The 56898-nt window shown below is 62.9% G+C and carries 52 protein-coding genes and 1 pseudogene (2 of these 53 only partly in view); 19 read left to right on the plus strand and 34 right to left on the minus strand.

Annotated features, from left to right (window positions below):
* Positions 1-443, minus strand: the beginning of a protein-coding gene (locus tag JMY24_RS22450; RefSeq protein ID WP_128596866.1) for a phosphoketolase family protein. It extends 1951 nt beyond the left edge of the window; the window shows 443 of its 2394 coding nt (coding positions 1-443); the start codon lies at positions 441-443; its stop codon lies beyond the left edge, outside the window.
* A 362-nt stretch (positions 444-805) separates the two neighbouring features.
* Here JMY24_RS22450 and JMY24_RS39270 point away from each other — a divergent pair, with 362 nt between their 5' ends.
* On the plus strand, positions 806-931 hold the full coding sequence (locus JMY24_RS39270) for a hypothetical protein (protein WP_268960814.1): 126 nt from the start codon (positions 806-808) through the stop codon (positions 929-931).
* Between the two features lie 91 nt (positions 932-1022).
* The gene (locus JMY24_RS22455; protein WP_128596867.1) at positions 1023-1559 is read left to right on the plus strand and encodes an ankyrin repeat domain-containing protein; all 537 of its coding nucleotides are present in this window, start codon (positions 1023-1025) and stop codon (positions 1557-1559) included.
* 93 nt (positions 1560-1652) lie between these two features.
* On the opposite strand, the gene JMY24_RS22460 is transcribed toward JMY24_RS22455, so the two are convergent.
* The 4 genes from JMY24_RS22460 to JMY24_RS22475 all read right to left on the minus strand — a co-directional run bounded on the left by JMY24_RS22460 (position 1653) and on the right by JMY24_RS22475 (position 5666).
* On the minus strand, positions 1653-2354 hold the full coding sequence (locus tag JMY24_RS22460; protein ID WP_128596868.1) for an HAD family hydrolase: 702 nt from the start codon (positions 2352-2354) through the stop codon (positions 1653-1655).
* 49 nt (positions 2355-2403) lie between these two features.
* On the minus strand, positions 2404-3441 hold the full coding sequence (gene gnd / locus JMY24_RS22465; RefSeq protein ID WP_128596869.1) for a phosphogluconate dehydrogenase (NAD(+)-dependent, decarboxylating): 1038 nt from the start codon (positions 3439-3441) through the stop codon (positions 2404-2406).
* A gap of 278 nt (positions 3442-3719) precedes the next feature.
* Entirely contained in the window at positions 3720-5063 is a 1344-nt protein-coding gene (locus JMY24_RS22470) for a sugar efflux transporter (RefSeq protein WP_201702942.1), read from the minus strand.
* Positions 5064-5246: 183 nt separating this feature from the next.
* The gene (locus JMY24_RS22475) at positions 5247-5666 is read right to left on the minus strand and encodes a hypothetical protein (protein ID WP_236597478.1); all 420 of its coding nucleotides are present in this window, start codon (positions 5664-5666) and stop codon (positions 5247-5249) included.
* Positions 5667-6071: 405 nt separating this feature from the next.
* Between JMY24_RS22475 and JMY24_RS22480 the strand changes: the two genes are divergently transcribed.
* The 3 genes from JMY24_RS22480 to JMY24_RS22490 all read left to right on the plus strand — a co-directional run bounded on the left by JMY24_RS22480 (position 6072) and on the right by JMY24_RS22490 (position 7930).
* On the plus strand, positions 6072-6392 hold the full coding sequence (locus tag JMY24_RS22480; RefSeq protein WP_128596873.1) for a thioredoxin family protein: 321 nt from the start codon (positions 6072-6074) through the stop codon (positions 6390-6392).
* Positions 6393-6414: 22 nt separating this feature from the next.
* Positions 6415-6834, plus strand: coding sequence for a secondary thiamine-phosphate synthase enzyme YjbQ (locus JMY24_RS22485; RefSeq protein WP_128592399.1), 420 nt, complete (start codon positions 6415-6417; stop codon positions 6832-6834).
* A gap of 76 nt (positions 6835-6910) precedes the next feature.
* Positions 6911-7930: a class I fructose-bisphosphate aldolase gene (locus JMY24_RS22490; protein WP_128596874.1), complete on the plus strand. Its 1020-nt coding sequence runs from the start codon at positions 6911-6913 to the stop codon at positions 7928-7930.
* Between the two features lie 86 nt (positions 7931-8016).
* On the opposite strand, the gene JMY24_RS22495 is transcribed toward JMY24_RS22490, so the two are convergent.
* The gene (locus JMY24_RS22495; protein ID WP_201702943.1) at positions 8017-8310 is read right to left on the minus strand and encodes a hypothetical protein; all 294 of its coding nucleotides are present in this window, start codon (positions 8308-8310) and stop codon (positions 8017-8019) included.
* 116 nt (positions 8311-8426) lie between these two features.
* Positions 8427-10580: a hybrid sensor histidine kinase/response regulator gene (locus tag JMY24_RS22500; protein WP_128596876.1), complete on the minus strand. Its 2154-nt coding sequence runs from the start codon at positions 10578-10580 to the stop codon at positions 8427-8429.
* A gap of 288 nt (positions 10581-10868) precedes the next feature.
* On the opposite strand from JMY24_RS22500, the gene JMY24_RS22505 reads away from it, so the two are divergent.
* Both JMY24_RS22505 and JMY24_RS22510 read left to right on the plus strand, forming a co-directional pair.
* Positions 10869-12479, plus strand: coding sequence for an FAD-dependent oxidoreductase (locus tag JMY24_RS22505; protein WP_201702944.1), 1611 nt, complete (start codon positions 10869-10871; stop codon positions 12477-12479).
* A gap of 136 nt (positions 12480-12615) precedes the next feature.
* Complete coding sequence (locus tag JMY24_RS22510; protein ID WP_164853727.1) at positions 12616-12786, plus strand: hypothetical protein; 171 nt, start codon at positions 12616-12618, stop codon at positions 12784-12786.
* 69 nt (positions 12787-12855) lie between these two features.
* Here JMY24_RS22510 and JMY24_RS22515 read toward each other — a convergent pair whose 3' ends face one another.
* The 3 genes from JMY24_RS22515 to glgX all read right to left on the minus strand — a co-directional run bounded on the left by JMY24_RS22515 (position 12856) and on the right by glgX (position 17457).
* Complete coding sequence (locus JMY24_RS22515) at positions 12856-14901, minus strand: AI-2E family transporter (RefSeq protein ID WP_201702945.1); 2046 nt, start codon at positions 14899-14901, stop codon at positions 12856-12858.
* A gap of 51 nt (positions 14902-14952) precedes the next feature.
* On the minus strand, positions 14953-15132 hold the full coding sequence (locus JMY24_RS22520) for a DUF2934 domain-containing protein (protein ID WP_128591973.1): 180 nt from the start codon (positions 15130-15132) through the stop codon (positions 14953-14955).
* A gap of 108 nt (positions 15133-15240) precedes the next feature.
* Entirely contained in the window at positions 15241-17457 is a 2217-nt protein-coding gene (gene glgX / locus JMY24_RS22525; protein WP_128596875.1) for a glycogen debranching protein GlgX, read from the minus strand.
* Positions 17458-17654: 197 nt separating this feature from the next.
* Between glgX and JMY24_RS22530 the strand changes: the two genes are divergently transcribed.
* Positions 17655-18056 carry a PRC-barrel domain-containing protein gene (locus JMY24_RS22530; protein ID WP_128591655.1) on the plus strand — a complete coding sequence of 134 codons (402 nt, stop codon included), beginning with the start codon at positions 17655-17657 and terminating at the stop codon, positions 18054-18056.
* Between the two features lie 174 nt (positions 18057-18230).
* Here the strand turns inward: JMY24_RS22530 and JMY24_RS22535 are convergent, their stop codons facing one another.
* The 7 genes and pseudogenes from JMY24_RS22535 to JMY24_RS22565 form a co-directional block, all read right to left on the minus strand.
* Positions 18231-20480, minus strand: a complete 2250-nt coding sequence (locus JMY24_RS22535; RefSeq protein WP_201702946.1) for a xanthine dehydrogenase family protein molybdopterin-binding subunit — start codon at positions 20478-20480, stop codon at positions 18231-18233.
* Positions 20477-21481: an FAD binding domain-containing protein gene (locus JMY24_RS22540; RefSeq protein WP_128596877.1), complete on the minus strand. Its 1005-nt coding sequence runs from the start codon at positions 21479-21481 to the stop codon at positions 20477-20479. Before JMY24_RS22540 ends, JMY24_RS22535 begins: the two co-directional genes overlap by 4 nt.
* Positions 21478-22017, minus strand: a complete 540-nt coding sequence (locus JMY24_RS22545; protein ID WP_201702947.1) for a (2Fe-2S)-binding protein — start codon at positions 22015-22017, stop codon at positions 21478-21480. Before JMY24_RS22545 ends, JMY24_RS22540 begins: the two co-directional genes overlap by 4 nt.
* Before the next feature lie 207 nt (positions 22018-22224).
* Entirely contained in the window at positions 22225-23091 is an 867-nt protein-coding gene (locus JMY24_RS22550) for an SDR family oxidoreductase (RefSeq protein WP_128596878.1), read from the minus strand.
* 284 nt (positions 23092-23375) lie between these two features.
* Positions 23376-23843 carry a response regulator gene (locus JMY24_RS22555; protein ID WP_128596886.1) on the minus strand — a complete coding sequence of 156 codons (468 nt, stop codon included), beginning with the start codon at positions 23841-23843 and terminating at the stop codon, positions 23376-23378.
* A gap of 208 nt (positions 23844-24051) precedes the next feature.
* Positions 24052-25737, minus strand: a pseudogene (locus JMY24_RS22560) (ATP-dependent DNA ligase).
* Complete coding sequence (locus JMY24_RS22565) at positions 25734-26882, minus strand: ligase-associated DNA damage response exonuclease (protein ID WP_128596879.1); 1149 nt, start codon at positions 26880-26882, stop codon at positions 25734-25736. The pseudogene JMY24_RS22560 and the gene JMY24_RS22565 overlap by 4 nt, the downstream one beginning before the upstream one ends.
* 173 nt (positions 26883-27055) lie before the next feature.
* Between JMY24_RS22565 and JMY24_RS22570 the strand changes: the two genes are divergently transcribed.
* The 5 genes from JMY24_RS22570 (at position 27056) to JMY24_RS22590 (ending at position 33645) form a co-directional block, all read left to right on the plus strand.
* Complete coding sequence (locus JMY24_RS22570) at positions 27056-27958, plus strand: YihY/virulence factor BrkB family protein (protein ID WP_128596880.1); 903 nt, start codon at positions 27056-27058, stop codon at positions 27956-27958.
* A gap of 134 nt (positions 27959-28092) precedes the next feature.
* On the plus strand, positions 28093-28896 hold the full coding sequence (locus JMY24_RS22575) for an alpha/beta fold hydrolase (protein WP_128596881.1): 804 nt from the start codon (positions 28093-28095) through the stop codon (positions 28894-28896).
* 4 nt (positions 28897-28900) lie between these two features.
* Complete coding sequence (locus JMY24_RS22580; RefSeq protein WP_201702949.1) at positions 28901-31234, plus strand: hybrid sensor histidine kinase/response regulator; 2334 nt, start codon at positions 28901-28903, stop codon at positions 31232-31234.
* An 8-nt stretch (positions 31235-31242) separates the two neighbouring features.
* Positions 31243-32319 carry a cell division protein ZapE gene (zapE, locus tag JMY24_RS22585; protein WP_128596882.1) on the plus strand — a complete coding sequence of 359 codons (1077 nt, stop codon included), beginning with the start codon at positions 31243-31245 and terminating at the stop codon, positions 32317-32319.
* A 240-nt stretch (positions 32320-32559) separates the two neighbouring features.
* Positions 32560-33645 (plus strand): hypothetical protein, encoded by a 1086-nt coding sequence (locus tag JMY24_RS22590; RefSeq protein WP_128596883.1) that lies wholly within the window; start codon positions 32560-32562, stop codon positions 33643-33645.
* A 118-nt stretch (positions 33646-33763) separates the two neighbouring features.
* Here the strand turns inward: JMY24_RS22590 and tkt are convergent, their stop codons facing one another.
* The 4 genes from tkt to JMY24_RS22610 form a co-directional block, all read right to left on the minus strand.
* On the minus strand, positions 33764-35848 hold the full coding sequence (gene tkt, locus JMY24_RS22595; RefSeq protein WP_128596884.1) for a transketolase: 2085 nt from the start codon (positions 35846-35848) through the stop codon (positions 33764-33766).
* Between the two features lie 196 nt (positions 35849-36044).
* Positions 36045-36590 carry a cupin domain-containing protein gene (locus JMY24_RS22600; protein WP_128586165.1) on the minus strand — a complete coding sequence of 182 codons (546 nt, stop codon included), beginning with the start codon at positions 36588-36590 and terminating at the stop codon, positions 36045-36047.
* Between the two features lie 204 nt (positions 36591-36794).
* Positions 36795-36962: a hypothetical protein gene (locus JMY24_RS22605; protein WP_164853729.1), complete on the minus strand. Its 168-nt coding sequence runs from the start codon at positions 36960-36962 to the stop codon at positions 36795-36797.
* A gap of 27 nt (positions 36963-36989) precedes the next feature.
* The gene (locus JMY24_RS22610) at positions 36990-37250 is read right to left on the minus strand and encodes a hypothetical protein (protein WP_128586164.1); all 261 of its coding nucleotides are present in this window, start codon (positions 37248-37250) and stop codon (positions 36990-36992) included.
* 189 nt (positions 37251-37439) lie between these two features.
* On the opposite strand from JMY24_RS22610, the gene JMY24_RS22615 reads away from it, so the two are divergent.
* Entirely contained in the window at positions 37440-37676 is a 237-nt protein-coding gene (locus tag JMY24_RS22615) for a hypothetical protein (protein WP_128596885.1), read from the plus strand.
* 20 nt (positions 37677-37696) lie between these two features.
* Here the strand turns inward: JMY24_RS22615 and JMY24_RS22620 are convergent, their stop codons facing one another.
* On the minus strand, positions 37697-37942 hold the full coding sequence (locus tag JMY24_RS22620) for a DUF6723 family protein (RefSeq protein WP_020067864.1): 246 nt from the start codon (positions 37940-37942) through the stop codon (positions 37697-37699).
* Positions 37943-37984: 42 nt separating this feature from the next.
* Here JMY24_RS22620 and JMY24_RS38450 point away from each other — a divergent pair, with 42 nt between their 5' ends.
* Positions 37985-38332 (plus strand): hypothetical protein, encoded by a 348-nt coding sequence (locus JMY24_RS38450; protein ID WP_236597479.1) that lies wholly within the window; start codon positions 37985-37987, stop codon positions 38330-38332.
* Between the two features lie 34 nt (positions 38333-38366).
* Here the strand turns inward: JMY24_RS38450 and JMY24_RS22630 are convergent, their stop codons facing one another.
* From JMY24_RS22630 to JMY24_RS22650, 5 genes are all read right to left on the minus strand, one after another.
* Positions 38367-39683: a c-type cytochrome gene (locus JMY24_RS22630; RefSeq protein ID WP_413231263.1), complete on the minus strand. Its 1317-nt coding sequence runs from the start codon at positions 39681-39683 to the stop codon at positions 38367-38369.
* Between the two features lie 2 nt (positions 39684-39685).
* A complete protein-coding gene (locus JMY24_RS22635; protein WP_128596895.1) occupies positions 39686-41308 on the minus strand; it encodes a GMC family oxidoreductase in 1623 nt (540 codons plus the stop codon).
* Between the two features lie 2 nt (positions 41309-41310).
* The gene (locus JMY24_RS22640) at positions 41311-41760 is read right to left on the minus strand and encodes a sorbitol dehydrogenase family protein (RefSeq protein WP_236597483.1); all 450 of its coding nucleotides are present in this window, start codon (positions 41758-41760) and stop codon (positions 41311-41313) included.
* Positions 41761-42128: 368 nt separating this feature from the next.
* Positions 42129-43235: a porin gene (locus tag JMY24_RS22645; RefSeq protein WP_128596896.1), complete on the minus strand. Its 1107-nt coding sequence runs from the start codon at positions 43233-43235 to the stop codon at positions 42129-42131.
* 262 nt (positions 43236-43497) lie between these two features.
* Positions 43498-44178 carry a MarC family protein gene (locus tag JMY24_RS22650; RefSeq protein ID WP_128590829.1) on the minus strand — a complete coding sequence of 227 codons (681 nt, stop codon included), beginning with the start codon at positions 44176-44178 and terminating at the stop codon, positions 43498-43500.
* 367 nt (positions 44179-44545) lie between these two features.
* On the opposite strand from JMY24_RS22650, the gene JMY24_RS22655 reads away from it, so the two are divergent.
* The 3 genes from JMY24_RS22655 to glgA all read left to right on the plus strand — a co-directional run bounded on the left by JMY24_RS22655 (position 44546) and on the right by glgA (position 48098).
* Entirely contained in the window at positions 44546-44761 is a 216-nt protein-coding gene (locus tag JMY24_RS22655; protein ID WP_020067872.1) for a DUF3311 domain-containing protein, read from the plus strand.
* On the plus strand, positions 44758-46230 hold the full coding sequence (locus tag JMY24_RS22660) for a sodium:solute symporter family protein (RefSeq protein WP_128596897.1): 1473 nt from the start codon (positions 44758-44760) through the stop codon (positions 46228-46230). Before JMY24_RS22655 ends, JMY24_RS22660 begins: the two co-directional genes overlap by 4 nt.
* Before the next feature lie 266 nt (positions 46231-46496).
* The gene (gene glgA / locus JMY24_RS22665; RefSeq protein ID WP_128596898.1) at positions 46497-48098 is read left to right on the plus strand and encodes a glycogen synthase GlgA; all 1602 of its coding nucleotides are present in this window, start codon (positions 46497-46499) and stop codon (positions 48096-48098) included.
* Positions 48099-48185: 87 nt separating this feature from the next.
* Here the strand turns inward: glgA and JMY24_RS22670 are convergent, their stop codons facing one another.
* From JMY24_RS22670 to JMY24_RS22695, 6 genes are all read right to left on the minus strand, one after another.
* The gene (locus JMY24_RS22670) at positions 48186-49331 is read right to left on the minus strand and encodes a GGDEF domain-containing protein (RefSeq protein ID WP_128590832.1); all 1146 of its coding nucleotides are present in this window, start codon (positions 49329-49331) and stop codon (positions 48186-48188) included.
* The gene (locus tag JMY24_RS22675) at positions 49291-50118 is read right to left on the minus strand and encodes a hypothetical protein (RefSeq protein WP_201702950.1); all 828 of its coding nucleotides are present in this window, start codon (positions 50116-50118) and stop codon (positions 49291-49293) included. Before JMY24_RS22675 ends, JMY24_RS22670 begins: the two co-directional genes overlap by 41 nt.
* A gap of 744 nt (positions 50119-50862) precedes the next feature.
* On the minus strand, positions 50863-53031 hold the full coding sequence (locus JMY24_RS22680; protein WP_128596899.1) for a M1 family metallopeptidase: 2169 nt from the start codon (positions 53029-53031) through the stop codon (positions 50863-50865).
* 667 nt (positions 53032-53698) lie between these two features.
* Entirely contained in the window at positions 53699-54334 is a 636-nt protein-coding gene (locus JMY24_RS22685) for a glutathione S-transferase family protein (protein ID WP_128596900.1), read from the minus strand.
* A 42-nt stretch (positions 54335-54376) separates the two neighbouring features.
* Positions 54377-54823 carry an SRPBCC family protein gene (locus tag JMY24_RS22690; protein WP_128596901.1) on the minus strand — a complete coding sequence of 149 codons (447 nt, stop codon included), beginning with the start codon at positions 54821-54823 and terminating at the stop codon, positions 54377-54379.
* Complete coding sequence (locus tag JMY24_RS22695) at positions 54823-55155, minus strand: ArsR/SmtB family transcription factor (RefSeq protein ID WP_128596902.1); 333 nt, start codon at positions 55153-55155, stop codon at positions 54823-54825. Before JMY24_RS22695 ends, JMY24_RS22690 begins: the two co-directional genes overlap by 1 nt.
* A gap of 130 nt (positions 55156-55285) precedes the next feature.
* Here JMY24_RS22695 and JMY24_RS22700 point away from each other — a divergent pair, with 130 nt between their 5' ends.
* Entirely contained in the window at positions 55286-56059 is a 774-nt protein-coding gene (locus JMY24_RS22700) for a YkgJ family cysteine cluster protein (RefSeq protein ID WP_128596903.1), read from the plus strand.
* 203 nt (positions 56060-56262) lie between these two features.
* Here the strand turns inward: JMY24_RS22700 and JMY24_RS22705 are convergent, their stop codons facing one another.
* Positions 56263-56898, minus strand: the 3' portion of a protein-coding gene (locus JMY24_RS22705) for an epoxide hydrolase family protein (protein WP_128596904.1). The gene runs 519 nt beyond the window's last position; 636 of the gene's 1155 nt are visible here — the last part of the coding sequence; the start codon falls outside the window, past its right edge — the gene reads right to left on this strand; it ends in the stop codon at positions 56263-56265.

Here is a 56898-nt window from a genome sequence, read left to right on the forward strand (position 1 = left end):
ATCGACCCTGGCGTTTCGGGCGTGCAATGCGAGCCGATGCCGCCGGGAAACGAAAACTGACGAAAAAAGCGCCGCATACCGGCTTCGTCTTCACTACGGTCCGGATAGATTTCCGAATAGTGTCCTTCCAGATAACAATTGGCGAGGGTGGCAGGCGCGCCATGGCCTGGACCCGAAATGAAGATCACATTCAGATCGAGCTTCTTGATCAGCCGGTTCAGATGCACGAGCAGGAAACTCTGCCCAGGGTCCGAGCCCCAGTGTCCAAGCAAACGATTTTTGATGTGCTCGGGCTTGAGCGGCTCGCGCAGCAACGGGTTGTCGCGCAGATAGATCATGCCCGCGGACAGATAGTTGCACGCGCGCCAGTAGCGATCCATGTTGCGCAGCGTATCGGGGTCCAGCGTTTGTGGCGGGGTGGGACGGGAGGTTGTCTCAGCCATGGCGTCACTCCTCGTAAGGACTGTCAGGCAGGTTGGCGGATATTGCGAAGCTTCGCGGATGAGCGTCATGCGTTTGACATGACAGCCGCGTGTGCGTGGAGCGCTATATGGAGGATAGTTCGCCGTTGCGCGCCGGTCGTCAGCGGTGTGACCGGATGCACGCACCATCGTTCGGGACTCTAGGCGAAAAGCTTGATGCTGCTCAAAACACACCGTCGCCGCGCGTCGCGCCGCAAGTCTTACGCCATCCTTGCTGCACGCATTGGCCGAAACGCTTAAGCTGTAGATCGCGACTATGAGATCTCGTCGTACCCGTCACACTGCAGTGTTCATCTCCTTGTAGTTAACCATACACATCGATCATGCCCACACCCAACCGTTTGAAAGCGCCGCTCGTTCTTCTTGTCACGCTCGTGCTGCTGTGCGCGGGCGTGGCCGTTCTGGTTGGCGTGTTTGGCTTGCTGGTAAAACTTTTCGGCGCCGTTTAGCAACACGCGGTGCGCGCGGCGGCTGCACGATCTGTGTATGCTGCCGGTGTTTATGCGTCGAGGCGCACGGCTTTATTGCAAGGAGATTTCAATGACTAACCCAGCCGACCCGTCCCCTCCTTCCATGCAACCCATCGACCCGCAGTTGCTCGAAGTCGCGCAACAGGTGTTCGATCTTGCGCGTGGCGGCGACGCCGCCATGCTCGCAGCGGTGATCGAAAAAGGCGTGCCGCCGAATCTGCGTAATGACAAGGGCGACAGTCTGCTGATGCTCGCAAGCTATCACGGACACGTGGATGCCGTGCGCACGCTGCTCGAACGCGGCGCGGACCCGAATCTGCGCAACAATAACGGGCAGACACCTCTTGCAGGCGCGGCCTTCAAGGGCTACGACGCTGTGGTCGAAACCTTGCTCGCGCACGGGGCCGATGTGGAAGGCGCGTCGCCCGACGGACGCACTGCGCTGATGGTGGCCGCAATGTTCAACCGCGCGGCGATCATGGACCTGCTGATCGCGCACGGAGCAAACCGCAATGCACGCGACGCCAGCGGAACTAGCGCACTCGATGCGGCCGGCAAAATGGGCGCCGCCGATGCGCAAGTCAGGTTGAAAGCGCAAGACTCGTGACGCGCGCGATCCTGTGATCGGCGGCGCATCGCGGCATGCTCAGTGCGCAGACCGCAATGGCTGTCCGGTAGATGCGCAGCGCATTCGCAACGCCTAGGGCTTCCCGGCCAACAGCGTTTCCACATCCAGTTGCGCCAGATCGCCAATCCGCTCGATGCTCACGTCCGCGGGCGGATTGCTCGATATCTCCTTGGGGTCCAGAGCGTAATGACCCTGACGCGGAAATACCGTGGTCAACCTGCTGCCCCAAACTTTCTTCATTGCAGTGAGAATCCGCAACTTGTCGTCGACCATCACATAGTGGCGCGCCGGATAGCATTCCATTACCTGGTCGAGCATCAGCTCTTTGTGGATGTAGATCAGCACGCGGCCCTCGACCTCTTCCCACAAGCCGGAACGCGCTATCTTGCGCGGCTGGAACACAACGTCGCCATCCGACAGAATCACCGTGGGCCCGCGTTTCGCGACGTGCTGCAAGGCATCCAGCGCGCCTGGATAGAGCCGGTTCGCAAACGGATAGTCGATCAGGAACGACGACATCAGCAACAGGCGCGTGTCCCGTGGATGCTCGGTGCGGTAACGCTGCAGCGCGCCGAGATAGTCCGCGTAGCCGAGCTCGCCGCGCAACTGCTCGAAAATCTCCCAATAACGGGTACTGTTCTCCGTCCCGAACTCGCGCATCATGTGGGCGCGCAAATCCGATAGCACGTGATCGTTGTCGAGCAACGTGTTGTCGCAGTCGAACAGGAAAACAACGTCGTGCGGCGCGGTTTCAGTGGATCGTGTGGCTTGCATGTGCGGCTCCATGAGATCGGCTGTGCTGTGAGCCGGAGGGTCAGGACAATCAGCCCTGCTGGCTGCCCGACGGCACAGCCGGTTTTTCAGCGTGACCGCCGAAGTCATGGCGCATTGCCGACAACACGCGGTTTGCGAAGTCCGCTTCGCCGCGCGAATTGAAACGGCCGAAGAGCGCCGCGCTGAGCACCGGCGCGGGCACGCCCTCGTCGACGGCCGCCGCCATCGTCCAGCGCCCTTCGCCCGAGTCGGATACGCGCCCTGCGTAGTTCTTCAGATCGGCGTCGCCGACGAGCGAGCCGGCGATCAGGTCGAGCAGCCACGAGCCGATCACGCTGCCGCGCCGCCACACTTCGGCGATATCGGCCAGGTTCAGATCGTACTGGTAAAGCTCCGGACGACGCAGCGGCGAAGTCTCGGCATCGGCTTCGCGAGCGTGCTTGCCGGCGTCGGCATGACGCAGGATATTCAGGCCCTCGGCGTAGGCAGCCATCAAGCCGTATTCAATGCCGTTATGAACCATCTTGACGAAGTGCCCCGCGCCTATCGGGCCGCAATGCAGGAAGCCCTGCTCGGCCGTGCTGCTGCCCTCGGGGCGTCCTGGCGTGGCGGGCGCCGCAGCCGCGCCTGGCGCCAGCGTCGAGAAAATCGGTTGGAGCCGTTGAACCACCTCCGCTTCGCCGCCGATCATCAGGCAGTAGCCGCGCTCGCGCCCGGCGACGCCGCCACTCGTGCCGACGTCCACATAGTGAAGTTTGCGCTCGGCCAACTGGGCGCCTCGGCGGATGTCGTCGTGGTAATAGGAATTGCCGCCGTCGATGACGATGTCGCCCGGTTCCAGCAACGGCAGGAGTTTGTCGAGCGTGCCGTCTACCACGGCGGCGGGCACCATCAGCCACACCGCACGCGGCTTCTCCAGTTTCGCCACGAGGTCTTCGAGCGACGATGCGCCCATCACGCCTTCCTGCCCGAGCCGCTCGACGGCAGCGGGCTGTACGTCGTAGGCGATGCATTGTTGACCACCCTTTGTCAGGCGCCGCACCATGTCGGCGCCCATCCGTCCCAATCCAATCATGCCTAGCTGCATTTCACCGCTCCCGAAAGTGCTTCGTGACGCTGCCTGGTTCAGTTAGATGTTCATGCTGCGATTTGCTGCGATTGCTGTGAGTTCAGGGGATGCTGCGGTGGTTGCTTCGGCCGCATTAACTGCGATAACTGCGTTAACTACTTAGCTGCGTTGGCGACAGCAACCGCGTCGATCGTAAGAACGATACGCCTCATTGCAGAGGTTTTGTGCGGCTTAAAGTTCCTCTCGTTCAGCTCGATGCAAGCTTCGGCTGAGCGTGCGATGCATGCCACCGCAGATCAGGGCTCGCGACCGCCGCGCAGCGAGCGCCCCGATTGAAGCTTGCCGTATTGCGTACGAGCGAAACGCCGCACCGCCCGCCACATGAGCGGATAGCGATAGCCGGGCACGGCAAACAGCACGAGCGCGCACAGCGCCAGCAAGCCGCAGAAAAGGAAGGTTCCTCGATAGCTGAAAGCCTGCACCAGCAAACCGGACAACACGCCCGACAGAATCGAGCCGACCCGCGCCGCGTTGAAGAAAAGCGCCGTGGCGCGCCCCGGCGAATGCGGCATCAGATCCTGCACGTAGGTCATGCCGAGGCACGAAGTCACGGCCACCACGAACGCGTTGAGAATCTGCATCGGGATCAGCACATGCACGTTTCCGGCGAGCGACATTGCGACGAAATACATAGCGTGAACCGCCGCGCATGCAGCCAGCCAGTTCGGCTTGTGCAAGCTGGAAGACTTCGCGCCGAGCGCGAGCATCATCGGAATTTCGGTCAATGCGCCGAGGCCGAGCATCACCGACACGTCCAGATGCGTGCCGTTCAGACCATGCACGATGTAAAGCGGCAAGACGATCATCGTGGCGTTCGCGGCGAGCCCGAGCAAGGCCAGCGCCGCGACCGCGCGGCCGATATCGTTCGCCGATGCAACGCCCGGCAAGTCCTCGTGCGCGTCTTCGCCCGGCTCGATCAGCGGCGGTACCGTGATCGACGCCGACGGCTCGGAGGCCGTGTCCTCAACCGTGTGATCGCCGAGATGCCCTTGCGGCTCGCGCATGCGCCAGACAATGGCGGCGCACGCGGCGAAGCTCGCCGCGGCGAACAGAAAGAGCCCGTAGAAACTCGTTGCCGCCAGCACCAGCGCGCCCACCGACGGCCCGAACACCCACGCCGCCGAGAGGATCGTGCGCAGCGTCGCGCTCGCAAACACGCGCTCGGCCGCGTCGGGTACGGGCAGCGCGGCGCGGCTGAACGAGAAAATCATCGAGATGGCCGAACCGCCGGCGCCTATGAAGACGATGCCGACGACGAGCAACAGCCGGTAATCGCGCACCACACATAAACTCAGGTAGCCGAGTGCGGCGAGTACCAGCGCCGCCAGCAGCAGAGGCCGATGCCGGCCGCTCGCGTCGCTCCAGCGGCCGGCGAAGGTGCTCGCAAGCACGCCGCTTGCCGCAATCAGCGTCATGAACACGCCGAGCCGGAACGGCGTCATGCCGGCGCGCTCGACACCGAAGAGCGACAGATACGGAGCGGTGAACGACATGGCGACGCCCAGCATCAGCGTGGCGGCGGCGAGCGGCTTGAAGCCGGGGATGTGCAGCAGGCCAAAAAAACGTGAGGTTTTCAACACGGGCGGCTGTGGGCTCAGAGCAAGCAAGCCTGCAAGGCGCGGCGCGCGCGGCAGGCTTCGTGGCGGGAATGACGGGGCATTATCGGCCGCGCGTGAGGGCGCGTAAAGGCGCGGGGATGCATCCCAAATTCATGGCGGCGGGCGATATGCCGGATAGCGAGCGTACCGGACCGGCCAAGCACGCTACTTGCCGTCGTTCGCGCGCATCTGCTGCGCGAGTGCTTTGTAGTCATACGTCGGATAGAACTCGGTGCGATAGCCGCCCCACGCGGTTGTCTCAATCGCGCGATTGACCTCGCGCAACCGGCTCGCGGGCACACGCAGTGTGACCACCTGACCGATGCCCATCATCACGTACCACGACACCACTTCGATGCCGGGCGGCGGGAAAGCCTTGAAGAAACCCTGTGCGCGCAATTGCTCGTTGATCTTCGGCAGCGGCCTGGATTCGTCGTGGCGCAAAAAGATCGTGAGCAGGAAAGTGTCGTCGGGCGCGTTGGCGGCGCGCGCGGCGGGGACCGCAGCCGGCATCTCCTGCGACGCGGCCGAAGGCGCAGAAGTCACATCGGCGCCGTAGCCTGGCAGCGCGGCGCGAGCGAGCATGCGAGCATCGCGCACTTCACGCCGCGGCGTAGCCTTGCAGGGAGTCCGACGGACCACTTGACGATCAATGCTGATGGCATGACATGCCTCCATGACGGTTGAACCTGCGCGTCCACACGTTGGCGCTTCGTCTGACCGGCCATATGCGTGGTATTCGAGGCTCAGGTGCTAGCAATATCTACTCCCGCAGGCGCCCGCGCCGGCTCATAACACGACCTAGCCTCGCTTTTCGAGCGCGCGCCCAGCGTGTACTTTCATGTCGAATGCCCGCCCCGCCAACTCCCGAACCAATAGCTGGTACTCTTATCAAACCAGAGTGCGGCGCGTGTCCGCGGCAGCGGGCGCGCCTTTCCAACCCGCGTTTCCAACCCCAGAGCGCATATCTGAACCCGCAGCGGAGCATGCATGGCAATCCGGACACCCTATTCGATCAAAGCACCTTCAAGAGCCGATATCGACGCGCTGCCAGGCGCCACCGTCATCGAATTCGGCACGGACTGGTGTGGCTACTGTCAGGGTGCGCAGCCGTCGATTGCAAAGGCTTTTGAAGCGCATGCCGGTGTCAGGCACCTGAAGATCGAGGACGGTCCCGGCCGGCCGTTAGGCCGCTCGTTCAAGGTCAAGCTCTGGCCCACGCTGATTTTCATGCGCGACGGCGCGGAAGTGGCGCGCGTCGTTCGCCCTGGAAGCGTGGAACAGATCGCCGACGCATTCGCGTCGCTCTGAACCGGAGTCGAGCGCTTCCATCATGCGACAGGCCATCCACCATCTGAGCGTCAAGGCGCCCTCTCGCGGACTCGTCGAATTCACCGACGAAGCGCGCCGCTTCGTCGCGGCGCAGGACATCCACACCGGACTGCTGACTCTCTTTTGCCGTCATACGTCGGCGTCATTGCTGATTCAGGAAAATGCCGACCCGTCGGTTCAGCGAGATCTCGAGCGCTACTTCGCGAACCTCGCACCCGAAGACAAGCAACGCTACGAGCACGACGCCGAAGGGCCCGACGACATGCCCGCGCATTTGCGCACCGCGTTGACGCAAGTGCAATTGAGCGTACCGGTCGAGCATGGGCAGATGGTGCTCGGCACATGGCAAGGCCTGTATCTGTTCGAGCATCGGCGTCATACGCAGCATCGCGACATCGTGCTGCATCTTATCGGCGAATAAAGCAGGTAGTGCAGCGGCCGCCAATGCGCCGCGGCCGCAGTTTTCTTCCGCAACCGGAACAAAGGGAGCACATCTCATGGACACCCGTAGCGAACTGCAAGCCACCGTCGACGCAATGGTTCAGCCCGGCAAGGGCCTGCTCGCCGCCGACGAAAGCGGCCCCACCATCGCCAAACGCTTCAAGACGATCGGCCTCGACTCCACCGAGGAAAACCGCCGTGCGTATCGCAATCTGCTGCTCACCACGCCGGGCCTCGGCGAATTTGTGAGCGGCGTGATCCTCTACGAAGAAACGCTCGGCCAGAAAGCGGACAACGGCACGCCGTTCCCAGAAGTCGCAGCGAAGAACGGGATTGTGCCGGGCATCAAGGTGGACCTCGGCAAGGTTGCGCTTGCTCATGCTCCGGGCGATGAAATCACCGAAGGCCTCGACGGCCTTGCGCGCCGCTTCGTCGATTACAAACAGCAAGGCGCGCGCTTTGCAAAGTGGCGCGCGGTCTACAACATCGCGGCCAACCTGCCGAGCCGTCTCGCGATAGAAGCGAATGCCGACTCGCTCGCGCGCTACGCCGCGATCGCGCAGGAAGCGGGCATCGTGCCGATCGTCGAACCGGAAGTGCTGATGGACGGCGACCACACGATCGAGCGCAGCGCCGGAGTGACCGAGGCGGTCTTGCACGAGGTGTTCGTCGCGCTGCAACGGCATCGCGTGGTGCTCGAACACATGCTGTTGAAGCCGAGCATGGTGCTTGCCGGTTCGGAGAGCGCGCGGCAATCGTCCACTGCGGATATCGCCGCTTACACGGTACGAATTCTGAAACGCACCGTGCCCTCGGCCGTACCGGGCATTGTGTTTTTATCCGGCGGGCAATCGCCCGAGGAAGCGACCGCGAACCTCGACGCAATGAATCGCCTCGGGCCGCTGCCATGGAATCTGAGCTTCTCGTATGGACGTGCGTTGCAGGAGCCGCCGTTGCAAGCCTGGAAAGGCGCGGCGAGTAACGTCGACGAAGCGCAGCAGGCGCTTCTGAAACGCGCGCGTCTGAACAGCGCCGCGGCGCTCGGCAAGTACGACGCGGCGCAGGAAAAGAGCTAGTCAGCCACGCCGCGTCGGTAAGCAGGCGATTCGTGAGGCGCCCGTAGCGCATTCGCGCCGCAGGCCCTCACTCAAGACACGTCGGGTTATTGGCCCTTCGTGTCGCTACTTGCGTTCGCACCCGGCATGTTGGTGGTGTCGTTTGCGGGCTTCATGGTCTTCGACTTCGACGAGTGCTTCTTCGCCTTCGAATGCGACATTGCGCCCGATGTGGCGTCGCCACCCTCGCGCGTGGAGGTGTTCGCGCCGCCGGTCGCGCTCGGGTCGTTGCCGGCCGGGCCGCCGCCCGCCCCGCCACCCGAGCCGCCCGCGCCCTGTGCCATGGCAAGCGAGGAAGCCGTGAGCAGTGTGGAAATAAGCAGTGCCTTCTTGATCTTCATGACTGTTCTCCTGTCGGAATGGAAGCGAGATAGAAGCGGATCGCGCACGCAGGCGTGCCAGGTGCGCTTGCCTCGTCAGGAGTTCAGCAAGGGGTGTGCCTCAAGATTGCAACGCATTACGGTTCGCAAGCCACGAGCGCGTGCAGTTCCTCGATGTTGAACGGCTTCGCCAGTATCGCCACGCCGAGGCGGCGTGCGCGTTCAAGTTCGTCCGCGTAGCCCGTCATCAAAGCGATCTTCTGCGAGGGCCATGCGCTGCGCACTCTTTCGGCAAGGTCGATGCCGTTCAGCTTGCCCGGCATCTGGATGTCCGACAGCACGAGTTCGAAGCGCTCGCCGCCGGTGAGTACGTCCAACGCCTGATCGGCGGTGGGCTCGTGACGCACTGCGCAGCCGAAGGTTTCCAGCACGGCCGCGACGCCCGCCGCGACGTCTTCGTTGTCTTCCACGAGGAGCACCATGCCCGCGTGCCTCAGTGCTGGCTGCTCCACCACTTCTTCGTTCACGATGCGCGTCTGACGGCGTTCTCGATAGCGCGGCAGATACATCCGCACCGTCGTGCCGCTGCCGGGCACGCTGTCGATCTTCGCGGTGCCGCCCGCCTGTTCGCACATCGACAGAACCTGCGCCAAGCCGAGGCCCGCACCCGAGCCGCTGAGCTTGGTCGTGAAGAGCGCCTCGAACGCGCGCCGCGCGACTGATTCGGGCATGCCCTCGCCGTCGTCGGAACATGCGATCAGCACGTATTCGCCATCGGGCAGCAAGGTATCGCTGCCGACCAGCCGGTTGTTCTGGCAACGAATCACGAAGCGTCCGCCGCGCGGCATCGCGTCGCGTGCATTCACCGCGAGGTTCATGATCGCAAGTTCGAGGTCGGTCGGATCCGCGAGCACATCCCATACATCGTCGACGATGCTCTGCGCCAGTTCGATCTGATCGCCGAGCGCCGCTTCGATGAGCGGCGCCGCGCCCGGCAGCCACTTCTTCAGGTGGATCGGCTCCTGTTTCAGCGGCTGCTTCTTTGCGACGCTCAACAGCCGCCGCGTCAGCGATTCGGCCGTGGCGGTGGCGCGCTGTACCGCCGTCATTTCCTTTTCGAGGTTGTTGAACCGCTTCAGACGGGCAAGCTCGATATTCGCGGAGACGACCATCAACAGATTGTTGAAGTCGTGCGCGACGTTGGCGACCAGATTGCCGAGCGCGCCCATGCGCTGCAATTGCCGGCCCGAAGCTTCCGCCGAAAGCCGCATCGCAACTTCGCCCTGCCAGCGTTCCCATGCGACGCGCTCGCCGTCGAGTTGACGCAGCGAGTAAAGCACGAGGAACCAGATCGCGACACACGGCACCGCGGTCAACGCGGCGATCACGAGGAAGTGCTCACGCCACGCGTCGACGATCGCGCCTGTTGCATAGGCGCTCGACACATACAGCGGATAGTCGCCGACCCGGCGAAACGCGACGAGCCGCTCATTGCCGTCTTCCGCTGATTTGACACGTACGTGGCCGGACAACTGTTTGTCACGCAACGCGGCGGTAAACGCGTCGGACGCACTATCCGCCACTCCTGCCGGCGACGGCGGATAGCGCACCAGCAGATTGCCGTCCTGGCGATAAAGGGCCAACGCGAGCGACGAGTCGCCATTGATCAGCTCGCGATAAAAGCGCGAGAAGTACTCGTTGCGCAACGCGACCGACACGACGCCGAGGAAATTGCCGTCGTTATCGGTGCGCGCAATGGTCGTGTTGAACACGTCCGTTTGCGATAGCGGGCCGAACATCGGCAACGAAATGTATGGATGCGGGCGCATCGCTCGCGCGGAGACGAAGTCTTCGCGGTGACCGATCGAGATACCGGTTGCGGGATACGCGCGGCTCGACACGAGCAGATCGCCGTTCACACCTATCAGGTTGATGGACGCCACTTGCGGAAAGTCCCCGCCGATTTCGCGCAGGCTCTTGTGCAACTGCGCGTCACGCGCGCGAAGCTGCGTATCGTCTTCGTTGCCGACCAGCTCGACGATGCGCGAAGCCATCTGCTGATTCAGGTCGAGCACCTTGACGGCCTGCTCCTCGGTTACGCGTACAAGCCGGTCGATTATGTCGTTCGAATCGGCTATGCGCCGCTGGTAATCGAAATAGCCGTAGCCCGCGAGGCATGCAAGGGGAAAGAGAATCGAAACGGCAAGCACGACGAGTAGCACACGCCGCGTCGCCGCAAAATTGCGCGACGGCATAGGGACATCAACTGCAACTCGCTCCGCACGCTGCACGGCCAACATCTCCACAAAAGTCATGAGAAGTCACGTAATTCATCGCACGTATCGTGCCTCGTGATCGTGCGCTATTTCCGTAAAAGGAATCTAGCGTACTTTTCGGCCATTCACATAGCGAGACGTGAAGAAACGAGAATGTTTTTGCATGCCCCCGCCTACGGGCCGCTTCGGGCACGGCGATTGCTGTTCGAGATAGCTTCAGGCTTTTTCTCTTTCCGCCCTTGCGGCCTCGGCGCGCGATCCTACCGCCCGGAGCCGCATCTGGCAACGCCTCGAGGAACCCGCATGCCCACGACTGCACGACACGTCGCCCAGCTTTCGCAGTTACGCGAGGACCGGGCACAACGCGTCGTCGTGGACGACGAAAAGATCCTGTTGGTCCGCGACGGCGACACCGTGCGCGCGTATTCCGCCGACTGTCCACACGCGGGCGGACCGCTCGAGCAAGGCGCGCTGTGCCGCGGCCGGATCGTTTGTCCCTGGCATAAGGGCACGTTCGACGCGGTCACAGGCCAGGTGCTGGAGCCGCCGCCGCTCGTGCCGCTCGACCGTTACGCGGTGATCGTCGACGGCGATGACGTGCTGGTCACGCCGGACAAACTGCCGAACGAAACAGAGCTTGCCCGCACACAGGAGCCGCACTTCGCGGTGATCGGCGCGGGCGCGGCCGGCGCCGCAGCTTGCGCTGCGCTACGTGAGTCCGGCTTTAGCGGGCGTATCACGCTGATCGGCGACGAACCGCACGCGCCGTACGACCGCACGTCGCTCAGCAAGTTTGTCCCTTCCGCGAAAATGGCCCCCGCCGATGTGCCGCCGCTTCTCGCTCACGACTGGTTCGAGCAGCACGGCGTGGAGCGGATTGTCGCGAAGGTAGTGCGCCTCGATGTTCCCAAGCGCACCGTTCATCTGGAACCCGGTGGCGCATTGACTTACGACACCGCGTTGCTCGCCACCGGCAGCGTGCCGAAAGTCCCTTCTATTCCAGGCTGCGAGCTTGGCGGCGTGTATGTGCTGCGCAATCTCGACGACGCCGCGGCAATCGTCGAAGCGCTTGGCGACGGGCCGACCGACGAACTCGCAATCGACGCCGCCTCTGCCGCCGCCACCAACTCCAGGCAGGTAGCGATTCTCGGCGGCAGTTTCATCGGACTCGAAACCGCCGCCGCGCTGCGCAAACGAGGCGTCGAAGTCACCGTTATTTCGCCGGACAAGGTGCCTTTCGCGAAGCAGTTCGGTGAACGCGTGGGCGCAATGTTCCGCGCGCTGCACGAAAGCAATGGCGTGCGGTTTCATCTGGAAGCGAAAGTCGCTTCGCTCGAAGGCGAAGAAGGCAGCGTGCATGAAGTGATGCTGGAAAGCGGCGAGCATATCGCCGCCGACGTCGTGCTGTTAGGCACGGGCGTTGCCCCCGCGACCGGCTTTATCGAAGGACTGCCGCTGCAAAAAGACGGTGGCGTGATCGTGAATGCAGGCATGCAGGCCGCGCCCGGTCTCTACGCCGCTGGCGACATCGCGGTCTTTCCGCTGCGTGAGAACGAGGAGCCGCTGCGAATCGAACATTGGCGGGTTGCGCAACAGCACGCGCGCATCGCCGCGCAAAACATGTGCGGCGCACGCAACCGCTATAACGGCGTGCCGTTTTTCTGGACCTATCACTTCGGCAAGACGTTTGAATATCTCGGCCATGCAGGCGACTGGGACGAACTGGTGGTCGACGGCGATCTCGATAGTTACGAGTTCGCTGCGCTATACGTGAAGGACGACGAGGTTCAAGCCGTGCTTGCGTGTGAACGCGACGCGCAGACCGCGCACCTGATCGACGCCATGCGCCAAGGTCCGCTCACGCGTGCCGACGCATTGCGGATTGTCGGGCGCGAGTCGTGCGGGGAAGCCTGACGCATGCCGATGTGTAACTCATGGAGCGCTCACCTTTCATGCAACTCTACATGCCGATGTAAAAAGCACCCCAAGTAGGCCGCGCGAACAGCGTGGCCGTCCGCCCACCACATTTATCAGCCAAAGGAGAAACGTCATGGCAGAACCCAAGGAACAACATCCGAACGCCGACAAGACCGAGAAGCAGATCGACAAGGAAATCGAAGACACGTTTCCGGCGAGCGACCCGCCCTCTACCGGCGGCACAACGAAAATCGTGACCGACGACGAAGGCAAGTCCTCAGAAGGCGGCGCCACCGGCGAATAAGCACTGCTGCAACGAACAACGCCCGACGCGCAAGCGCCGGGCGTTTTTTTCCTGCTTTTCCAGCGCTTTTTAGGCGTTGGCCACCGCGAGTGATTCGCCGCTTGTCGTGCTGGTGCACATGCGGCAGGCGGCCAGCATCTCCTGCAACGAAGTGACATAGCATTCCGCGCCCATTGCGTTTTGCAGATCGACGCTCCACTTCTCGATATCCTCGCGCGCCCACAGTCCAACGACAATCGACGCCTTCGGCAAGCGCGTGCGAATGCGCCGCACCATGTAGCGCAAATGCGAGGGAATGCCGTCGATCCGCAAATAGACGATGCAGACGACGCCCACGTCGTCGGCATTCAATTGCTCGATCATGGCGCGTGAAGCGGCCTCATGTGGCAGCGAGCGTGCTGTGAAGCCGTGCTTGCCAAGCAGCTGTAACAGAATGGTCGTCGCCAGAGGATCGAGCGGGCCCCGTCCGGGAATGCACAAGACGCGCTGATTCGCGACGCGCGGCGGGTCTTGCGCCCGCTCCAGCGCATCTTCGGCGGCTTGTTCCGCGCTATCGTCGCGCGGCCCTTGCGCGGCACCGCGCGAAACATGATTCGCAAACAACGCATGCATGCCCGCCGCTGCCGCCGGCGCGATGCGCGACGGCGCCACCGGGCCAATATCGGCGCCAGCGTCTTCCGCCAGGAGCCGCAGCGGCTGCTCGTCCGGATAACTGTCGAGTCCGTCGACCAGATCGTTGGTCGTGGATTCGATGCGAGCGAGCTGCGCCGCCGTGACGCTGCCGCGCACGACATCGTTGGCGGCGAGTTGCAGGCCCGGGATCGTCACCTCGTCGTAGTACGCCGACAGCGAACGCTCGCGCAGCAGCAACTCCGCTTGCGCGATCGCTTCGTCGGGATCGCCTGCGAGCGCACGTTGATAAAAATTTTCGACGGGCGTGAGCGCGGGCTGATCGCCCAGCATTACATCGAGAAATTCCAGACGCCTGATATGCCGGCCGAGCACGAGCAGGCAGAGCGTCAAAGGCGTCGACAGAATCAGCCCGATTGGCCCCCAGATCCAGCTCCAGAAGATCGCCGCCACGACAACCGAAAACGGCGAGAGCCCGGTGCTGCGTCCATAGAGCAGCGGCTCCACTACCTGGCCCAGCAGCAGTTCGACCGTTACGAAAAGCGCTATGCACCAGATCGCCATGTCCCACCCGGGACTCACCGCGGCGGCAAGCGCGGTGGCAAGCCCGCCTGCGATCCAGATGCCGACATACGGCACGAGCCGCAGCAACGCCGCGAGGATGCCCCACAGAATCGGACTCGGCACGCCGATAAAGAAAAGCCCCGCGCCGATTACGACGCCGAGCCCTGCATTCAATCCAAGCTGCGAAACGAAGTAGCGGCTCAGGCGCCGCGCGGCCTCGTCCATTACCGTGGTGGTGCGATGCAGGTCGCGCGAGCCGAACAGCCGGATCGCGCGGTCGCGAAGATCGTCGCGTTGCAGGAGGATCACGACCATCACGACGAACACGATGAACGCCGTCTCCAGCGGACTGATCGCCGGCGACAACACGCGGCGCGCGAGTTCCAGCGGCGTCGGCACCGGCTCGCGCACTTCGACGGGAACGGCGGCGGCGCGGCCATCGGAAGAAGACGCATCATGACGCGGCGCGGGCTGTGTCGGTTCCACGGTGGCGCGTTGCAGCGCCTGGCCCGCGGCTTTGGCGAAACGATCGAGCTTGCCCACGGTCAGCGTATGCGCGGCTTCCATCTTTTGCTCGATAGTCGCCTGATAGCGCGGCATACCCGCCGCCAATTCTGTCAGTTGCATCGCGATCACCGCGCCGAGCACGCCGATCACCGAGACCGAGATCACCACAGCGGCGAACACCGACGCGACATGACCGAGCTTCAAACGGCCAAGCGACTTCACAAGCGGCGCGACAAGAAAGCTCAACAAAATTGCGAGCGTCACCGGGATCAGCACCGCTCGCGCGAAGTACAGGCACGCCACGAGACCCGCGCCAACGCCCAACGCAATCAGCGCATCGAGACCGAACGCGGCAGGCGGAGCGTCGATGCGCGTGGGAGGACTGCCGCGCGACGGATCGGGGAAGTCCTTCATGGCGATGCGTACCGCTTGCCGCTATCTGTTGTAGTGCTCCCTGGCATGTGCTTATTTCTTCGGCTCTTCTGCAATCGGCCCGCTTTCCACTGGCGGCGCTTCCTTTTCGATCTCGCTGCGGGCCTGTTCCCAGTATTCGTCGGGCGTGCCTTTCGGCTCCGACGCCTGCTCCCACAGGTAATAAGCGCGCATGCGAATCTGTTCCTCCTGAGAGGCCTGCTCCTGTTCCATTTGGTCACCTACAGTAAAGGTCAAGCGGATGCCGACATGGCGAAGGCCGCGCGCAATCACTGAGTGAATACGCGCGGCCTTCAGGCAAATAGCAAGTGCTATTCCCGATCAGGAGGCAGGCGGGGCTTCGCTTTCATCGGAGGTGAGCTGCTCTTCCAGCCGGTCGAACACGCGTTGCGTCGCGCGACTCGGAGCCTCCAGCGCGAATAGCAGTAACGAGCGCGCCGTCACCTGATAGTCGTCGCCGGCGCTGAACTGAGGCAGTTCGGCGCGCACCGGCATGTTCGTGTCGAGCAGGCAAGTCCAGCGTTCGCCGTCGGCCACGTCGGGCAATGTGAAGTTGACGACGTCGTGATGCGCGTTCAGCACGAGCAACAAGGTCGCGTCCGACGCGGGACGGCGAATGCCGCTCGCCTGCGCGCGGCCGTCGATCACGAGACCGAAGCAGCGCATCAGCGGATCGGCCCATTGCTCAGGCGTGAGATCGGTGCCGTCGGGCGACAGCCAACGCGCGTCGGTCACGTCGAGCGCCTCGTTGTACTCGCCGGTGAGAAAGCGGCTGCGACGCAGCACCGGCAAGCGGTGACGCAGCGTCGTGAGGTTTCTCACGAACTCGGTCAGCGCGCGGCCGTCGTCGTCGATACCTTCCCAGTCCACCCAGCTGATCTCGTTGTCCTGGCAATACGCGTTGTTGTTGCCCTTCTGCGTGCGGCCGAACTCGTCGCCCGCGAGAACCATCGGCGTGCCTTGCGAAAGCAGCAACGTTGCCAGCAGATTGCGCTTTTGACGCTCACGTTGCTGACGAATCTCGACGTCGTCGGTTGGACCTTCGACGCCCATATTCCACGACTTGTTGTCCGAGTGCCCGTCCTTGTTGTCTTCGCCGTTCGCCTCGTTGTGCTTGTCGTTGTACGAGACCAGGTCGTTCAACGTAAAGCCGTCGTGAGCGGCGATGAAGTTCACGCTGGCCCACGGGCGCCGGCCGCGATGGTTGAACTTGTCCCCTGAGCCGGTCAGCCGCGCGGCGAGATCGGCAACCATGCCTTCGTCGCCCTTCCAGTAGGCGCGCACCGTGTCGCGAAAGCGGTCGTTCCATTCGGCCCAGCCAGGCGGAAAGCCACCCACCTGGTAGCCGCCGGGACCGCAATCCCACGGCTCGGCGACGAGCCGCACGCTGGAGAGAACAGGGTCTTGCCGGCAACTGTCGAGAAAGCCGCCGCCCTCGTCGAAGCCGTGCGGCTCGCGGCCGAGAATCGTCGCGAGGTCGAAGCGAAAACCGTCGACCTTCATTTCCGTCACCCAGTAACGCAGGCTGTCGGTCACCATTTGCAGTACGCGAGGATGCGACAGATTCAGCGTGTTCCCGGTGCCCGTATCGTTGATGTAATAGCGCGGCTCGTCCGGCATCAGACGGTAGTACGACGCGTTGTCGATGCCCTTGAACGAGAGCGTCGGCCCGCGTTCGTTGCCTTCGGCGGTGTGGTTGTACACCACGTCGAGAATGACTTCGAGGTTCGCGTTGTGAAAGCTGTCCACCATTCCCTTGAACTCGCTGACGGAATCCGTCGACGAAGCGAAGAAACGCGGGTCGGCCGCAAAAAAGCCGATGGTGTTGTAGCCCCAGTAGTTGGTGAGGCCCTTCTCAAGCAGATAGCTGTCGTTGACGAATGTTTGGATCGGCATCAGTTCGACGGACGTCACGCCGAGGCTCTTGATGTAGTCGATCACCGCTTTCTGTCCGAGCCCCGCGAAGGTGCCGCGCAATTCCTCGGGCACTTCCGGATGACGCTTCGTGAAGCCGCGAACATGCGTTTCGTAGAAGATCACGCGGTCCCACGGCAGCGGATTGCGCTCCGGGTGCGACCATGAGAACGTGGCGTCCACGACCTTGCACTTCGGCACGAAGGGCGCGCTGTCGCGCTCGTCGAACGACAGGTCCCCCTCTTCCGAACCCAGCGTATAGCCGAAAATTTCAGGCGCCCATTTCAGGTCGCCGATGTGCGCCTTCGCATAAGGGTCGAGCAGCAGCTTGTTCGGATTGAAGCGGTGGCCCTTCTCGGGTTCATACGGACCATGCACGCGATAGCCGTACACGGCGCCCGGTTTCAGATTCGGCACGAACACGTGCCAGACCTCGTCGGTGTATTCGGGCAGTTCAATGCGTTCGATTTCATGCTGACCGGTTTCATCGAATAGACATAGCTCGACTTTGGTCGCGTGCGCCGAAAACAGCGCGAAGTTCACACCGTTTCCATTCCATGTCGCGCCGAGCGGAAAAGGCGTGCCTTCCGCGATGCGCGTGGAGTAACTGGGCGGGGATGACATAGAGATTCCTGTGAGAAGCAAAAGCGCTTGCGCGCGGTTCCGGTGTAGGCGATATGAATAGCAGGCCCGCTCCTATAGCAATCCCCGGGCCCGGGCCTTGCGCCCTTGGGCCGACGCGGCACGCAATTTGCGGTAACGGGCTTGAAAGCTACTGGATGCGCCGCGAACGGCGCCACACATAACAAGGAGAAATCATCATGGGAAGCACGCAAGCCAGACCGCTGCTTGCAGCCGCACTGCTCGTCGGCATACTCGCGTCGCATGGCAACGCTTATGCGCAAGGCGCTCCGCAATCCATCACCGAAAGGCGCACCGACGTGGTTCAGCTCGCGAGCGGCTATCGCGCGTCGAAGCTCGCCGGGGCCGACGTCTTCAACAAGAACAAGGACACCATTGGAACGGTCGACGATCTGATCGTCTCGCCAGGCGGCGACCGCGGCACCTACGCAATTCTGTCGGTGGGCGGTTTTCTCGGCATCGGCAAGCATCTCGTGGCGGTTCCGTTCAACGATCTGCAGATCACCAACCGTCGCGTGGTTCTGCCGGAGGCGACCAAAAAATCGTTGGAAGCGCTGCCGGAATTCAAATACGCCGACTAATGCTGTGTTTCGATGTTTGGGTGTTTCGGTTGGTTCGCGCTGTGCGAATACGCCGAGTGCGAATGTTGAACCGCAGCACAATGAGCGAAGCGGAGCGCGGCTAATGAGCCCCGCTCCGCGTTTCTTCGCTTGTTAGCGCTCCTTGCCGCTTCGACTCCGCGCGACAACCGACATTCACACGAACAGCTTGTCCAACGTAATCGGCAATTCCCGCACGCGTTTGCCGGTTGCATGCCAGATCGCGTTGCTCACTGCCGCCGCCACGCCGAGCACGCCGATTTCACCTACGCCCTTCACGCCGAGCGGATTGACGATATCGTCGTGCTCCTCGACGAACAGCACGTCGATGTCATGAATATCCGCGTTGACCGGCACGTGATAGTCGGCGAGGTTGTGGTTCATCTGCCGGCCCATGTCGTGATCGAACTGTCCTTCCTCGTGCAGCGCCATGCTGATGCCCCACACCACGCCGCCCGCCACCTGGTTCGCCGCGGTCTTCGGATTGACGATGTGACCCGCGGCCACCGCACTCACCACCCGAGTCACGCGCACAGTGCCCAGCGCCTCATCCACGCGCGCTTCGACAAAAACCGCCGAATGCGTGCCCATCGAATACGCCTGCTGCTTTTCATGCGGCTTCACGGTGGCTTGCTCTTCGAGCGATTCGAGGCCGGCGCGCTCCAATAGCGTGTCGATCGCGATTGCGTCTTCGGTGCCCGATCCGCACACGATCTGCTTGCCCGCGCGCCTGATGTCCTCGCGCGCGGCACTCGCAAAACTCGCGCCGCCATATTCCCGCGCGAGTTCGACGAGCCGATTGTGAAGCCGCTTGCACGCGACATCGACCGCGCTTCCCACCGACGACACCGTCCACGATCCGCCTTCGAGCGGCGCCTTCGGCAAGCGCGTATCACCCAGTTCGAACACTACGTCGTGAAGCGGCACACCGAGCGCGTCGGCCGCGATCTGCGTCATCGCGGTGTAGGTGCCGGTACCGATATCCGCGGTCGAGCTCGACACAGTCACCTGGCCGTCGCGCGTGAGCACCGCGCGCGCCGACGCTTCATTCTGCATCGCGTCCCATACGCCCGTCGCCATGCCCCAGCCAATCAGCTCAGTGCCCTCGCGCCGCGCGCGCGGCGCGAGCGGCCGCTTCTCCCAGCCGAAGCGAGCCGCGCCTTCGCGATAGCATTCGCGCAGCGCCTTGCTGGAGAACGGCAGATTTTTGTTCGCATCGCGTTCGGCGTAGTTGATGAGGCGCAGTTCGAGCGGGTCCATCTGCAACGCCTCGGCCAGTTCGTCCATTGCCGCTTCCAGCGGGAAAAGGCCTTGCGCGGCGCCCGGCGCGCGCATGTCGGCGGGCGTCGGCACGTCGAGCCTCACGACCTTGTAGCCGAGCGTCACGTTATCGCATTGATATAGCTGGCCGGCCCAGTTCACCACCACGTCGCAGTAGTCCTCGTACTGGGACGTCTCGGAGACGGCTTCGTGAATCACCGCCTGCAGCCTGCCGTCGGCGTCGGCGCCCAACGCCACGCGCTGAATCGACTGCGGCCGATGCGCAAACGTGAACATTTGCTGGCGCGTCAACGTCACTCGAACCGGGCGCTTCAATTCGAGCGCCGCCATGACAGCGAGTGCAAGGTGATACTGCGGCCGCAGGCCCGAGCCAAACGCACCGCCGACAAACGGCGACACCACCTGCACCTGCTCGTCGCTCAAGCCGAACACGGCCGTCAGATACGACTTCGTGTTGACGACGCCCTGCGTCTTTTCATACACGGTCAGGTGGCCATGCTCGTCGGGCACGACCGTGCAGCCATGCATTTCCATCGGGTTGTGATATTCCGCCGGCGTGCTGTAGAACGCATCGACACGCGCCACGGCGCTGGCCAACGCAGCATCGGCGTCGCCGCGCGGCGCGGGCGGCGTGTCGAAGCCGCCCTTGTCCGTCGACGGCGGCACGGCCTCCATGAGCACCTCGCCCATAGCCGTTCGATGCGGCGCCGACTCATAGCGCACGTCCACGAGCGAGGCCGCATGTCGCGCGAGTTCGAGCGATTCGGCGAGCACGAGTGCGACGGGCTGGCCGCTGTACCACACACGGTCGTCCCACAGCGGCCTGAGCGGACTGCCGCCGGGCGCCACCATGTCCTTGTAGGGTTTGTCCTCGCGAGGCAATTCAGGGCGATTCTGATACGTCAGCACATGCAGCACGCCCGGCAGCGCAAGCGCGGCCGACGAATCGATCGACACGATGCGCCCAGCCGCAATCGTGCTCGACACGACGAAGCCATACGTGAGCCGATTGGCGGTGAAGTCGGCCGCGTACTGGGCGGCGCCGGTCACCTTCAGCCTGCCGTCGACGCGCTTGTGCGGCACGCCGCTCGCGCGCAGAGCAGGCAAAGTCTCGATACGGTTCATAGCCCGGACTCCTCGAACGAACGTTGTCTCGCGCCTAGGAATGCGCGCTCGATTGCGCGCGCCGTCAATTCGACCTTGAACGCATTGCCCCGGCGGCCTCGTGCGTCGCGCAGCAGGTCCGTGGCGAAGTCTCGTACTGTCTCCGCGCTCAGTGTCTTGCCTTGCAGCGACGCTTCAGCGTCCGTATTGCGCCACGGCTTGTGCGCAACGCCGCCGAGCGCGCAATGCGCATTCACGATCACGTCGCCGTCGAGTTCCAGTCCCAGCGCGACGGAGACAAGCGCAAACGCATAGGAGGCCCTGTCGCGCACCTTCACGTACGCGTGATGCTCCGCGAAGCCCTGCTTCGGCAATTCGACCGCGGTGATCAGTTCGTCGTCGCGAATGTTGGTGTCGATGTGCGGCGTGTCGCCCGGCAAGCGGTGAAAGTCGGCGAACGGCAATACGCGCGCTCCGTCGGGCCCGGATAGATGAACCGTTGCATCGAGCGCGGCCAATGCCACACACATATCGGACGGATGCACGGCAATGCAGTGTTCGCTTGCGCCGAGGATCGCGTGCATCCGATTCACGCCTTCCATTGCCGGACAGCCGGTGCCGGGTTCGCGCTTGTTGCAGCGCGTGCCCGCATCGTAGAAGTAGACACAACGAGTGCGCTGCAGCAGATTGCCGCCCACGCTCGCCACATTGCGAATCTGCGGCGAAGCGCCCGCGAGAATCGCCTTGGACAGCAAAGGATAGCGCGCGGCAATGGCTGGGTCGTAAGCGGCCGCGCTGTTGGTCACGAGAGCGCCGATCTTCAGTCCGCCCGCCGCGGTCGCCTCGATCTGTTTGAGCGGCAAACGGTTGATGTCGACCAGGACCTGCGGATGCGCGACGTTCTCGCGCCACAGATCCACCAGATTGGTACCGCCCGCGATAAACGCAGCGGCTGCATTTGCACGATGCTGTTCGATGGCTTGCGGCACTTCGCTCGCGCGCGTGTACGAGAAGCGGTTCATGGCCGCGCTCCCTGGTGCTTAGCCTCAAGCTCGCCTGCGTCGAGAATCGCGGCGACGATGTTGGCGTACGCGCCGCAGCGGCACAGGTTGCCGCTCATCAATTCGCGCACGTCGTCCGCGGTTTTCGCATGGCCCTCCTGCAGCATCGCCACGGCGGAGCAGATCTGTCCCGGCGTGCAGTAGCCGCACTGGAATGCATCATGATCGATGAACGCCTGTTGAACCGGATGCAGTTCTTCGCCGTTCGCGAGCCCTTCGATCGTCGTGATCGACGCGCCGTCGTGGACCACTGCCAGTGCTAGACATGTGTTGATACGCTGGCCATTCACAATGGCGGTGCACGCGCCGCATTGCCCGTGATCGCAGCCCTTCTTCGTACCGCTCAAATGGCAATGCTCGCGCAGCAAGTCGAGCAGCGAGGTCCAGGCTTCCACTTCGAACGGGTGCTTTTTTCCGTTGATCTCGAAGCTCACCGGCACGCGCTGGACGTCGCTCGGCGCGACGTCCAGCAGCGTTTCCGCTGTGGGTAAATTCATGAGGGGTTTCTCCTGACGATGGATACGTACAGCGAGCGCAAGACGAACCCATAACGCGCGCAAGCGCCGTGCCCGGCAGGAGGAGATCGCATCGATCCGCACTGGTACCGCAGCGTTGCGTCGACCGGGATATGAAGCGCGACCTTTGAAACCGCTGATTGCGCTTCGTCACGCAAACAGCGGCCCCTCGGCATTCGATCAATATGCCTAAATAATCGGCGCGCCACCCGTAACGGCGATCGTTGCGCCCGAGATGTAACTCGCTTCGTCGGATGCCAGCATCACGAACGCCGGCGCGACTTCGGCGGGTTGTCCTGGTCGTTTCATCGGCACTTGCAGGCCGAATTTTTCGACTTTTTCAGGCGGCATGGTCGAAGGAATCAGCGGCGTCCAGATCGGTCCAGGCGCCACGCAATTCGCGCGAATGCCCTTTTCAGCCAGCAGTTGCGCAAGCCCGCCCGTGAAGTTCTGAATCGCGCCCTTGGTCGTCGCGTACGCGATCAGGCCGGGATTCGGATGGTCCGCGTTGATCGACGTGGTGTTGACAATCGCGGCGCCCGGCTTCATGTGCCTGACTGCAGCGCGCGTGATCCGGAACATCGCGCCGATGTTGGTATCAAACGTCTTGTCCCATTCCTCATCGGTGATTTCGTCGAGCGACGGGTATGTCATCTGGTATGCCGCGTTGTTCACTAGCACGTCGAGCCGGCCGAACGACTCGATCGCCTTGTCGACAATTGCGTTGCAATGCGCCGGATTCGCGATGTCGCCAGGCACCAGCACCGCCTTGCGGCCCGCCTCTTCGACCCAGCGCGCGGTCTCGCGTGCATCGTCGTCTTCGTTCAGATAGGAGATCAATACGTCCGCGCCTTCACGCGCGAATGCGATGGCGACCGCGCGGCCAATGCCACTGTCGCCGCCAGTGATGATGGCGGCCTTCCCTGCGAGGCGTCCCGAGCCCTTATACGATTTCTCGCCGTGATCGGGTTGCGGGTTCATCTCCGCGGTGCGGCCCGGCGTCTGATCCTGCTGCTGTCCTTTGAACGGCGGCGTGGGACGTTCTGTGTCGCTCATATAAAACCTCCAGAAAGCTGTTTAACCTGCGCGGCGTGCAAAACGCACGGCGTTGCGACAGATTTAGCAACCCACGGGCCCGCGCATGGCGCGGCTTCCTGGGGCATCCCCGCTGCACAATGGGACATCTATCGAGAATCGCGGGAGAAAACGCGCGAGGAAATGCAATGGGCTATGCGGCACTTCGAGCGAACGGAGGGAGTCGGAAACACGCGACATACTGCGGAAAGCACTTCAGGAACTGCGTGGCACGCACCGCAGTTTTTTCAAACGGCGCGCACGCTTTACGGCGGCGCCACAGCGTGCAGCGCCGCAGCCGATTCCAGCACGCGCAGCAGACGCTCAGGCGTCAACGGCTTCGCGCAGTGCGCGTCGAATCCGACCGCGCGCGCGCGAGCGCGGTCGTCGCGCGACGCAAACGCCGTGCAGGCCACCAGCAGCATATGCGAGGTGGACGGATGCGCGCGCAGACGCCGCGCCAGTTCCAGCCCGTCGAGGCCGGGCATCTTGATGTCGAGAACCACGGCGAACGGCTGCCATTGCGCCGCCATATCGCATACCGCGTGCGGATCTTCGAGCGCGCGGCATTCGAACCCGTCCGCGTTCAACAGCATTTGCAGCGCGTCCGCCGCTTCACGATAGTCGTCCACGACCAGTACGCGCCTGTGCGACGCCATCGCATACTGGATTGGCCGCCATACGACCACGTCTTCGCTGTCGTCGAACTGGTTGTCGAACTGGTTGTCGAGCATCACTACGTTCTCCTGGTGCTTGCGCGCGCCGAATCACGGCACCCGCCGCCCGGTCGCAAGATTCGCTCCCGCGCTGCACTGCATCACTGGTGACATGCTTTCTGGATGAGCCGCGATCACGCAGCGGCGGTGTTTGTCGTCGATGTGTCGTGAATGCATCGTTGCCGATGCGTGTTACTGATTCGTTATTTGTTCGCTACCGCTGGGCTCATGCCGCACGATCGTCGATGAAACCCTTGAGCATCGCGAGCGTATCCGCGTCGTCGATATGCTTGTCGGTGCGCCAGCGCAGCATGCGCGGGAATCGCACGGCTACGCCGGACTTGTGACGAGTGCTCGCCTAGATGCCCTCGAAACCGATCTCGAATACGAGCGTCGGCGTCACGCTGCGCACCGGTCCGAACTTCTCGATCGTAGTCTTGCGCACGATTGCGTCAACCTGGCGCATCTCCTCATCGGTAAGACCCGAATACGCCTTTGCGAACGGCACGAGCGTGCGCACGCCGTTGGCTTCGTCCCAGACCGCGAACGTGAAATCAGTGTATAGGCTCGCACGTCTGCCGTGTCCGCGCTGCGCGTAAACCAGTACGGCGTCGATCGCATACGGATCGATCTTCCATTTCCACCACGTGCCGGATGCTTTGGTGCGGCCAACGCCGTACATCGACTCGCGCTCCTTCACCATGAAGCCCTCGACGCCCCGCGCGCGGCTCTCCTCGCGTAGCGCTGCCAACGCGCGCCAATCGGTTCCGGACACCTGCGGCGATACCCGCAGCAGCTCGCGTGAAAGCGTGCCGTCGAGCGATGCGGCCAACGTGTCCAGACGTGCGCGCCGCTCGGCGAGCGGCGTCATGCGCAAGTCCTCGCCGTGTGCTTCCAGCAAATCGTAAGCAAGCAACGCGGCGGGCGAATCCGCGAGGATTTTTTTCGTCAGCGTCTTGCGTGCGATGCGCGGTTGAAGGCGCGCGAACGGCAATGGCGCGGCGGCACCGGGTTCCCACGCAAGGATTTCGCCGTCGATCACAAAGCCGTCAGGCAAGGCCTCTCCCAACGCGGCCACTTCGGGAAACCGATCGGTGATCAGATCCTCGCCGCGCGACCACAACCACACACGGCCGCCGCGTTTGACGAGTTGCGCGCGTATGCCGTCCCACTTCCATTCGATCAGCCAGCGCGACGGATCGCCAAGCGTCTCGGGATCGGTCTGCAACGGATGCGCGAGAAAGAACGGATATGGCAGGCCCAGATCGCTGTCGTGCCGATCCGCCGATTGCTGTTCGCCCGCGTTGTCGACGCCAGGTGCGTCGGGCGCGATCAGACGCAGATAACGCGCGGCGTCGGGCTTCTGCCGCGAATCGGTCCATCCGACCATGCGCTGTGCAATCCGCTTATGGTCGACTCCGGCGACCTGGGCGAGCGCACGCACTACCAACTGCCGCGCGACGCCAACGCGAAAACCACCGCCAATCAGCTTCGTCAGCAAAAAGCGCTCGCCCCAGTCAAGTTCATCCCAATAGCTGAACAGACGCGTGCGCAACTCCTCAGGCGCAAGACCGCGCAAGGTCAGCACACGCTGCTCGATCCATTGCGTGAGGCCCAGTTCGGTACTGCGTTGCGCGGGCGGCAGGATATGCGCGATGGTCTCGGCAAGATCGCCGACTGCGTGATACGACTCCTCGAAAAGCCACTCGGGCAATCCCGCGCGTTCGCGGGCGAATTCGGTCAAAAGACGCGTGGGCACCGATTGCCGCGGCTTGCCGCCGGCGAGAAAGTACGACGCCCATGCGGCGTCTTCAGGCTCCGCCACGGCGAAGTAGCTTGTCAGCGCTTCGAGCTTGTCGTGCGTGGAAGTCGTCGCGTCGAGCGCGGTGTAAAGAGCAGCGAAGCGCTTCATGAACGGCTCGCGGCATTGTCGAACTCATGCGCGGGCGCTTCATCGCTTCGTGCGCGCGGTGCGTTGCCCGGCACTGCTGTCTCGTCGCCGCCCAATGCATCCGCTTCGACCGTATCGTCGCCGTATTGGGTCACGAAGGCGCCCGCATCCAGCCCTTGCTCGCGCAGCCAGCGCACCATCGGTTCCACCGAGCCATGCGTGACGATCACGCGCCCCGCGCCCGTTGCCTGGATCGCCGTTTGCAGCGACGGCCAATCCGCATGATCCGAGAGCACGAACCCGCGGTCGACGCCGCGCCTGCGGCGCGCGCCACGCAAGCGCATCCAGCCCGACGCGAACGCGTCGCTATAGTCGCCGAAACGTTTGAGCCATGCGCTGCCTTGCGCCGACGGCGGCGCAACGATCAGCGCCTGGCTGAACGCCGCCTTGTCTTTGGGCGCAATTTCGCTGACGAGACGCACCGGTGGCAACCGCACGCCCGCGTCACGATAAGCACGATTGAGCGGTTCGACCGCGCCATGACAGAAGATCGGGCCGATGCCCGCGTCGACGCTTGCCAGCACGCGCTGCGCCTTGCCGAACGAATAGCAGAACAATACGGACGCGCGTCCCTGGGCGGCGTTATGACGCCACCATGAATCGACGCCGTCGAATATGGTTTGCGGTACGTCCCAGCGGTAGATCGGCAGACCGAACGTCGACTCGGTGATGAATGTATCGCAGCGCACGGGCTCGAATGCGTCGCAGGTCGGATCGGGGTCGAGTTTGTAATCGCCGGATGCGACCCACACGCGCCCGCGGTGCTCGATGCGCAATTGCGCGGACCCAAGCACATGCCCTGCGGGATGCAGGGACACGGTTACTCCGTTGATGTCGAGCCGTTCGCCATACGCGAGCGTTTGCAGCGAAATGTCAGGCAGGCGGGAGAGCAGCACGTTTGCGCCCGCACGCGACGCAAGATAACGCCGATGCCCGAAGCGGGCGTGGTCGGAATGCGCATGCGTGATCACCGCGCGCTCGACGGGCTGCCACGGATCGATATGGAAGTCGCCGGGCGGACAATACAGACCCTCAGGCCGCGCGATGACGAGGTCCCCGGAGCCGGCATGTTCCTCTGCGATGTTCGATGTTGATTCGGATGCCATGTCGCACCTCGACAGCAAGGCGTATTCCCGCTCTCGCAACACGAGCTTCGATTTCCGCACAGTTTTGTGTGTGCAATGCGAGACGTGTGGAGGCTTTCTTGCTTACCCTATGCTGAAGCGCACCGGTACGCGCCGTCCGTCGGCGGCTCGCCGCGCGCGCGTGGCGAGGCCCCATGCACTCCATCATCGATCAGCGCACGCTCAATGTCGCGAGACACCCGGGCAGATTCATCCTTGAAACGATGAAGGCGTTCCGGGCCAATCAGGGTTTGCTGCTCGCCGGCGCGGTTGCGTACTACGCGTTGCTTTCCATCGTCCCGCTGATGATCCTCATTGTGATCGCGCTCTCCCGCATCGTGCCGCAACACATTCTGCTTCCGGCGCTAGGGCATTTGCTGCAATGGCTCGTGCCGGGCCAGTCCGCAGCGCTCGTGCGTGAGCTTGCCAATTTTCTCGCTCACCGTGCGGTGATCGGCTGGGTGCTGTTCGTGACGATGCTGTTCTTCAGTTCGCTCGCATTCACCGTACTCGAAAACGCGATGTCGCTGATCTTCGTTCATCGTGTGGTCATACGGCGGCGGCATTTTCTACTTTCGGCGCTACTGCCCTATTGCTACATCCTGTTCCTCGGCGTCGGCGCGTTGATCGTCACGCTCGTCTCGAGCGGACTGGAAGCCGTGGGCGCCGAAGGCCTCGAACTATTCGGCCTGCATGTGTCGTTGCAGGGCGCTTCGCGCGTTCTGCTGTATCTGCTGGGCCTTGCGGGCGAAGTATTTCTGCTGACGTCGATTTATATGGTCATGCCGGTCGGACGGCCATCGCTCAAGCATGCGCTGTTCGGCGGCATCGTCGCCGCGCTGTTGTGGGAGATCACGCGGCATGTGCTGGTCTGGTACTTCGCCACGCTTTCACAGGTCAGCGTGGTGTACGGTTCGCTCACCATGGCAATCGTCATTCTGTTCAGCCTGGAATGGCTTGCCACGTTGCTGCTTTTCGGCGCGCAGGTAATTGCCCAGTACGAGCGCTTCGGCATCGAGCCGAAGAGCGCGCCAAAGCAGCCGATAAAGACCGGATAAAACCGGAAAGCCGCAGCGCAGCGCATCGGTGCGGACGTGCCGAGGCGGCGCGGCCGCGAGACTGCGGTAACATTCTGTCAGATCCCGGACCGAGCGCATCCCGCTTCCATCCCGGCACGCTCCAGGACTCGACAATGAGCATCATCCAGCGCAACAACGTAAATATTTCCGGCCGCGGCGCGAGCACCATGGTGCTCGCGCACGGCTTCGGCTGTGACCAGAGCATGTGGCGCCGCCTCGCACCGTCTTTTCATGACGACTACCGCATCGTGCTATTCGATCACGTGGGCAGCGGCTCGTCGGACCTCGCCGCATACGACGTCGACAAATACGATTCGCTGCACGGCTACGCGCGCGACCTGATCGAACTCGTCCGCGAAGTGGCCGATGGGCCGGTCGTTTTCGTCGGCCATTCGGTGAGTTCCATGATCGGCCTGCTCGCCGCTCTCGAAGCACCGCAGCTTTTTTCCGCTCAGGCGATGGTGGGACCGTCGCCCTGCTATGTGAACGACGGCGATTACATCGGCGGATTCACGCGCGAGGACATCGACGACCTGCTTATCACGCTGGAGGACAACTATCTCGGCTGGTCGAGCGCAATGGCACCCGCCATCATGGGCGTGCCGGATCAGCCGGAACTCGGCGTTGAATTGACCAACAGCTTTTGCCAGACAGATCCCCAGATCGCCGCCCAGTTCGCCCGCGTCACGTTTCTCTCCGATCATCGCGGCGTGCTGCCTTCGAACCGCACGCCCACGCTGATTCTGCAAGCAAGCGAGGACGTCATCGCGCCGCGCGCGGTCGGCGAGTACATGCATCGCACGATGCCTGGCAGCACGCTTCGCGTCGTAGAGAACAATGGGCACTGTCCGCACGTGAGCGCGCCTCGCGCTACAGCGGAGGCCATCAGCACTTTCCTGCGAACGACGGCCCGTTAACGCAATGCAAAGTACCGACCGCCCCTTGCCGCTCGCCGACGCGTTGTTCGAGCACGCCGCGTGCGGCCTCGTCGTCACCGATACCGACGGGCGCATCGTGCGCGCCAACGCAACGTTTTGCGAATGGATCGGCCATGACGCCGCAGAACTCACGAGCGGCATGAGCCTTCAGGATCTGCTGACAACTGGCGGCAAGGTGTTTTATCAGACGCATTGGGCGCCGTTGCTGCAAATGCAGGGCTCCGTCGCCGAGGTCAAGCTGAGCATGCTGCATCGCGACGGCCATACGGTGCCGACACTGCTCAATGCAGTGCGCCGCGTGCACGGCGAGCAAAGCTACATCGAAGTCGCGGTGCTGATCGTCGCCGATCGGCACAAGTACGAGCAGGAGCTGGTGCTCGCACGGCGTAATGCGGAGGCGTCGGTGGCCGCGCATCAGCGAGCGCAACGGGAATTGCAGGAAAGCCGCGACGTGCTGAGCCTCGCAATGCGCGGCGCACGCATGGGCGCGTGGTCGCACCAGCCGAAGACAGGCAAGTTCTGGTGGAGCCGCGAACTGGAAGCGCTCGCCGGTTACGCCGAAGGACGCCTCGCCAATACGGCGCGCGGTTTTTTCGAACTGATTCATCCGGGCGATCTGCTTGCGCTCAACGAAGCCGTCGATCATGCGGTGCGAAGCCGCGACGACTACGTCGCCGAATTCCGCTTCCTGCATGCAAGCGGCGACTGGTGCTGGATGGAAGGCCGCGGCCGCGCCACTTACGACGAGCAAGGCGAGCCGCTGACCGTCTACGGGCTCGGCATCGACATCACCGAGCGCAAGCAGGCGCAGACGGTGCTGCTGCGCCAGGCCGCGATTTTCGAGCACTTGAGCGATGCAATCGTGATCACCGATCTGCGCGGCAACATCACCGACTTCAATGTCGGCGGCGAACGCATGCTCGGTTACCGGATGCGCGAGATTCTCGGCAAGCCCGTCTCGATCTTTCATCCGCCTGAAGATGCGCTGCGCATTCATCGCGAAGTGTTCGCGGGTCTCGGCGCGTACGGCACGTGGCGCGGCGAGTTGCCGTTCGTGCGGCGCGACGGTTCGCGCGGCGTTTGCGAAACCGTGGTCAAACCGCTCGCCAACGAGCGCGGCGACATTTACGGCGCGGTGAGCATCAATCGCGACATTACCGAGCGGCGGCATGCGGAGCAGCAACTCACGCGGCTTAACGCGGAACTCTCCAAAGCGGATCGCCGCAAGGACGAATTCCTTGCGACGCTCGCGCATGAGCTACGCAATCCGCTTGCGCCGATGCGCAATGTCCTCGAAATTCTGCGCGCGAAAGAATTCAGCGATCCGCAACTGAACTGGTCGCGCGACGTGTTCTCCCGTCAATTGCAGCACATGACGCATCTTGTCGACGATCTGCTCGAGGTCTCGCGTATCACCCAGGGCAAACTCGAACTGCGCAAGCAGCGGCTCGAACTCGCGCGCGCGATGCAATCCGCGGTGGAAGCCGCGCGTGCGATCGTGCAGGCGTCCGAGCATAGTCTGAGCGTGACGTTGTCCCCCGAGCCGCTTTTTCTCGATGCGGACCCTACGCGTCTTTCGCAGATGATCCTCAATCTGCTGAACAACGCAGCGAAGTACACGCCGCCAGGCGGAAGCATTGCGCTCACCGCACAACGCGAAGGTAACCAGGCCGTGATCGCGGTGCGCGATTCGGGCATCGGCATTCCTCGCGAACATCTGAACAGTGTCTTCGAAATGTTCTCGCAACTCGCGCCCGCGCTCGATCGCTCCCAAGGCGGACTCGGCATTGGGCTCGCCCTCGTGCGCGGTCTTGCGGAATTGCACGGCGGCACCGTCGCCGCATTCAGCGGCGGGCCCGGCGCAGGCAGCGAATTCGTGATCCGCCTGCCGCTGTCCAGTTCCGCCGATGCGCCCGCTGACGCCACGCAACCCGATAAGCCGCCGGCCGCCGGACTGCGGATCGTGATTGTCGACGACAATGCGGACGCCGCCGACAGCCTCGCGATGGTTCTCGAACTGGAGGGCCACCAGGTGCGCACGGCCAGCGACGGGGTCGCGGGCCTCGCGGTGATCGCCGAATTCGCCCCAGAGGCGGTGATTCTCGACATCGGGCTACCGCTCCTCAATGGCTATGAAGTCGCGCGCCGGATTCGCAGCGACTATCCGGACGCAGGCATCCGCCTCATTGCGGTAACGGGCTGGGGCCAGCAGCAGGACAAGCAGACGGCGGTAGAGGCGGGCTTCGATCATCACTTCACGAAGCCGGTGGACCCCAATGAACTGCAGCGTGTGCTAAGCGGGCAGCGGGTCGAATGAGCGCGCGCATGTTCGACGAAGCGGACATTGCCCGCAGTCTCGCTGCGCGCGGCATCGTGCCGGATGCGAGGCAGCGCGATGCGATCGCGGCGCTCTGCACTTTGGCCGGGTCCACAGCAAGCCGCGGTGAATCGCGATATCAGGGCGTGTATTGCCACGGACTGCCTGGACGCGGCAAAAGCCTCGTGGTCGATACCGCGTTCGAACTCGCGGAGTGCCGCAAGCGGCGCCTGCATTTTCACGAGTTTCTCCGCGAGATGAATCAGCGCCTCGTGAACGAACCGCGTGGCGACGACAGGCTTGGCTCCGTATCGAAGCAATGGCTCGATCGCATAGAGTTGCTATGCTTCGACGAATTCCACGTGCACGATATCGCGGACGCGTTTCTGATGGGCCGCTTTCTCGACACTGCGATCAATCTCGGCACGCGCATCATGCTGACGTCGAACTATGCGCCCGACGGCCTCCTGTCCGATCCGGAGTTTCACGAGCGTTTCGTGCCCACCATCGAGCAGATCAAACGGCATTTCCGCGTGATCCATTTCGACGGCTCGCGCGACTATCGTTTCGGTGGCGAACAGCATGAGACGCCGCGTTTCTTCGCCCCGCTCGATGCAGCCGCTCGCAACGCGCTGCGGGAAATCTTCCTGCGCTACGACAGCAGCGGCGCGCTCGAATCGACGAAGATCAGTGCTGCGGGTCGCCCCCTCGCGGCACACGCGGTGGGCGCGGCTCTGCTGTGGGCGGACTTCGAAACACTGTGTGTGGCAAGCCGTTCGCATCTCGACTATCTGGACCTCGCCGAGCGATGGCATGGACTCATAGTCGATAACGTACATACTGAATGGCTCACGCAAGCGCACACGTTGCAGCGGCTCGTGTGGCTGGTCGACATTCTTTATGACCGCAAGCGTGCGCTTTTCATTGCATCGGACGAACCGATTCATGCCGCGTTGCGGGGCCTCGAAGGCGCGCGTGATCTGTCGAGAACGCTGAGCCGGCTCGCCGAGATGCAATCGCGCACCTATCGCAGCACGCTCGACGAGGCGACGGACCTGTCCGCGGCTACTCCGTCCGAGCGCTAAACTCAGCGCGTATGTCTATGCGCGAAGCGGGGCTGCAAAACTTGCAAAGGCCGTGCTCATTCGCGTCAGTCGCGCGACGGCTTCGCGCAGCGTCCCTCACGGCGTACTGACGCAAATATCGCTGTGTATCGGCGCTTACGCTCATCTTCACGCAAGCTCGTCACGCGTCCGGGAACGCGCCCTGCTACCGCCGTTGCGCACTCATTCTTCAGCGGATAAGCGTTCCGCCCTCTCCCCGACATGATTAGAACCGCTTCGGTCGCCGCCGCGCTTTGCGCGGCATGCCTTTCCTCTGCCTGCGTGCATATCGGACCGTCGCGCCTCAAAGCCGATCAGGTCGACTATGCGCGTGCACTCGGCGACGCGAAAAAACGCGAGATTCTTGCGGCCGTGGTCGGTCTTCGTTATGGCGACGCGCCTGCGTTTCTGACCGTCAGCAGCATCATCGCCGCTTACACGTTCGACGCCAGCGGCGGCGCAACCGCTAACGCGGGCTCAGGCAGCCAGCCGAACTACGCGCTCGCCACCGGCAGCGTGTCATATTCGAATCACCCTACCTTCACGTTCACGCCGACGACCGGCGAAGCATTCGCCTCCGCTTACATCCGGCCGCTCGCGCCCGCACTCGTGCTGCCTCTGGCCGAAGGCGGCATCCCTATCGATCTGCTGTTGCGCATCACCGCGCAATCGGTGGGAGGCTTGCAGAACGGCAATGCGCTCGGCGGAGAAAACAGCGCGGGCGCGCCCGGCTTTTTCGAGTTGCTGCGTTCGCTGCGCCGGCTGCAACTCGCAGGCGAGCTCAACGTCGAGTCGCGCAACGCGGGCAGCAAGAACGACCAGATGAGCGTGTTTCTGGTGATGGGAGCAACAACGAGCGGCGAGTCGCCGCAAACAGCCGCCGACTTGGCCCGCGTGCGCAAGCTGCTGCATCTGTCGTCGAAAACGCGCAGCTACGAGATCGTCTATGGGCCTTCTTCCGCGTGGCAGAAAGCGGACAAGATTCCGATGGTGACGCGCTCGGTGCTCGGCATCCTGAGCGATCTCGGTGCACAGGTGCAGGTGCCCGTCGACCGCATAACCGACGGTTCGACGAAGCCGACCGTGGGCTTGATCGGCGGAGAGACCAGACCGACCATCATCATTCACTCGGGCGAGAATGCGCCCGACAATGCGTACGTGATGATTCCGTACGGGACGTCGTCATACTGGGTCGATCGCAACGACTTCGACTCGAAATACGCATTCACGGTCGTGCAAAATCTGATGGCGCTCGCGGAGGCAGATACGAGCAGCAAAGCGCCTGTTGTGACGATTCCGGCGAACTGAACTGAAGCGGATCGGACACAACGGCTTGCCGCCTTCTGCGCTTCTGCCAGTTAGCGCCGACGCTCGATAAAAAGCCGGCGATTTTCACACCGCCGGCTTTTTCGCTACTGCTTAGGCGCTACTCCTGGCTGCGCTTTGTCTGCACCCGTGCGATCTGCTGCTTCGCCGCTTCGTACACATGTTCGGGCGTGAAGCCGAATTTCTTCTTCAGATCGGAAAGCGGCGCAGATGCGCCGAACGTGTGCATCACTACTTGCGCACCGAGCCGGCCGACGTATCGGTCCCAGCCTAGCGAGGCGGCCTGCTCGACGGCCACGCGCGCGTCGATGTCGGGCGGCAGCACGGCGTCCTGATAGGCTTCGTCCTGCCGCTCGAACAGATCCCATGACGGCATCGACACCACGCGCGCGGCAATGCCCTCGCTCTTCAGTTTCTCGTACGTGTCGACGCAGATCGACAACTCGCTGCCCGTCGCCATCAGAATGACCTGCGGCTTCTGTCCGTCGGGCGCATCGGCGAGCACATAGGCGCCCTTCTTCACGCCCTCGGCCGAGGCATAGCGGCTGCGGTCCAAGGTCGGCAAAGGCTGCCGCGACACGACGATGCATGCAGGACGCCGCTTCTGCGTGATCGCGACGCGCCACGCTTCGGCTACTTCGTTTGCATCGCCCGGACGCAGCACGGTGAGGCCCGGTACGCCGCGCAGCGACGCCAATTGCTCGATTGGCTGATGCGTCGGGCCATCTTCGCCGACGCCGATCGAATCGTGCGTGAACACATAGATCGACTCGACTTCCATGATCGCCGACAGGCGGATCGGCGGCTTCATGTAGTCGCTGAAAATCAGGAATGTCGAACCGAACGGCCGCAAGTTCGACAACGCCAGGCCGTTGACCACCGCGCCCATCCCGTGCTCGCGAATGCCGAAGTGCAGATTGCGGCCGCCGTAGTTGTCATGCTCGAAGCTGCCCGCGCCCTCGAATTTCAGATTCGTTTTCGTGGATGGCGCGAGGTCCGCCGCGCCGCCGATCATCCACGGAACGCGCGCGGCAATCGCGTTGAGCACCTTGCCCGACGACTCGCGCGAAGCCATGCCTTTGGCGTCCGCGTCGAACTTCGGAATGTCACTATCCCAGCCAGCCGACAATTCATGCGCCTCGATCAGCGCTAATTCGCGCGACAGTTCCGGATATTGCTTGCTGTAGGCATCAAACTTCGCCTGCCATTCGTCGCGCGCCGCCTTGCCGCGCGCACCGATGCCCTCGGCGAAACGCTCGTGCACGCCGTCGGGCACGTAGAAAAATTTGTCTTCCGGCCAGCCGTAGAACTTTTTGGTAAGCGCGACTTCCTCGACGCCGAGCGCCTCGCCGTGCGCGGATGAGGTGTCCTGCTTGTTGGGCGCGCCCCAGCCAATGATGCTGTTGACCACGATCAGCGTCGGCCGGTCGGTAATGCTTTTTGCCTCGACGAATGCGGCTTCCAGCGCGGCGGCGTCGTTCGCATCGTTCACATGCAACGTGTGCCAGTTGTAGCCGCGAAAGCGGGTTTCGACGTCGTCGCTATAGGCGAGATCGGTGTGTCCTTCAATCGTCACGCGATTGCTGTCGTAGATCCAGATCAGGTTGGACAGTTTCAGATGGCCCGCGAGCGAGGCCGCTTCGTGCGAGATGCCTTCCATCATGTCGCCGTCGCCGCACAGCGCATAGACGCGGTAGTCGAAGAGCGGCGCATCCGACTTGTTGAAGCGGTTCTCGTACCAGCGGGCCGCCATCGCCATGCCGACGCTGTTGCCCAAGCCCTGGCCGAGCGGACCTGTCGTGGTTTCGACGCCCGTCGTCATACGGAATTCAGGGTGTCCCGGCGTCTTGCTGTCGATCTGGCGGAAACGCTCGATGTCTTCCAGCGACACGGCGGGGTCGCCGGTCGGCTTGCCGTCTTCGTCCACCGCCTTCACGTTCGCCAGATGCAGCAGCGAATACAGCAGCATCGACGCATGCCCGACCGACAGCACGAAGCGGTCGCGGTTCGGCCACAACGGCTCGTCCGGGTCGTAGCGCAAATGGTTCTGCCACAGATGGTAGGCGACCGGCGCGAGCGCCATTGGCGTGCCGGGGTGGCCGGAATTGGCCTTCTGGACAGCGTCCATCGACAGCGTGCGGATCGTATTGATGCACAACTGATCGAGGGCGGGATCGTTTTGCATGGGACACTCCTTGTTCGGCCGTTGTAAACATTGCCGGCGCGCGCTGCGCGACGTCACCGGCAAGCGGTGTTCAGGGGAAACAACGCATGAAGAGCTCAGCAAGCCTCATGGATGATGCGCCGATGCGCGCAAATCTGCACGCGGCGTGACATCGGGATCGTTGCTGGAGTTGTTGCGGGCGTGCTAACGGGCGGAGCTAGGCCGCGTTCAGCCAATGCTCGCAAAGGGGGCCATGCTTGCCGTCGACGGGGTCCATCTGCGGGAACGGCAGCGCGTGCATTGTGGCAAGCTCCTGCGGGGTCAATGCTTCGCGGCGGATATCCCACTGCTGGCCTGCGGGATAGGCACCCACCACCCGGAAGCGGCCCGCGAACGATTGCAGGCAATGGCCGGTGCCGGCGGGCAGCAGCAGGACGTCGCCAGCGGAGACGCTGACCACCTTGCCGCCCGGACCGCCGACGATCACGTCCGCGGAACCGTCTGCCACGCCGAGCACTTCGTGCGCGGTCGAGTGAAAGTGGTGGTAGTCGAAGATGCCGTCGCGCCACTGCGGCGGCCAGTCGTTGTGTGCGAACAGCAATTCGAACGCCTTGGCGAGATCGCCGATTGCGGGGTCCACTGCTTGCCTGTAGATCACGACCGGCAGCTTGCTGTTGTTCGGTACCCAGTCGTGCGGTTCGAGCATGAAGGCTTCGTACTCGGTCTGCGCTGCATCGAATGCGTGCTTCGAATCTTCCTGCATGGTTGGCTCCTGTGGGTAGCGGAGCCCTTTCGGCGTGCGCGTGCCGAAAGGGGCGTATTGCAGCGCCGCATAAAGCGCGCCCGCTCCGGGGCATGGCGGTGGCCCGGTTGGTGCCGCGAGGCGGCTAACCGTGCGCAACGCGGCCCCACGTGGGTCAGGCGTGCCCTGCCATGCGTTCAAAACCGCGATGGCCACGCAAACGAGTCACCCGCCGATGCCCTGCAACACCTTGCCGGTGCCGCCACACACGGTGCACTGCATTTCCTCTACCTTGCCGGTTCCTTTGCAAGCCGGGCAGATATCTTCGCCGACGCCGGGTGCGTCGGGCGGCGCTTCATCGCCGGGGTTCAGGGGTTCGTTGTCCTGTTGCATGTGTCTCTCCGTTCGCTGTTGACCGCATCAGTTCTTGTGCGACGCGCGGCCGCCGCCGCCCGCAGGCTCGCCGTGCGTGCCAGTGCCGAGCGGTACCTCGGCGGTCTGCTCGGGATGCTCGTTCGAGCGCTGCGGATTGGTTTGCTGGTCGACCCCGGTCTGCGTGACCGGCTCGATGCCGAGCGGACTCGGCTCCACGTATTGCGCGCCGCTCGGCTTGTTGCGTTCTTTCACTTCCGGCGAAACCTCGGGAGCGCCGGAATTCTCGCTGGGTGTGTCGGGCTGCATATCGCTCTCCTTTTATCGGCTACCTCGTGAGTGCAGCAACATACGGACCCCACCCCGACCGCGCCGCACCGCGAACCAGGCGCCTCTCCTGTACGGCTCAGGAGCGGCGCAGGCATCGGCGAAGTGGGCACGTGCATTGCGTCGGTTGGACTGAAGCTTCGGACTCATCTTTGTAAAAAGGAGCACTTCATGACAATGACGACCATTCGCTTATCCGACACGGAAGTGCAGGTCGAGCGAACGCTCTATACGTTCGCGCAAAAGAGCGACGCCGACGCGTTCGCGCAGTGCGTAGTGAACGATTCGATCGACACCTGCTACCGCAATCATCCGCCGCTGTCGGCGCGACCCACCGTACCCGACGAACATCCCGACGATCCAAATCGCGGCAGCACGATCTCGCCGTCGCTCGGTGGAATGCCTTGACGAGCGCAGGCGCGCCGCAGTCAACGTTCCGGCGATTTGCGGTCGGCGGCGACGATCTGCTTGCCATACTCGATGGCCGCACGGCGCGCCTGGTCGGCCGTCTCGTACGGGCCGATTTCCGGCGCACCGTCGAACGGAAAAAGAATCCTCCGGTCGGCCCTGCGGACGACCTTCAGTCCACCTACGTAACGGCCGTCGCCTGTTCCGTGATAGCTGGCGAAAATCTCGAATTCGTCGTCAGCAACGTCGGCCTTATGTCGCGCCATTTCTGTATTCCCTATCCCTTGCGATGCTCGACGAGCACCCCCATGCTTGACTGCACAATGCTCGGTGCATTGCGCGTGATGGAACACAGCAATGGCCGTTCCACGCGTGAAAGGCACTACGCAAAGGGCGATTGGGGGACAAGGAACATGCGCGTTGCACGCATGATGAGAGAAACGTTGGAGGTAACGATGGCCGGTTCAAACTCGCATGACCGGGCGGCGTTTGTCATGCACACGCCGATGCCGCCCGAGGTCGACCCGGAGGCGCCGCCGCCCCCGAACATCGATCCCGATCCACCCGCGACGCCCGACGACGACCCGGGCGGGCTGCCGCCGGCCTCGCCGGAAGGCGACCCGCCCGCGAAGCCGCCGCCGATCCGTGCCGCGTGACGGCTCGCGTGACGGGGCGGCCATGCAGTCGCGCTCAGCGCAGCCGGGCGACGTCCTTCTCGCTCACGTGCGTGGCCGCGGGGTTGCCGAATTGCGTCGTCACGTAGTTCGTGAGCGCGGCAATCTGCGCGTCGTTTAGCTCTTTGGCGAAGGCCGGCATGCCGACGTCGTTGCCTGCGGCTTTGCGTTGCACGCCGTGCAGAATGACCTGCATCAGGTTGCCGGGATTCGACGCGCCCACCGTCGAGTTATGCATCAACGGGGGATAGTAGCCGTCCGGTGTGCCCTTGCCGTTCGCCTGGTGACACGTCGCGCAATTGCCCAGATAGAGCCGCGCTGGATCCAGCGTGCCGTCGTTTAGCGCGACGCCTCGCAGGCGCGCCACGTCGGTCGACGGTTTGCCCCACGCGCTGCGCGATTGCGAACCGCCCTCACCGCCGCCGTCGTTGACCGGCGGCACCGTGCGTACATAGGTCGCGATCGCGCCGATGTCGGCGTCGGTCATCTTCGAGAAGCTGTGCTCGACCGCCTCGGCCATCGGCCCCGCTGCCTGCGCGAGTCCGGGCACGCTGCCCGTTTGCAGATACTGCACGAGCTGCGCATGGCTCCATCCGCCAATGCCGCTACCCGGCGACGATGTGATGTTGTAGCCGTCCCACCCCGCGAGCACCGAGCCGCCGAGGAAGCCGCTGCCGGTTTCATCGAGCGCCTGCTCCTGCATCGCGAAGCCGCGCGGCGTGTGACACGTGCTGCAATGCGCGAGCCCCTGCACGAGATACGCACCGCGATTCCACTCGGCGCTCTGCTGCGGCTTCGCCTGATATGGGCCGCTCTTCAGGAACATCCAGTTCCATACGGTGAGCGGCCAGCGCATGTTGAGCGGCCATGCAATGTCGCTCGCGCGCGTGGCCTGCCGCACCGGCGCGACGCCGTAGCGGAAGTACGCGTATAGCGCCTTCACGTCGCCGTCGCTGACCTTCGCGTAGGAGACATATGGCATCGCCGGGTACAGGTTGTGGCCGTCCTTCGAAACGCCCTTGCGCAGCGCGCGGTCGAAGTCTTCGAGCGACCACGTGCCGATACCCGTCTGCGGGTCAGGCGTGATGTTGCTCGAATAGATCGTGCCGAGCATCGGCACCTTGAGCGGCAGGCCGCCCGCGAAAGGCTTGCCCTTCGCGGTGCTGTGACAGGCCATGCAATCGCCGGCGGTCGCGAGATATTCGCCGCGTTTGATCAACGCCGCGTCGTTGCCGTCCACCGCTTTTGCGTCCTGCGCGAATGCGCAAAGGGGCAGCGCCGAAGATAAAGCAAAGGCGCCCGCCAGCAGCCCGAAAAAAGTCTTCTTCAACACGTTCACACTTCCTTCTTCAACTGGTCGGCCATGCGCAGTGCCAGCGCGGCAATGGTCAGCGTCACGTTGACGGTGCCGACGGTCGGCATCGTCGCGCTGCTCGAAATGAACAGATTCGGGTGGTCGAACGTGCGGCAATGCTTGTCGACCACGGAGTCGCGCGGATCGCTGCCCATGATCGTCGCGCCCGTGATGTGGTTGTTCGGCGCGAAATCGTCCTGGTACTCGATGTTGGTGCCGCCGAGCACCTTGGCCGCGCTCGCATACACCTCGCGGGTGTGCGCGGCGCCGCGCTTCACGTAGTCGTCGATGCGATAAGTGATCTCGGGCCGCGCAATGCCGATCGCGTCGGTCTCGGTGCGGCTCGGCACGATGCGGTTTTCCGGCTGCGGCAGAATTTCGTGGAAGCAGTCGAACTCGACGAAGCGCGCCGAGCGGTCGCGAATTTGCGCATCGAGTTCAGCGGGCTTGATGAGCTTGCCTTGCTTGAAAATCTTCTGCGTCTCCTGATCGACGCGCGACAGGTTCGACAGGTGGATTTTCTTGGCCGCTTCTGTCGAGCGGAAAGCGCCGTCGCGAAAGCCGATCAGCGAGGTCATTTCCTGCGGGCCGCGGCCGGGCCACAGTTTTTCATCAGCGTAAAACGTGACGCCCGTGCCCGGATGGTCCATCAGATTGCGGCCCACCATGTCGGAGCTGTTGCCGACACCGTTCGGAAAGTCGTGGCTCTGCGACATCAGCATGATCTTCGGCGTCTCGATGCCGTTCGCAGCGAGCACGAAATACTTGCCTTCCACGCGATGCTCGTTGCCCTGCGCATCTTTGTACAAGGCCGCTGTGATGCGCTTGTCCGTGCCGACTTCGAGCTTGTAGACCACCGCATTGTCGATCAGCCTGGCACCGGCCTGCTCGGCTTTCTCTACGTGCACGATGCCGTTGTACATCGCGCCGATCGGACAGATCGGCATGCAGTTGTTATTGCCGCAGCAGGTCGGGCGGCCATCGTACGGACGGCTGTTGCGCGCAACCGGTTCCGTCACCACGTGATAGCGCGAGTCGAACGCATTGAGCTTGCTCTTGATGGTCTGCTCGTTGTACGACAGAGGCAGCGGCGCCATCGGATACGGCTGGCTGCGCGGAGAGCCGAGTTCTTCATCAGTCGGACCCCACACGCCGAGTTCTTCTTCGGCACGCTGGTAATACGGCTCCAGTTCCTCGTATTGCATCGGCCAGTCGCGGCCCACGCCATAGACGGTTTTCATCCTGAAGTCGTTCGGCATGAAGCGCCATGCGGACGCCGCCCAATGCCATGTCGTGCCGCCGACCGCGCGAATGTACTGCGAGTTGAATTTGTGCTCGCCCTTGAGGATCAGATAGTTGTTGGGCGGACCGTATTCGGGATGCGGCGCCCATTTGCTCGACGGATACGACGCCATGAAATCCATCTTGTCCGCCTGATTGCGAAAGCGCTCGACGATCTCCCAGCGCGGCATGCGCGGCCCGGCTTCGAGCAGGATCACGGACTTGCCGGCCTGCGCCATCTGATGAGCGACGATCGCCCCGGCGACCCCCGACCCGACCACGACGATATCGGCTTGCTCAGTGCTCTGTTGTTTATCGGCCATGCTTATGCTTGCCTCTCGACGGGTTTTGCGGCCCAGAAGCCGGGCTTGTTCGGGCAGTACGAGCGGATGATCAGCGTGTCGGATACGACGCCGAACATCAGCGCCTGCTCGTAAGTAATGACGACGTCATCCACGGTGCCGAGATACCAGGCTTCCATGATCTTCAGCGCAAGCGCTTGTTGAGCGGCGTCGGCAGAACCGGCGGCGAGCGCACCCGCGAGCTTCGGCAATTGCTGCGCGAGTTCGGACGTGGACTTCTGCAGTGCGCCAAGAAGCCGTGTGCCGACGTCGCGATCGAGTGCGGACTTTTCGGTCAGCGATTGCGACAACGTCATGAAGGTGTCGATGGGAGCGGACGACGAATCGTCGGCCAGCGCCTTGAGCGTGAGCGAGCCGGTCAGGCCCGCAGCCGTCAACGCGAGCGCGCCCTGAAGCCAGCGGCGGCGCGTCATGGTCGACGGCTCACCGCTCGCGGCGCGTTCGCCGAGAGAGTCTTGTGGAGTCAATGTTCTTATCCCTTGTGAGGCGTTGTTCAAAACTTGTCGATACGGTAATGCCGGTAATGAAATGAAGCGTGTGGCTATGCGATTAACGAAAAGGCGCTGCCGGAGCCGCTCAACGGTGCACTGGAGCGACTGTCGGGCAATGCGCGATGCAACGGCGGCGTTAGCAGCAATCGCAGTCGGAGCCGTAACGGCGTCGTGGAGACGGCTCCGATCTGAGTGAAGCGCATGAAACGTGTGAAAGCTTCGATGCTCATTGCCGCATTCGCGCCGCTCGATGCGCTATCCACGCCGCTGCCTGACCATCAAGCCGCGCGTCAGAACTGATGCAGCATGCCGACATAAGCGCCCGTCTGCGATTCCCCGACGAGCGGGTTCGTGTTGCCGGTCGAATCGCGCGGCGAGGCTTCGAGCGAGAAGTTCGCGTTGCTGCTGTTACGCACGTAACCTACCGTGCCGTAAAGGAATGTGCGCTTCGAGAGGTTGTACGTGGTGCCGAGCACATACATCATGGCGTGGCCCGATGGATCGTGCGCGGCGTCGCCACTGCCGTCGCCGACCTTCACGTAATAGCCGCCCGCGGTCACGGCCCAGCGCGGCTGGAAGTTGTACGTCGCGCCGAGCCAATAGTGGTCGGCGGTATCGGCGACGCCCGCCGGCGAGTCCGGCGCCGAGTAATGCGTATAGGCGCCCTGGATCTTTACCGCGTCGAAATGCACGTTCGCGCCGACGAAGTACTCGCGCGAACTCTGGAAGATGTTCGAGAACCGGCCGTTGCTGTCGCGCAGTTCGTCGTAGATGCCGCGCACGTCGAAGAGCTGCGAATGGTAGGTCAGCATGATGCCGTCCGAGCGGCCGAACTCGCCGGCCGCGCCGCTGTTGAACGCGCCCGGCTGATTGCCGAAGGCGTACTGCGCCTGCACGTCGAAGCCCCAGAACACCGGGCTGTGATACTCGACGTTATTGTTGGTCTGCTGCCAGTTGCGACCCCGCACGAGCGACGCCGACGAAAACGCCTGCTGCACGAACGGATCGAATTCCCATACGCCGTCGCTGTCGATAAACAGATTACGGCCCGCTTGCAGCGTGCCCCATTGCTGGCTGCTGAGTCCGGCGAAGGCGCGCCGCGACCAGAGCCGTCCGCCGCTCGTGGTGCCGTCCATTACCTGCAGACCGGTTTCCAGTGTGAAGATCGCTTTCAGTCCGCCGCCCAGGTCTTCAGCGCCCTTGAGACCCAGCATGCTGGTGCCCCAATCGCCGCCTTCGGCGCGCCAGCGGTTCGAGCTTCCGCCCGTGCCGTTGTTGATGTGATTCAGATATTCGACACCCGCATCCAGACGGCCATATAGCGTTACGCTCGTTTGACCATATGCAAGCGGACTTGCCACCGCGAGCGCGGCCACCAGTTTTGTGTGTAGTCTCATTGTCTTGGCGTGAGTTTCGTATGACGCGGTATGGGGCAAAGCATGAGCACTGCATGAAGCAATGCGAACTGCGGGACGGCTCGAAGTACTACGGATATCGACGCCAGGTGCTGCCAGATGGGAAGGCACGCGCGATGTTGTAAAACTACACGCATTGCCGCCGAACTATAGGCGATGCGCGCTTCCCTAACTACCCGTTTGGCGCAATAGACTTTTGCGACCCATGCACTCGACTGCGCGCGTTGCATGAGTGCCGCATTGTTTACCGGTTCACCGCCGGCTGCATCGTCGCGATGGGAATGAGGAACTCCGAAAAGCCGGTCAGCATGATCTGCACGCCGATGCACAACAACAAAAAGGACGAAACGCGCATGGCCACCTTGGTGCCCTCCGTGCCGAGGTATCTCGCGAAAATGACCGCACGGCTGTAGATCAGGTAGACGGTCAGCGCAACCGCGAGCGAGATCACAACCGACGCGATGCTCGACAGCACGAACTCGGACAGCTTATGCGTGCGGTTCGCGGTCAGCGCGACGGCCGTGGCAATCGAGCCCGGCCCGGTGGTCAGTGGAATGGTCAGCGGGAAGAACGCTCTCGCCTTGGCGTTTTCCGCATCCACGCGCTTCACGGTCGGCTGTTCGGCGGGCTGTGTGTCGGGCGCATTCAGCATCTGCCAGCCGCCCACCGCAACCGCAAGGCCGCCGCCGATGCGCAGCGCCTGCATCGAAATGCCGAAGAAATGGAGAATGGGCGTGCCGATGAAAAACGCCACCAGTAGCACGCACACGACATTGATCGCAATCTTTCTTGCAAGCGCGGTGCGTTCCTCGGTGGTCAGCGAGGCGGTCCGGTCAAGAAAGACAAAAGCAATGCCGATCGGGTTGATGATGCTGATCAGCCCGGTAAAGCCGAACAGAATGTCCGAGATCAGACTTTCGACCATATGCGATCCGTGTCGAGCGGCGGCCAGGCACTCCGACTGCTGCACACTGGTGCGCCGCGCCGTGTGGTTGAACTGGAAGCGCCGAAGCTCCAGACCTGCGCGCGTTGCGTGGCGAGATCATATCGCGGCGCGATATGAACCCGGTAGAAAGGCGTGAGTGTGCTGGGTACACTCCAATGTCCGTTTGTGAACGTCGCGCATTGCAACGCAACACGAGCACACAGTAGATGCACCGATCGATGCGCCCGCAACTTTCAGAAAGCCTACACTTTTTTGACTTGCTTTACGGGACCGAAGCATCCGGCATACAGTCGCCAGCGAAGCCGCACTTTCAACGAGACGTTCTTACAGTTCGAGGAGTTGCCCCATGTTGCTTCGTGTACTCGCCGCGCTGCCGTTCATCGGCATTTTGCTCGGTGTCCCGTTTGTGAACCGGGTCGAGCCGCTTGTGCTCGGCATGCCGTTCGTGCTGGGCTGGATCGTCGCGTGGGTGGTATTGAGCTCGATCATCATGGCGATCGTCTACCGGCTCGACGCGTCCAACCGTCACGTCGCCGCCGACGGCGAGGAGGTCCGGCCATGAGCGCACTCGTCATCATTGCAGCCATTACGCTGTTTGCGCTCTTTCTCGGCGTGCGCGCGAAGCATGGGCACGACATGAGCCTCGAACAGTGGACAGTGGGCGGCCGCAGCTTCGGCACCGCCTTCGTGTTCCTGCTGATGGCCGGCGAAATCTATACGACCTTCACGTTCCTTGGCGGCAGCGGTTTTGCATATGGCAAGGGCGCGCCCGTCTATTACATTCTTGCGTACGGCACGCTCGCATACATTCTTTCCTACTGGATGCTGCCGCCGATCTGGCGCTACGCGAAACAGCACCATCTCGTTTCGCAGCCGCACTTTTTCAGCCGCAAATACGATAGCCCCGCGCTCGGCACGCTCGTCGCGCTGGTTGGCGTGGCCGCGCTGATCCCGTACCTCGTGCTGCAATTGAAGGGCTTGGGCATCATCGTCGCAACCGCTTCGTATGGCGCGATCTCGTCGACGGCTGCGATCTGGATCGGCGCCGCCGTGGTCACCGTGTATGTGATCGTCTCGGGCGTGCGCGGCTCGGCATGGAACTCGGTCGTGAAGGATCTGCTGATTCTCGCGATCGTGCTGTTCCTCGGCATTTATCTGCCGCTGCACTACTACGGCGGCCTCGGCGAAATGTTCCGTGCAATCGACACCGCCCGTCCCGGCTTCCTGACCTTCCCCGCGAAGGGCTCGAGCGTCACGTGGTTTCAGTCCACCGTGCTGCTGACGGCGCTCGGCTTCTTCATGTGGCCGCACACCTTCGGCTCGATCTTCACCGCGAGGGACGAGCGCATTTTCCGCCGCAATGCGATGGTGCTGCCGCTCTACCAGCTGATCCTGCTGTTCGTGTTCTTCGTGGGCTTTGCCGCGACGCTGAAGGTGCCGGGTCTGAAAGGCGGCGACATCGACCTGTCGCTGTTCCGCCTGTCGTTGCAGACCTTCGACCCCTGGTTCGTCGGCGTGATCGGTGCGGCCGGTATTCTAACGGCGCTCGTGCCGGGCTCGATGATTCTCACCTCGGCTTCCACGCTGCTCGCCAACGACGTCTATCGCGGCATGGTGAACCGCAACGCGACGGACGCCACGGTTGCCAATCTCGCGCGAATCCTCGTGCCGGTCGTCGCGCTCGTGGCGGTCGCCTTCACGCTGCACGGCGGCGAAACCATCGTCGCCTTGCTGCTGATGGGCTACAGCTTCGTGACGCAGCTCTTCCCCGCGGTGATCTGCAGCCTTTTCCCGCGCAATCGGGCGACCAAGCAGGGCGCGTTCTGCGGCATTGTCGCGGGCGTCGCCGTGGTGACGATCACCACAACCATGCATCTGACGATCGGGCAATTGATGCCGTTCCTGCCCGACGCGCTGAAAGACGTGAACATCGGCTTCGTCGCGCTGGCGGTCAACATCATTGTCTTCGTCATTGTGAGTGCGATGACGCAAAGCGGGCGCGTCGAGCATACGCACGCATCGGCGCATTGATTCGAGCGCGCCTTGCGCTTATTGAGGCCGTCGCCTTGCGCGACGGCTTTTTTATTGCCCCGCGGCATTAGGTCAAAAATACATTTGTGTGAAAAAACGCCTGGAAGCACAAGTCGGGCGCTGTCGAGCGGAAACGGCCCGCACTGCAGCATGGCGGCTGACAGGCTGCGAACGCAGAGGGGGCGCCGGGCACACGCTTTGCTGTTAGATGGCCCTGTGAATCCGCCGCACTGCACAAGTGCAAAACGCGTCCTCTGGGGGCCACCTTGCCGCTTAACGTACTACTTGTCGCTTCCGAAGCTCTACCGCTCGCCAAGTCGGGTGGACTCGGCGACATGGTCAGCGCCTATGCCGCCGCTTTGCGCGATGCCGGCGTCGACGTCTCGATTCTGATGCCCGCGTATCCGGACGCCCTCGAGCGTGCCGTCGATGTTACCTACGTTGCGCGCATGACCGGCCTGCCCGGCGGCGACGCCCGTTTGCTGCGCGCCAGCATGCCCGATAGCGGCGTGACTGTCCTGCTGCTTCAAATGGATCATCTGTTTGCGCGCGAAGGCTTATATCGTGACCCGCAAGGACACGATTATCTCGACAACCTCACGCGGTTCGCGTCGCTCGCGGCGGCGGCGGCACGCGTCGCGCGCGGCGTTCGCAACCTGAAACGCCCCCACATCGTGCACGCGCACGATTGGCATGCGGGTCTCACGCCGCTTTACATGCGGCTCGCAGGCGTCGCCGCGAAAAGCGTCTACACGATTCACAATCTCGCGTTCCAGGGCAATCATCCGCTCGCGCTGGGCGGCTGGATCGGCGTGCCGCCGGAGTTGCTCGCGCCGGCGCTAACCGACGAGCGCAGCATTGAGTTCTACGGTTCGCTCAGCATGATGAAGGCCGGGATCGTACACGCGGATCGCGTTACGACCGTCAGTAAGCGCTATGCACGCGAGATTCTCACGCCGCACTTCGGCCACGGAATGGAAGGCGTGCTGCAGGCACAGGTGCAGAAACTGAGCGGCATCGTCAATGGCATCGACACGTCCGTGTGGAATCCGGCCACCGACGGATACATCGCCCGCCCCTATTCCGTCGACGACACCGCCGGCAAGCAGGCGTGCAAGCGCGAATTGCAACAGGCATTCGGTTTGACGCGCGACCCGTTCGCACCGCTCGTCGCGATAGGCAGCCGCCTCACCGAACAGAAACTGGCCGACGTGGTGATACGCGCGTTGCCCCGGCTGCTCGAAGAGCATCCGCGTCTGCAGTTCGCAATTCTCGGACAAGGCGAACGCGGGCTCGAACATGCGATGCAGGAACTGGCCGCCGCGTGGCCGGCGCGAGTGGGCGTGCAGATCGGTTATGACGAGCCGCGCGCGCACATGCTGCACGCGGGCGCGGACATCCTGCTGCACGGCAGCCGCTTCGAGCCCTGCGGACTCACGCAACTCTATGCGATGCGTTACGGCACGATTCCGGTGGCGTCGCGTGTGGGCGGCCTCGCGGATACGATCGTCGATTACGCGCCGCACGAAGCGCGAGACGAAGATTGCGCGACCGGCTTCCTGTTCGACGGCGAAGATCCGCACGACGTCGTGCACGCGCTCGGCCGTGCGTTGGCCGCGTTCGTGCGGCCGTCGTCGTGGCATGCGTTGCAGCGCAACGCGATGAGCCGCGACTCGGGCTGGGAAGTGTCGACAGCGAACTATCTTTCGCTATATGAGGATCTGGTCGACGCACGCCCCGCGCTGCCCGATACGCGTGTTCGCAAGACGCCTGTCCGCGCAAGAACGGCAGCCTCGGCGAACTCGCGGCGAATTCACAGCGATGAAACGTTTAATGCGGGTGTGGGCGAGTTGGCGCGGACCGCGTGATGGCTGTAATGACGATAATGAGATGCCCTATGCCGTGAAAGCGCAGCCGCCTGGCCCAAGCTCCGAAGAAGCCAATAGGCGCGCGCCTCAAGGCGCGCGCGAGGCAAACGCGTAGCCGTCCTTGCCGCTTCGCTTGACGCGGTACATCGCTTCGTCGGCGGCAGCGACGAGGCGGCAATAGTCGTCGACGAGATCGGGGTAGCTCGCTATACCGATGCTCGCGCGAACCATGCCCATGCCCATCTGTTCGTCGGTGCGGGCCACGCAGGCGATCAGGCGCTGCGCGATCTGGCGCAGTTCGTCCTGCTCGGCGAATTCGCGAACCAGCACTGCGAATTCGTCGCCGCCAATGCGCGCGACGACGTCCTCTCTGCGCACCGATTCGCGAAAACGCCGCGACACCGCGACGAGAAACTCGTCGCCCACGCGATGACCGCGCGAATCGTTGACCATCTTGAAGCCGTCGAGGTCCACATACAGCACCGCCATCTTGCGCGGACTCGCCGCAATCGACACCTGGGCAGCGGCCTCCTCCAGTGCGGCGAAAAGCTTGCGCCGGTTCGCGAGCCCGGTCATCGGATCATGCAGCGCCGCGTGCTCGAATTCGTGCGACTGGCCGGCCAACTGTCGGTTGCGCTTGGCGTACATGCCGAGCGCCGTGATGAGCAGACAGAAAAGCAGCGCCGCCACCGCGATGAGCATGTGCGCGACCCCCGTGACTCGCTTGCGCATGTCTGCGCTGTACGTATCGCGCTGAGTGTGCCAATAGGATGACGCGTCGCCGAGCAACGTGTCCATTTCGGCGAGCGTCGCATCAGGCAATAAAACCGACGACGGAATACGCGGCGCATTCGCAGGACTGGCATTCACGAGCGCGGCAAGCGACGCGAGACGCCGCGTCAGTTCGGCGCGCGCCTGGCCGTAGCCGTCGGCTGCGGCATCGTGTGCGTGCGGCACCTGGTCCCATACGCCGACGCGGGCACGCGCCGTCTCGGCTCGCTCGACGGCTTCGAGCACGAGGCCCGCGTATTCCTGTTTGACCTGATCCGCGAACACCGTTCTGATCTGCAATGCCAGATACAGCAGGCCAATCAGCAGGCACAGCAGCGACGCCACGGCGACCGTGGCGGGACCGGGCGTGAGGCGCCATCCGTTGGCGCGGCCGGATTCCCGGGGCAACGCGAAAAGCGCTTCAGGGATGCGAGTAGAGGTCTTGCTGACTTCCGCTGCCATGTTGTCGATAACTTACGCGTCGAAAGAAGGAGCCCATCCTTGCAAACAGATTGGGCTTACGCCGTGCGTTGGTCGCCGAAGCGCGGCGTTCCTGCTGCGCGTATTTCGCGTCCCGCGCGGGACGCGTGGATGCCAGTTGCGGCGCGGCCGGTTCTGCAGCGCCGGTGGTACGTTGCATTGAGCGAGGCGAAACGGCGGGGGCGGTTGCCGCGCTCGGCGGCAAAGCCTCGGCGTTATCCGCGAGTAATTCCTCTTCGTCCTGCGGACGGCTGATCTGTCCGGACCACACCGACGGCCTGCGACTGTCCGCACTCGTCGACACGGACGACTTCGCGGGGACCGCCGGCAAATCGAGCAGCGCAATCGGGTCCGCGGGCGAGCCCGTGACGGTAGCGGGACTCTGTGCCGGGGCGACGATCGCGGATGTCACGACCGGCGCTCCCACAATAGCGGCCGAAGGCGGCGCTGCCTGCGCGCTGGTCGCGAGCGCAGTGTCCGCTTGAGCGGACGCTTTCGCGAGCGCAGACGCCATGTTGTTCGGCGTGGGCATGCGCAACGCCTGGCGCGCGCGGGCGATGGCCTCGGCATAGGTCTGCTGGTCGCTATTGAACCAGACGCCGTAGGCCACGGTGCCCACCACGCCGAACGCGAGCGCGCTCGCCGCCGCTACGCACAGCGCAAGGCGTCCGAAGCGGGGCGTCACGCCTGTTCCTTCGACATCGCCGCTGTCGAGGCGTGCATCGTCTCCATGTCCGTGGACAGGAGGCAAGTCGGGATCGTTATACATCGCAATACGCTCCGCAATTCTTCCGTCTGACGCTCCATCAGGCTCAGGTCTCACAAATTCGCACGGTCGATGCAAACGCTGCTGGAGGAATGTAACTCTCCCGTCCGGTAGCGACAACAACGCGAGGCGCGGCTTCCGACGGCTGTTCGGCAGCGCTTTCGCGTCTGGAAACCTGGTAAATCGTTCAATGCCCATTGCATTTGCAACAACGCAGTGGCCTTTCGACTGAGGTGCGAGCGGGCGCAAAGCGCCGCCAGCCTTGGGGATCGGGTCAGCAAAATGCGCCAGGGCCCACCTACTGCGCAATTTTCGCGCCTGCGCACGGACCACGCTCACGCCCGGCGCTGCCCGCGCGTGCGCGGCCTCACACGGCGTCGCTGAGCCGCGCCGAATGGTTGCGCGATCCACTAAAGGAGGAAGATTTCTCGCCACGCCCGGCGCAGGCACGAGGCGTCCATTCTCATGGGACCGCCGCGGAGGGGTCGCGCGACCTTCGTCATGACGCGCCCGTGGAGGTGGCGTAGGTTGGCGAGGTTTCGGCGCAATTGCGCTAGGACTTGGAAGAACCGCTTGCCTGTCCGTTAAGCGCATATTGGCCGCTAATGCGCTAATGCCCTAGCGCCTTAAAGCTCGACCTCGCGCGAGAAGCACAATGGCCCGCATCGCGTGAACGATGCGGGCCACCGTACTGCCGTCGACCGGCAGCCTGATGTTCGCCGCCGGCTTATCGCGGGTTAGTGAGCGTTACTGCCCTTGCGCCTTTTGCCGCAGTTTGCCTTGATAACGGATCGTCGGACGCAGCGATTGCGTCGTCGGCGCCGGCGTCTTCAGCAACTGACGGGCAACCGTGGCGTTAGCGGAACTGAACGAGCCAATACTCGTTTCCCGCGACGGGTCCGCAAGACCGTGTGCCACCAGCAGTTTCGCTTCGAGTTGCAAGCTTGTCAGCAGGACGGGATCCTTCAGTGCATTGCCCTGCGCGAGCAACTGACTCCACGCGTTGTTGCTGTAGTTCGTCACGTAGTAGTCGAGACCGCTCGGATCGGCGAGCACCGCTGAGCAGCCGTCGAGTCGCACCTGCATCTGTGGGTTCTTCAGCGCGAGCGTTTTGCGCGAGGTCAGTCCGTCGCCATAAGCGAGCGTCAGCGGAACGGTCCACTGCGTCCCCGGATACTGATTCTGATTCGGGAACGGCGACTGTCTCAGCGTCACGATGGTCTGGTTCGTCGTCAGATCGCATTGGGTGTCGAGCGAAATCAACGGCACGCCGGTTTGCCGCACGAAGCTGTCGCCGATCGCGACCATCGGCTCGCCGCTCGCCTTTGCCAGCTCGTCCCACAGACGCTTCGGCGTCACGTTGCCAAGCGAATAGTCGGCGAGATACTGTTGCAGGCCGCGGCGCATCGTTTCCTCGCCGAGATAGTTCTCGAGCATCTTCAGCACATGGCCGCCCTTGTCGTACGTGAACGCGCTTGCGCTCAGCACGAAGTCGTTGGACGCCCAGCCGTTGAAGTTCGGCTGCACCGGGAACGAGGTCGATTTCAGGTCCGCGTTGATCACCGCATACTTGTTCTTCACGTCGTCGACCCAGCTGAAGCGGTCCGGGAAGAAACGCACCTTGGTCTTGTTTTCGAAGAACGTTGCAAACGATTCGTTCAGCCACACATCGTCCCACCAGTCGAGCGTGACGAGATCGCCGAACCATTGGTGCGCCGCTTCGTGCGTGAGCACGGTTACGCCATAGTCGGACATGGTCGTGCCCGGCGCGGGCAGGATGTCGTCCGCGAATTCGAGAATGGCGCCCCAGTTCTCCATGCCGCCGAAGTTCAGGTCCTTCTCCTCTTTGAACGCGTCATTGGCGGCCACCGTGTCGAACTTCGTGAGCGGCAATGGGATGCCGGTGTAGCGATAGTAGTAATCCAGCGCCTGCTTGGTCTGCTGCATCGCCGGCTTGGCCCAGTCCCGCATGCCCGGCGGCGTGAAAATGCGCAGATGCAAGCCCTTGCCGTCAGGCAGCGGACTCGTGAAGTCGTCTTCGAGAATGTCGAACTGGCCGCCGCCGAAGAAGAGCAGATACGACGGCATCGGCGGCGTCTTTTCGAACGACACCAGCTTGTAGCCGCTATCCACATTCACCGCGGGCTTTTCCGCCGCGTTCGACACGACGTTCCAGTTCTGCGGCACTTCCGCGCTCACCTCATAGGTGGGCCGGAAAGCAGGCTCGTCCCAGCCCGGGAACCATTGCCGGGCCAGATTCGACTCGCCTTGTGTGAGGATCGCGCCGCTCGTCGTGCCGTCGGTCGCCTTCAGATCGACGCGAAATACGCCCTCCGCCGCCGAGCAGCCGGGATAGTGATCGTCGCCGCAACTGCCGCCCGTCTTCGCGACCGGATCGTCATAACTCTTGAAGTTGATGATGCCGCTCCACTCCATGTGGAGCGAGTAGTTACCGGCGGCGATCTGACCGCTCACGGGCCGAAGCTGATAGAAGTCGCCGTCGTCTTGCGGCGTGGCGATCAGCGCGATGTTGCCCGGTTGAAGCGTGATGGTGCCATTGGTGAACTTGACGCGGTGGCCTGCAATCGTGATCGCATTGACGGCCTTGAGCACCTTGATCTGCACGTCTGCGCGACCGTCGAACGACGACAGCGCCGGGTTGGGCCGGAACCATAGCTTGTAATTGACCGGCATGACCGTGTTCGGCAATTCGACGGGCTGCACGGTCTTGTCGATCGACGTATCCGCAAGCACCGCGTTGGCGGGCGGCACCTGCGCGACTTCAGATGCGCTCGCCGGCCCTTGTGCGGATTTACTCGTTAATGACGCGGAGCCGTCTCCTCCACCGCAGCCGGCCGTTACCATTATTCCGGCTAACGCCAGGCACTGCACCTGCAATCGGAAATTTATACGCATTTTAATCCTCGACTGACAATATCGGTATAAAGAAGTGCGTTGAGTCACTTGAGTCGTGTTTCTCTTTTTTCAGCGACAAAGGTCTCCCGCACTAGCACCGAATTGCTAGCCAGAATATGGACGTGTTACGTCCTCAGCACTAATTGGCTGATTTTCAGATTCAAATACTTATTTATTACAAAGCTTTCAAAACCGCGATTTGCGACGTTTTGACGATGCCCGGCAAAGTGCCGCCCACCGGACCTCACGGGCAGGACCAGAAACCAGGATCAGTTTTCGACGACAGTGCGTAGCCTAGTTTGGCAAACGTTATCGTGTCAACTTCCTTTCACAATCTTTCCTGAATTGCCGCGCGAATTATGCGACTTGGATGCGTGATGTAATCCACCTGAGTTAATACTCTAAATAGCGGTTTTTCCGGATTGGACTACGGAAAACTCTTTTATTTTTCATTGCCGGATGTGCTAAGGCGGACCGGATGCTGATAACGAATCGTGAATCGATTTTTGTACTAGCTGTTGAGTTCAACGCCGCGCAAAGAAAGAGCCGTGTGCGAATGGGTCACGGAACAGATGGCCGCAAGTCGGCGCATTGCCGACCCGGGCCGCGAATGGTGACGTGTGCCACGTCACCATTCGCGCAACGATCGCGCAGCACGTGAACGTTCTCAGGCCGCAACCGCCTGGGCCTGCCTCGAAGGAAACGGATCGCGCCACGCCTGCAACTCGCTTAGCCGATCATGCCAGCGCATCACCTCCGGGAACTCGTCTAGCGGCATCTTCGCGCTTGCCGCATAGGGCAGCGTGACGCCCACGGAGAAGTCAGCGATGCTCATCTGATCGCCAAGCAGCCACTTACGCCCTTTCAGATGCCCGTTCAGCACGCCCGCATGTTTGCGAAACCAGCCTTGCGCTTCCGCGACCTTGGCGCTGTCAGGTGCGCCCAGACCGATTGCCGGTTTGATCAGGTGTTCGAAGTAAAGCAAGCCGCCGTGGCGGTAGAAGTGCTGGCTGTTCCAGCTTAGCCAACGCAGCACGTCCGCCTGCTGCTCGGCGTTCTGCGGCCACAACGCCGATTGCCCGCGTTGCGCGAGATGGCAAATGATCGCGTCTGCTTCCCAGATGCTCCTCTGGCCATCGACGAGGCACGGCACCTTGCCGTTCGGATTGAGCGCCAGGTAAGCGGGCTCAGTGTGCTCGCCTTTGCCGAGATCGACATAGACGTATTCAATTGGCAAACCTAAATATTTAGCCACTGCGCATGCCTTGCGCGGCGCTAACGATTCCGCATAGTAAAGCTTCATTTGACGTCTCCGTACTGGTTCACTTCATTCGATGCTGCCTCTTCAAAGTTCCGTGTTGCCGAGTTCCGCAATCAGTGCATCCAGCTTCTCGAACGCGCCCTTCCAACCGGCATCGTGACCGTCGCGCGCCGCTTCGTCGAAGAACTGCGAGTGTGTGAAGTTCATTTCCGTGCCGTCGTCGATCGGACGAAACGTGATGCTGACAAGCGAGCGCCGCTCGGGCAACGTCACCCATTCCCATGTAAAGACGAGCTTACGGTCCGTCTCGACCTCCTGATATTCGCCGCGGCAGTCATGCGTTTCGCCGTCGAGCGTCTGGAACACCACGCGAAACCGGCCACCCACTCGCGGATCGGCTTCGGCGCTCAACACAGGACCGGCGTCAGGGCCCCACCAGCGCGCCATCAACTCCGGCCTCGTCCACGCTGCGTACACTTTCTGCGGCGGCGCCTTGAGGCGGCGCACGATGGTCAAACTGGGCTTCTGCATCACTCTCCTCCTTCGACAAAATCGGCAAGCCGGTCGAGGCTCGCGGTCCAGAAGCGTTCATAGCGTTTGAGCCACGCCATGGCCTCTTCCATGGGGCCGGCAACGAGATCGACCGACACGGTTCGGCCATGCTTGGCGCGCGTTATGAGGCCAGCATCACTCAGCACATCGAGATGCTTCATGACGGCCGGCAGCTTGAGTGGCAACGGGCGCGCGATTTGCGTGACCGAAAGACCCGGCTCCCGCTCCAGACGAGCGAGGATAGCCCGCCGGGTCGGATCTACCAGCGCGGAAAACGTACGATCGAGTTGACTGACAGGACACTTCACCATGTGGTGAACTATAGAGATTCAACGAGCGGTGTCAAGGATTTTCGCTCCATACTTTTTTCCGCGGCTCGCTGTCAGATGTTCCCCGTACGCGCGACCAAGCCGAACGTCGAACTAAAAAGAGGAAATTCGGGTGGACGATATCGACTTCGAATGCACCGCGTGCGGCAAGTGCTGCCACGATTTGCGCTTGCCGCTCACATTGGCCGAGGCGAGCGACTGGCTCGCGCGAGGCGGACAGATGGAATTGATTTGCGAGGCGATTCCGTGGCCGGCCGATCCCGAGCCGCCCAACGCGCAAGCGGACTACAGAAAAGCGCGCTCGACACCCGCAGAGAGCGGTTCGCTGCCCGTGCGCGTGTCGATCATTCTCGCGGCCGCATTCGCGGGTCCGTGTCCCAATCTTCGCGCCGACATGCTGTGCGGCATCTATGAAGAGCGGCCGCTCGTGTGCCGCATCTATCCGGCGGAGATCAATCCTTTCGTCTCGCTGACGCCGGCAAGCAAGGCGTGTCCGCCGGAGGCATGGCATAAGAAGCCGTTGCGGCGGCACGGTGTGTTAGTGGACGAGACGACGCGGCAGTTGGTCGAACTGTCGCGCCGCACCGCCGAAAATGAAGCGCCGCTGCGCATGCGCTTATGTCACGAGTTGGCGATCACTCATGCCGCGCTGGCAAACGAGGGTTTTGTCATTCACGCGCCGCGAAGCAGCGAACTGCTCGCGGCTCTCGAGCGAATTCGCGCGATGCCGGATGCGCCACCCGCGCCGGCAGAATGGACGTTCGTATCCAATCGCGGTGTGACGGTGGAGACGCTGCTGTCGGTGGGCGCCGCCGTCTGCCTCGATGATTCAGCGGACGCACGCGACTTCCGCTATCACGGCTTTCATGAGGCATCGCCCGCATAGCGCCGCGCATGGCCGCCCACACAAGCGTGGACCAGGCGGCTACGCCGACGCACTGCCCGCGAGTCTTCAGACGGTTCCACCGGCCTTGCTGAACCTCGCAGGGGTTCATGCTTCACCGAACATTCAACGCCTGGCTTGCCGCGCGGCTACCTGATGAACTGCCACGAAAGCCGCGCGCGGCTCTTCGCGCATCGTTCAATGCGTTAGGCCCGCAGCGGCCTGAAGAATGCGCGGATTTCGGCGGCCAGCAGGTCCGGCTTTTCCATTGCCGCGAAATGCCCGCCGCTCGGCATGTCGGTCCATTGCACCACGTTGAAGGTTCTTTCCAGCCAACTGCGCGGCGGACGACTGATCTCTTTCGGGAACCGCGCGAAGCCGACGGGCGGAACGACGCGTTGGCCATCGGCAAAACGCATCGGCTGAAGGCGGTTTTCCCAATACATCTGCATCGCCGGGCCAATGCTTTGCGTGTACCAGTAGAGCGATATGTTGGTCAGCAACTCGTCTTTCGAAAACACCCGTTCGACGTCGCCTTCGCAATCGCTCCATGCGCGGAATTTTTCGCCGATCCATGCGGCGAGCCCCACCGGCGAATCGTTCAGCGAAGCCGCAAGCGTCAATGGCTTCGTCGTGTGCATGTGCGCGTAGCCGCCTTCGAGCGCTACCCACTCGTTTTTCTCACGCAGAAAACTCTCTTCTTCCGGTGTCAACGGTGGTTGCGCCGCTCCGATTGCCGGCTCGTACGACCCAGGGAGGAAGTTGAGGTGAATACCGTCGACCATCTGCGGATGCCGTGCCGCGAGCGCAACGGACACACCTGCGCCGAGGTCGCCCCCTTG

The sequence above is a fragment of the Paraburkholderia kirstenboschensis genome, from assembly GCF_904848585.1.
GTDB classification, from domain to species: domain Bacteria; phylum Pseudomonadota; class Gammaproteobacteria; order Burkholderiales; family Burkholderiaceae; genus Paraburkholderia; species Paraburkholderia kirstenboschensis.

Bases quoted from the DNA above. Each gene is read 5' to 3' on its own strand.
- JMY24_RS22645 (WP_128596896.1), bottom strand. From the start codon at position 43,235: ATGAGACTACACACAAAACTGGTGGCCGCGCTCGCGGTGGCAAGTCCG.
- JMY24_RS22555 (WP_128596886.1), bottom strand. From the start codon at position 23,843: ATGCTCGACAACCAGTTCGACAACCAGTTCGACGACAGCGAAGACGTG.
- JMY24_RS22590 (WP_128596883.1), top strand. From the start codon at position 32,560: ATGATTAGAACCGCTTCGGTCGCCGCCGCGCTTTGCGCGGCATGCCTT.
- JMY24_RS22510 (WP_164853727.1), top strand. From the start codon at position 12,616: ATGGCAGAACCCAAGGAACAACATCCGAACGCCGACAAGACCGAGAAG.
- tkt (WP_128596884.1), bottom strand. From the start codon at position 35,848: ATGCAAAACGATCCCGCCCTCGATCAGTTGTGCATCAATACGATCCGC.
- JMY24_RS22540 (WP_128596877.1), bottom strand. From the start codon at position 21,481: ATGAACCGCTTCTCGTACACGCGCGCGAGCGAAGTGCCGCAAGCCATC.
- JMY24_RS22615 (WP_128596885.1), top strand. From the start codon at position 37,440: ATGACAATGACGACCATTCGCTTATCCGACACGGAAGTGCAGGTCGAG.
- JMY24_RS22605 (WP_164853729.1), bottom strand. From the start codon at position 36,962: ATGCAACAGGACAACGAACCCCTGAACCCCGGCGATGAAGCGCCGCCC.
- JMY24_RS22690 (WP_128596901.1), bottom strand. From the start codon at position 54,823: ATGCAGAAGCCCAGTTTGACCATCGTGCGCCGCCTCAAGGCGCCGCCG.
- JMY24_RS22575 (WP_128596881.1), top strand. From the start codon at position 28,093: ATGAGCATCATCCAGCGCAACAACGTAAATATTTCCGGCCGCGGCGCG.
- JMY24_RS22535 (WP_201702946.1), bottom strand. From the start codon at position 20,480: ATGAACCGTATCGAGACTTTGCCTGCTCTGCGCGCGAGCGGCGTGCCG.
- JMY24_RS22680 (WP_128596899.1), bottom strand. From the start codon at position 53,031: ATGCGTATAAATTTCCGATTGCAGGTGCAGTGCCTGGCGTTAGCCGGA.
- JMY24_RS22485 (WP_128592399.1), top strand. From the start codon at position 6,415: ATGCGACAGGCCATCCACCATCTGAGCGTCAAGGCGCCCTCTCGCGGA.
- JMY24_RS22495 (WP_201702943.1), bottom strand. From the start codon at position 8,310: ATGAAGATCAAGAAGGCACTGCTTATTTCCACACTGCTCACGGCTTCC.
- JMY24_RS22475 (WP_236597478.1), bottom strand. From the start codon at position 5,666: ATGCTCGCTCGCGCCGCGCTGCCAGGCTACGGCGCCGATGTGACTTCT.
- JMY24_RS22685 (WP_128596900.1), bottom strand. From the start codon at position 54,334: ATGAAGCTTTACTATGCGGAATCGTTAGCGCCGCGCAAGGCATGCGCA.
- JMY24_RS22635 (WP_128596895.1), bottom strand. From the start codon at position 41,308: ATGGCCGATAAACAACAGAGCACTGAGCAAGCCGATATCGTCGTGGTC.
- JMY24_RS22490 (WP_128596874.1), top strand. From the start codon at position 6,911: ATGGACACCCGTAGCGAACTGCAAGCCACCGTCGACGCAATGGTTCAG.
- JMY24_RS22695 (WP_128596902.1), bottom strand. From the start codon at position 55,155: ATGGTGAAGTGTCCTGTCAGTCAACTCGATCGTACGTTTTCCGCGCTG.
- JMY24_RS22550 (WP_128596878.1), bottom strand. From the start codon at position 23,091: ATGAGCGACACAGAACGTCCCACGCCGCCGTTCAAAGGACAGCAGCAG.
- glgX (WP_128596875.1), bottom strand. From the start codon at position 17,457: ATGTCATCCCCGCCCAGTTACTCCACGCGCATCGCGGAAGGCACGCCT.
- JMY24_RS22545 (WP_201702947.1), bottom strand. From the start codon at position 22,017: ATGAATTTACCCACAGCGGAAACGCTGCTGGACGTCGCGCCGAGCGAC.
- JMY24_RS22530 (WP_128591655.1), top strand. From the start codon at position 17,655: ATGGGAAGCACGCAAGCCAGACCGCTGCTTGCAGCCGCACTGCTCGTC.
- JMY24_RS22610 (WP_128586164.1), bottom strand. From the start codon at position 37,250: ATGCAGCCCGACACACCCAGCGAGAATTCCGGCGCTCCCGAGGTTTCG.
- JMY24_RS22660 (WP_128596897.1), top strand. From the start codon at position 44,758: ATGAGCGCACTCGTCATCATTGCAGCCATTACGCTGTTTGCGCTCTTT.
- JMY24_RS22620 (WP_020067864.1), bottom strand. From the start codon at position 37,942: ATGGCGCGACATAAGGCCGACGTTGCTGACGACGAATTCGAGATTTTC.
- JMY24_RS22640 (WP_236597483.1), bottom strand. From the start codon at position 41,760: ATGACGCGCCGCCGCTGGCTTCAGGGCGCGCTCGCGTTGACGGCTGCG.
- JMY24_RS22675 (WP_201702950.1), bottom strand. From the start codon at position 50,118: ATGTATAACGATCCCGACTTGCCTCCTGTCCACGGACATGGAGACGAT.
- JMY24_RS22505 (WP_201702944.1), top strand. From the start codon at position 10,869: ATGCCCACGACTGCACGACACGTCGCCCAGCTTTCGCAGTTACGCGAG.
- JMY24_RS22650 (WP_128590829.1), bottom strand. From the start codon at position 44,178: ATGGTCGAAAGTCTGATCTCGGACATTCTGTTCGGCTTTACCGGGCTG.
- JMY24_RS22460 (WP_128596868.1), bottom strand. From the start codon at position 2,354: ATGCAAGCCACACGATCCACTGAAACCGCGCCGCACGACGTTGTTTTC.
- JMY24_RS22600 (WP_128586165.1), bottom strand. From the start codon at position 36,590: ATGCAGGAAGATTCGAAGCACGCATTCGATGCAGCGCAGACCGAGTAC.
- JMY24_RS22515 (WP_201702945.1), bottom strand. From the start codon at position 14,901: ATGAAGGACTTCCCCGATCCGTCGCGCGGCAGTCCTCCCACGCGCATC.
- JMY24_RS22565 (WP_128596879.1), bottom strand. From the start codon at position 26,882: ATGGCATCCGAATCAACATCGAACATCGCAGAGGAACATGCCGGCTCC.
- JMY24_RS22580 (WP_201702949.1), top strand. From the start codon at position 28,901: ATGCAAAGTACCGACCGCCCCTTGCCGCTCGCCGACGCGTTGTTCGAG.
- JMY24_RS22570 (WP_128596880.1), top strand. From the start codon at position 27,056: ATGCACTCCATCATCGATCAGCGCACGCTCAATGTCGCGAGACACCCG.
- JMY24_RS22520 (WP_128591973.1), bottom strand. From the start codon at position 15,132: ATGGAACAGGAGCAGGCCTCTCAGGAGGAACAGATTCGCATGCGCGCT.
- JMY24_RS22655 (WP_020067872.1), top strand. From the start codon at position 44,546: ATGTTGCTTCGTGTACTCGCCGCGCTGCCGTTCATCGGCATTTTGCTC.
- gnd (WP_128596869.1), bottom strand. From the start codon at position 3,441: ATGCAGCTAGGCATGATTGGATTGGGACGGATGGGCGCCGACATGGTG.
- JMY24_RS22455 (WP_128596867.1), top strand. From the start codon at position 1,023: ATGACTAACCCAGCCGACCCGTCCCCTCCTTCCATGCAACCCATCGAC.
- JMY24_RS39270 (WP_268960814.1), top strand. From the start codon at position 806: ATGCCCACACCCAACCGTTTGAAAGCGCCGCTCGTTCTTCTTGTCACG.
- JMY24_RS22480 (WP_128596873.1), top strand. From the start codon at position 6,072: ATGGCAATCCGGACACCCTATTCGATCAAAGCACCTTCAAGAGCCGAT.
- zapE (WP_128596882.1), top strand. From the start codon at position 31,243: ATGTTCGACGAAGCGGACATTGCCCGCAGTCTCGCTGCGCGCGGCATC.
- JMY24_RS38450 (WP_236597479.1), top strand. From the start codon at position 37,985: ATGCTTGACTGCACAATGCTCGGTGCATTGCGCGTGATGGAACACAGC.
- JMY24_RS22670 (WP_128590832.1), bottom strand. From the start codon at position 49,331: ATGGCAGCGGAAGTCAGCAAGACCTCTACTCGCATCCCTGAAGCGCTT.